The sequence below is a fragment of the Pseudomonas sp. NPDC086278 genome (genome assembly GCF_050280905.1).
Taxonomy (GTDB): Bacteria; Pseudomonadota; Gammaproteobacteria; order Pseudomonadales; family Pseudomonadaceae; genus Aquipseudomonas.
Window position 1 is genome coordinate 1 of record NZ_JBNNWE010000005.1, and the last position, 54887, is coordinate 54887.

Here is a 54887-nt window from a genome sequence, read left to right on the forward strand (position 1 = left end):
CGTGACGGGCGCTGGCGACATGAGCATCTTCCCGCGACTGCTGAAGATGCAGCGCTGCTGGCCCATTCTCAAGACTAGCGATGGTTTCATGGCAGGGGCTTAACACCTTATTCGCCGGCGCACATGCGCCATCCACTACAGGGCGCCGGAGCGCCAAACATAAGCAAATTATATGCCCGAAACTGAAGTGTTTGCCTAGAGCGCTGTAACAATAAAAAAGTATTGATTTTTATCGAGACAAGCACCCGGTCGACTAGCCAGACACCTCAGCGCTTACAGGCGGAACTCATGGCCCAGGTAGACTTCTTTTACCAGGTCGTTCGCCAGGATGGTGGCGGAGTCACCTTCGGCGATCAGTTGGCCATCGTTGACGATGTAGGCGGTTTCGCAGATGTCCAGGGTCTCACGGACGTTGTGGTCAGTGATCAGCACGCCAATGCCCTTGGCCTTGAGGTGATAGATGATCTGTTTGATGTCGCCGACCGAAATCGGGTCTACACCGGCGAAAGGTTCGTCGAGCAGGATGAATTTCGGGTTGGTGGCCAGTGCCCTGGCGATTTCCACGCGGCGACGTTCACCGCCGGACAGGCTCATGCCGAGGTTGTCGCGGATGTGGCTGATGTGGAATTCCTGCAGCAGGCTTTCCAGCTCTTTGCGACGACCGGCCTTGTCGAGTTCCTTGCGGGTCTCGAGGATAGCCATGATGTTGTCGGCTACCGACAGTTTGCGGAAGATCGACGCTTCTTGCGGCAGATAGCCGATGCCGGCCTTCGCGCGACCGTGCATTGGCTGGTGGCTGACGTCCAGATCGTCGATCAGCACGCGTCCCTGATCAGCCTGTACCAGGCCGACGATCATGTAGAAGCAAGTGGTCTTGCCGGCGCCGTTCGGGCCCAGCAGGCCGACGATTTGACCGCTGTCGATCGACAGGCTGACGTCGCGCACGACTTGGCGGCTCTTGTAGGCTTTGGCCAGATGCTGAGCTTTCAGAGTCGCCATTACGGGGCCTTTTTCGCGTCGGTTTTCGGCTTCGGCTGGATCACCATGTCAATGCGTGGGCGCGCTTCGGTGACTTTGTTGCCCGTGGCACGGCCGGCACTCGCAAGCTTCTTGACCGTGTCGTAGACGATTTTCTCGCCTTGGGTGACGTTGTTGTCCTTGTCGACAACCTTGGCCTTGTCGATCAGCACAACGCGGTTTTGCGCTGCGTGGTACTGGATCGTCACACCCCAGCCCTGAACAGGCTTGGTATCGCCTTGGGTCTGCAGTTGTTCGAAGTAGGCAAGGTTGCCCACCGAAGTCACTACGTCGATGTCGCCGGCCGGGGTGCGAGTGATGGTCACGGTATTGCCGGTGACCTTCATCGAGCCCTGAGTGATGATCACGTCACCTTTATAGGTGGCGATGCCATTCTTGTCGTCCAGTTGGGCGTCGTCGGCCTGAATGCGGATAGGCTGCTCTTGATCGTTCGGCAGAGCCCAGGCGCTCATGCTTCCCAGTGCTGCGCCCAGACTGAGCAAAATAGGGAGAGTTTTAACGAGCCTCATACTGTCCTCTTACGTTCGATAGCAGGTGTATCCTGCTTTCTTTCAAGTACGCTTTCATTCCGTTGCCTGTCGATACACCGCCAGCGCCGTCGATTCTAACGGGTTGGTCGGTCTGCGCATATTGGTCCTTGGGGAACACAGTCATACGGGTGCTGGTAATCAGGGTCTTGCGGTTTTTCTCATCGAAGCGCGTGATGCGTACCGAGTCGATCAGTTCGACCTGAGTGCCGTCAGGGTTGACTTCGCCGCGTTCACTCTGGACGTGCCAGGGGAATTCGGTGCCGCGAAACATGTTCAGGTCAGGATTGGTCAACAGCGTCACTTCAGTCGCTTTCAAGTGTTCAACCTTGTCGGACGTCATTTCGTATTGCAGCCTGCCATCGGGCAGGTACTGCACGCTGTGGGCGTTGGTTGCGTAATAGTCGATAGCGCTTTGATCGACAGGTGCAACGGTCTTGTCGAGAAAGCGTTCCGGGCTGATGTTCCAGTAGCCGACCGCCGCGAACAGCGCTGCGATGAGACCGAACAGCAGGATATTGCGAAACTTTTTGCTCAGCATAATGGGCTCACAGGTACGCGGCGTTGGCCGCATCGAGGCGGCCCTGGGCGCGCAGGATCAATTCGCAGAATTCGCGAGCGGCACCTTCGCCACCACGGGCAACGGTGATGCCATGGGCGTTTTCACGCACAAAGCTGGCGGCATTGGCCACGGCCATGCCCAGGCCGACACGGCGAATCACCGGCAGGTCCGGCAGGTCGTCACCCAGGTAGGCCACTTGCTCATAGCTTAGGTTGAGTTGGGCAAGAAGCTCGTCGAGCACCACCAGTTTGTCTTCGCGACCCTGATACAGGTGGGGAATGCCGAGATTCTTCGCACGCCGCTCAACCACCGGCGTCTTGCGGCCGCTAATGATAGCGGTCTGCACGCCGGCTGCCATCAACATCTTGATGCCTTGGCCGTCGAGGGTGTTGAAGGTCTTGAATTCGCTGCCGTCTTCGAGGAAATACAGGCGCCCGTCGGTGAGAACGCCGTCGACGTCGAAGACCGCCAGCTTGATGTTTTTGCCGCGTTGAAGCAGATCGTTGCTCATCACATTACTCCCGCGCGCAGCAGGTCGGACAAGTTGAAGGCGCCGATCGGACGATCCTCCTTGTCCACCACCACCAGCGCATTGATCCGGTGATCTTCCATGATTTTCAGCGCTTCGGCTGCCAGCATGTCGGCGCGAGCGGTCTTGCCGTGGACAGTCATGACCTCATCGATAGTGGTGTGATGGATATCAATGGTGCGATCCAGAGTACGGCGCAAATCACCGTCCGTGAAAATCCCGGCGAGCGTGCCATCGGCTTCAACGATCGCCGTCATGCCCAGCCCCTTGCGGGTCATTTCCATCAGTGCATCTTTCAGCAGGGTGCCGCGTGGTACTTGCGGCAGATCTTTCCCGGCGTGCATCACGGTTTCAACTTTCAGCAGCAGGCGTCGGCCCAGCGCGCCACCCGGGTGGGAAAAAGCGAAATCTTCTGCGGTAAAACCGCGGGCTTCCAGCAGCGCGACCGCCAGGGCGTCGCCCATCACCAGCGCGGCAGTGGTCGACGACGTTGGCGCCAGGTTCAGCGGGCAGGCTTCATGTTCGACGTGAACGTTGAGGTTGACCTCGGCGGCCTTGGCCAGCGGCGAATCAGGATTGCCGGTCACGCTGATCAACTGGATGCCCAGGCGTTTGATCAGGGGCAGCAGGGTGACGATTTCATTGGTGGAACCGGAGTTCGACAGGGCCAGGATGATGTCGTCGCGGGTGATCATGCCCATGTCGCCATGGCTGGCTTCGGCCGGGTGCACGAAAAAAGCCGTGGTGCCAGTGCTGGCCAGGGTCGCGGCGATCTTGTTGCCGATGTGCCCCGATTTGCCCATGCCGACCACGACCACGCGGCCTTTGCTGGCCAGAATCATCTCGCAAGCGCGTACGAAATCTGCGTCGATATGGGGCAGCAAGCCTTCTACGGCTTCCAGTTCGAGGCGGATGGTGCGTTGAGCTGATTGAATCAGGTCGCTGGATTGGCTCATGTCAGAAATCGTATAGCCTGATGAAAAGGCGGCGATTATAGCGGTAATGATCGAAACCCTCACGCAAGTTCGTCGTGCTTTGTCATTCCCTGTTACGGAAACCTTCTAAATAGAAGCTTTTAGCCGGCCTTGCCGTTGAACATGCCCGGCGTGGGCCTTGGGCGCTTGGCCTATGCAGTGATATAGTTCGCCGCCAGTTCGGCCCGCCCGGAGGTATGTGCTTTCGTCAGAAAGTCAGGCGTCCGAGTGAGAGGCTGCATCGCAAGGAGTTTAGATGAGTGCCGATAACGCCTACGCGGTCGAGCTGAAGGGAGTCTCCTTCAAGCGCGGTGCGCGCAGCATTTTCAATAACGTCGATATCCGTATCCCGCGCGGCAAGGTCACCGGCATCATGGGGCCTTCCGGGTGTGGCAAGACCACGCTGTTGCGTTTGATGGGCGCCCAATTGCGTCCTTCCAAAGGCGAAGTCTGGGTCAACGGCCAGAACCTGCCCAAGTTGTCGCGCAGTGATCTGTTCGATGCGCGCAAGCACATGGGTGTGCTCTTCCAGAGTGGCGCACTGTTCACCGACCTCGATGTGTTCGAGAACGTCGCGTTCCCGCTGCGCGTTCATACCGAGTTGCCGGAAGAAATGATCCGCGACATCGTCCTGCTTAAATTGCAGGCCGTCGGCTTGCGTGGCGCCATCGACCTGATGCCTGACGAACTGTCCGGCGGCATGAAGCGTCGTGTCGCACTGGCACGGGCGATTGCCCTCGATCCGCAAATCCTCATGTACGACGAGCCCTTCGTGGGCCAGGACCCAATCGCCATGGGCGTGCTGGTGCGCCTGATCCGCCTGCTCAATGACGCGCTGGGCATCACCAGTATCGTGGTCTCCCACGATCTGGCCGAGACCGCGAGCATCGCCGACTACATCTATGTGGTCGGCGAAGGCCAGGTGCTGGGGCAGGGAACTCCCGAGGAACTGATGAACTCACAGGAACCGCGGATCCGCCAATTCATGACTGGCGACCCCGATGGTCCGGTCGCATACCACTTTCCAGCGACGGACTACCGCGCAGATCTTCTGGGGAAGCGTTGATGCGCAAGATTTCATTAATAGAGCGAGTGCGCCGTTTTGGCCACGCCGCCATCGACGCGCTGGCAGTCTTCGGTCGCTCGACGATTTTCCTGTTTCACGCTTTGCTCGGCCGTGGCGGCATCGGCGGCGGGTTTGGCCTGCTGGTCAAGCAGCTGCATTCGGTGGGCGTGATGTCCCTGGTGATCATCGTCGTCTCGGGGATTTTCATCGGCATGGTCCTGGCCTTGCAGGGTTTCAGCATTCTTTCCAGCTATGGTTCAGAACAGGCTGTCGGGCAGATGGTCGCGCTGACGTTGCTGCGCGAACTGGGCCCGGTGGTGACTGCATTGCTGTTTGCCGGGCGTGCGGGCTCTGCCCTGACCGCTGAAATCGGCAACATGAAGTCCACCGAGCAGTTGTCCAGCCTGGAAATGATCGGGGTCGACCCGCTCAAATACATCATTGCCCCGCGCCTGTGGGCCGGCTTCATTTCCTTACCCGTGCTGGCGATGATTTTCAGCGTGGTGGGTATCTGGGGCGGTTCGTGGGTGGCTGTCGACTGGCTGGGTGTGTATGAGGGTTCGTACTGGGCAAACATGCAAAACAGCGTAACGTTCACCGGTGATGTGCTCAATGGCGTCATCAAAAGCATGGTTTTTGCCTTTGTCGTGACCTGGATCGCCGTATTCCAAGGGTATGACTGCGAGCCCACTTCCGAGGGGATCAGTCGTGCCACTACCAAGACCGTGGTGTACGCCTCTTTGGCGGTACTCGGCCTGGACTTTATTTTGACCGCCTTGATGTTTGGAGATTTCTGATGCAAAACCGCACCCTTGAAATCGGTGTCGGCCTTTTCTTGCTGGCTGGCATCCTGGCTTTGTTGCTGCTTGCCCTGCGAGTCAGTGGCCTGGCGCCGAGCGCGAGTACCGAAACGTATAAACTTTACGCCTACTTCGACAATATCGCCGGTTTGACGGTCAGAGCTAAAGTGACCATGGCCGGTGTGACTATCGGCAAGGTCACGGCAATCGATCTGGACCGCGACAGCTTCACCGGTCGGGTGACCATGCAACTGGAAAAGCGCGTAGATAACCTGCCGACTGACTCCACTGCATCTATCCTGACCGCTGGCCTGTTGGGTGAAAAGTACATCGGTATCAGCGTGGGCGGGGAACAAACCCTGCTCAAGGATGGCGGGACCATCCACGATACGCAGTCGTCGCTGGTGCTTGAGGACCTGATCGGTAAATTCCTGCTCAATACCGTTAGCAAAGACGCCAAATGAGGAGCTTTTGAATGATCTCTACCTTGCGACGTGGCCTGTTGGTACTACTCGCGGCCCTGCCGTTGATGGCTAACGCCGTGGCGGCGCCTTCAGCGCACGATCTGGTTCAGGACACTACGACCCGGATGTTGGCCGATCTGTCGGCCAACAAAGAGAAGTACAAGCAGGATCCGCAAGACTTTTACGCGGCGTTGAACACCATCGTCGGGCCTGTCGTGGATGCCGAGGGCATCTCCAAAAGCATCATGACGGTCAAATACTCGCGCAATGCCACGCCTGCGCAAATGCAGACCTTTCAGGAAAACTTCAAGAAAGGCCTGTTCCAGTTCTATGGCAATGCGTTGCTCGAGTACAACAACCAGGGCATCGTCGTTGATCCCGCCAAGGATGAGTCGGGCGACCGCACCAGCGTTGGCATGACGGTCAAAGGCACCAACGGCGCGATCTATCCGGTGTCTTACACCCTGGAGAAGATCAACGGCGAGTGGAAGCTGCGTAACGTGATCATCAACGGTATCAACATCGGCAAGCTGTTCCGCGACCAGTTCGCTGACGCGATGCAGCGCAATGGCAATGACCTCGACAAGACGATCAACAATTGGGCCGGGGAAGTCGCCAAAGCCAAGGCTACTACCGAGCAGACCACCCAATGAGTGTGTCGGCCATTCGCATGAGCGAGTCCGGCGAGTTGCATCTGAGCGGCATGCTGGACTATCGCACCGGCCCGGGTTTACGCAAGCAAGGGCAGGCGTTGATCAAGTCCAGCGCCGCGACCGCATTGGTCGTCGACTGCTCGGCAGTGTTGAAATCCAGCAGTGTCGGCTTGTCGCTGCTGTTGTGTTTCATGCGCGATGCACACGCGGCCGGCAAGGCGCTGAGCATCCGCGGGATGCCAGAAGACATGCGCGAAATCGCTCAGGTCAGCGAACTGACCGAGCTGTTGGCGCATCCCTAACCGCATCTATAAAGAAGCCCCCCGTCAGAGTCCTGCTTCGCGGGGTTCGCAGGCGCGGGGCTTTTTTGTATGATGTCCGACCCGCGCGCACAGGGCGCCGATTGAGGTTGAGCATGCAGGCCGTAGAAGTGAAGAGCTTCCTTGAAGGAAAGCTGCCCGGAACGCTGGTAGAAGTTGAGGGCGAAGGCTGCAACTTTCAGCTGAATGTGATTAGCGATGAACTGGCGGCGTTGAGCCCGGTGAAGCGTCAGCAGCAGATCTATGCCCATTTGAACCCATGGATCACCGATGGCAGCATCCATGCGGTCACTATGAAATTTTTCAGCAGCGCGGCCTGGGCCGAGCGCACCTGAGCCCAAGGGCGTCGAGATTCTTATGGATAAATTGATTATTACCGGTGGCGTTCGTCTTGATGGCGAAATCCGCATCTCCGGGGCAAAGAACTCTGCCCTGCCGATCCTGGCCGCCACCTTGCTGTGCGATGGTCCGGTCACTGTGGCCAACCTGCCGCACCTGCACGACATCACCACCATGATCGAGCTGTTCGGTCGCATGGGCATCGAGCCGGTGATCGACGAGAAGCTCAGCGTCGAAATCGACCCGCGCACCATCAAGACCCTGATCGCCCCGTACGAACTGGTCAAGACCATGCGTGCGTCGATCCTGGTGCTGGGCCCGATGGTTGCCCGTTTCGGTGAAGCCGAAGTCGCATTGCCTGGCGGTTGCGCCATCGGTTCGCGTCCGGTCGATCTGCACATCCGTGGCCTCGAAGCCATGGGCGCGATCATCGACGTCGAAGGCGGCTACATCAAGGCCAAGGCGCCGGAAGGCGGTTTGCGCGGTGCGAGCTTCTTCTTCGACACCGTCAGCGTGACCGGCACCGAAAACATCATGATGGCGGCCGCTCTGGCCAAGGGCCGCAGCGTGTTGCAGAACGCCGCTCGCGAACCTGAAGTCATCGACCTGGCGAACTTCCTGATCGCCATGGGGGCCAAGATCACTGGCGCCGGCACCGACACCATCATCATTGACGGCGTTGAGCGTCTGCACCCGACCACTTACAAAGTGATGCCGGACCGTATCGAAACCGGCACCTACCTGGTGGCGGCAGCCGTGACTGGTGGCCGAGTGAAGGTCAAGGACACTGATCCGACCATCCTCGAAGCCGTCCTTGAGAAGCTCAAGGAATCGGGCGCGGAAATCACCTGCGGCGAAGACTGGATCGAGCTGAACATGCACGGCAAGCGGCCAAAAGCCGTCAACGTGCGGACCGCTCCGTACCCGGCGTTCCCGACCGACATGCAAGCGCAGTTCATCTCGCTCAACGCCATTGCCGAAGGCACCGGTGCCGTGATCGAGACGATCTTCGAAAACCGCTTCATGCACGTTTACGAACTGCACCGCATGGGCGCCAAGATCCAGGTCGAAGGCAACACTGCCATCGTTACCGGAACCGAGAAGCTCAAGGGCGCGCCAGTCATGGCCACCGACCTGCGTGCTTCGGCCAGCCTGGTGATCTCGGCGCTGATCGCTGAAGGCGACACCCTGATCGATCGCATCTACCACATCGACCGTGGTTACGAGTGCATCGAAGAGAAACTGCAGATGCTCGGCGCCAAGATCCGCCGCGTACCGGGCTAGTTTCTGCTGCATGGGCGCAGGGACGCGCCCTTTGAATTTGTTTAAGTCGAGCCTGTTTCAGGCTCGATGCATGTCCGGCGCCGATTGCGACCGGGCATCAGTAGCCTGATAAGGACTGACGTTTCCCATGTTGACCATCGCACTGTCCAAGGGCCGCATCCTTGACGACACCCTGCCGCTTCTGGCTGAAGCGGGCATCGTGCCGACCGAGAATCCGGACAAGAGCCGCAAGCTGATCATTCCCACGACCCAGCCTGACGTCCGTCTGCTGATCGTGCGCGCCACCGATGTGCCGACTTACGTCGAGCATGGCGCCGCGGACCTGGGCGTCGCCGGTAAAGATGTGCTGATGGAATATGGCGGCCAGGGCCTGTACGAACCTTTGGACCTGCGCATTGCCCTGTGCAAGCTGATGACCGCCGGCCGTGTCGGCGATGTCGAGCCCAAGGGCCGCTTGCGGGTCGCGACCAAGTTCGTCAACGTTGCCAAACGTTACTACGCCGAGCAAGGTCGTCAGGTCGACATCATCAAGCTGTACGGCTCGATGGAGCTGGCGCCGCTGATCGGCCTTGCCGACAAGATCATCGACGTGGTCGACACCGGCAACACCTTGCGCGCCAATGGCCTGGAACCCCAGGAGTTCATTGCCGACATCAGCTCCCGGCTGATCGTCAACAAAGCTTCGATGAAAATGCAACACGCCCGTATCCAGGCGTTGATCGACACCCTGCGCAAGGCAGTGGAGTCTCGACACCGCGGCTGATTCACCTGCGCGACGTTAAGTCGCGCCCGTCTATCCGCCTCATAGCCAGAATTCTCAGGTGCCCAAGCGGATCGAATGGTAGCTTCGGGCGCCTGAGTTTTTGCCATTCCTATGAGGCTCTCGCTATGACCGCACCGACTGCAATTCGCCGACTCAACGCTGCTGACCCGGATTTCGCGCATCATCTGGATCATTTGCTGAGCTGGGAAAGTGTGTCTGACGACTCGGTCAATCAGCGGGTGCTGGACATCATCAAAGCCGTGCGCGAGCGTGGCGATGCGGCGCTGGTGGAGTTCACCCAGAAATTCGACGGTCTGCAAGTGGCCTCCATGGCCGACTTGATCCTGCCGCGCGAGCGCCTGGAACTGGCGCTGACCCGGATCACCGTGGCGCAGCGCGAAGCGTTGGAAAAAGCCGCCGCCCGCGTGCGCAGCTATCACGAAAAGCAGAAGCAGGATTCCTGGAGCTACACCGAAGCCGACGGCACGGTGCTGGGCCAGAAGGTCACACCGCTGGACCGCGCCGGCCTGTACGTGCCGGGTGGCAAGGCGTCCTACCCGTCCTCGGTGCTGATGAACGCGATCCCGGCCAAAGTCGCAGGTGTGACCGAAGTGGTCATGGTGGTGCCGACCCCGCGCGGTGAAATCAATGAACTGGTGTTGGCCGCCGCGTGCATCGCCGGCGTGGACCGGGTGTTCACCATCGGCGGCGCGCAAGCGGTGGCTGCGCTGGCGTATGGCACCGAAAGCGTGCCGAAGGTCGACAAGGTCGTCGGGCCGGGCAACATCTATGTCGCCACGGCCAAGCGTCACGTCTTCGGTCAGGTCGGTATCGACATGATCGCCGGCCCCTCGGAAATCCTCGTGGTGTGTGACGGCCAGACCGATCCGGACTGGATCGCCATGGACCTGTTCTCCCAGGCCGAACACGACGAAGACGCGCAGGCGATTCTGGTGAGCCCGGACGCCGAGTTCCTCGACAAAGTGGCGGCGAGCATCAGCAAATTGCTGCCGACCATGGAGCGCGCCGAGATCATCGAAACTTCGATCAACGGCCGTGGTGCGCTGATCAAGGTGCGTGACATGGAGCAAGCCATCGAAGTCGCCAACCGCATCGCACCGGAACACCTGGAGTTGTCGGTCGCCGATCCGCAGGCCTGGTTGCCGCTGATCCGCCACGCCGGTGCAATCTTCATGGGCCGTCACACTTCCGAAGCCCTGGGCGATTACTGCGCCGGCCCGAACCACGTGCTGCCGACCTCCGGCACGGCGCGCTTCTCTTCGCCGCTGGGGGTGTACGACTTCCAGAAACGCTCGTCGATCATTTTCTGTTCCGAGCAGGGCGCGTCCGAACTGGGCAAAACCGCCTCCGTGCTGGCCCGTGGCGAGTCTCTGACTGCCCACGCCCGCAGCGCTGAATACCGCATCGTCGACGATAAGAAGGTGGACTGAACATGAGTAAATTCTGGAGCCCCTTCGTCAAGAGTCTGGTGCCATACGTGCCGGGCGAGCAGCCGAAGCTGACGAAACTGGTGAAGCTAAACACCAACGAAAACCCGTATGGTCCATCGCCCAAAGCCTTGGCGGCGATGCAGACCGAACTCAATGACAACCTGCGTCTGTACCCGGACCCGAACAGCGACCTGCTCAAGCAAGCCGTGGCCCGGTATTACGGCGTGCAGGGCAATCAAGTGTTCCTCGGCAACGGTTCCGATGAAGTGCTAGCGCACATTTTTCACGGTTTGTTGCAGCACGATAAACCGCTGCTGTTCCCGGACATCAGCTACAGCTTCTACCCGGTTTACTGCGGGTTGTATGGCATCGCGTTCGACGCCGTGCCGCTGGATGCAGACTTCCGGATCAACCCGGCGGACTACGCCAAGCCGAACGGCGGGATCATTTTCCCCAACCCGAATGCGCCGACCGGTTGCCTGCTGACGCTGCAAGCCGTCGAGCAAATCCTTCAGGCCAGCCCGGATTCGGTGGTCGTGGTGGACGAGGCCTACATCGACTTCGGCGGCGAAACCGCGATCAGTCTGGTGGATCGTTATCCAAACCTGCTGGTGACCCAGACCTTGTCCAAATCCCGTTCACTGGCTGGCCTGCGGGTTGGCCTGGCGGTGGGGCACCCGGACCTGATCGAAGCGCTGGAGCGGATCAAGAACAGCTTCAACTCCTACCCGCTGGATCGCCTGGCGATTGTCGGCGCGGCGGCGGCGTTTGAGGATCGCGAGTATTTCGACACGACCTGCCGGCTGGTGATCGAGAGTCGCGAGAAGGTGATCGGGCAGTTGCAGGCAAAAGGCTTCGAGGTGCTGCCGTCGGCGGCGAACTTCATCTTTGCGCGTCATCCGCAGCACGATGCGGCGGGGCTGGCGGCGAAGTTGCGCGAGCAAGGTGTGATCGTTCGGCACTTCAAGCAGGAACGCATCGCGCAATTCTTGCGGATCACCATCGGCACGCCCGAGCAGAATCAGGCGCTGATCGACGGCCTCGGCGACCTCTGAGCCGCCTTCGCGAGCAAGCCCGTTCCCACATTTGATCTCCGGTGTTCACCGCCGATCCAGTGTGGGAGCGGGCTCGCTCGCGAATGGGCAAACACCGACCTTAAGTCTGTGCCCCGCAACACTTACTCTGCTTCTTTCTCCTTGACCGGCGCCGGTGGCGGGCGCAGGCCGATTTCGGCGGTGAGCTTCAGCTCCTTGCCATTGCGCATCACCTGGATCGTCACCTTGTCCGTTGGTTTGATCCGCGCGACCTGGTTCATCGAGCGACGACCATCACCGGCCGGCTCGCCGTCGATGGCCAGAATCACGTCGCCCAGTTGCAGGCCGGCCTTCTGCGCCGGCCCGTCACGGAAAATCCCTGCGACCACAATCCCCGGACGCCCCGACAAGCCGAACGACTCCGCCAGTTCCTGGGTCAGCGGCTGAACTTCGATGCCGAGCCAGCCACGAATCACCTGGCCGTGTTCAATGATCGACTTCATCACTTCCATGGCCAGTTTGATCGGGATCGCAAAACCGATGCCTTGCGAACCGCCGGACTTGGAGAAAATCGCCGTATTGATGCCGGTCAGGTTGCCGTTGGCGTCCACCAGCGCACCGCCGGAATTGCCGGGGTTGATCGCGGCGTCGGTCTGGATGAAGTCTTCGTAGTTGTTCAGGCCCAACTGATTGCGCCCGGTGGCGCTGATGATGCCCATGGTCACGGTCTGGCCGACGCCGAACGGGTTGCCGATGGCCAGCGCGACGTCGCCGATGCGAATGTTGTCGGAGCGGCCCACGGTGATCGACGGCAGGTTTTTCAGGTCGATCTTCAGTACCGCGAGGTCGGTTTCCGGGTCGCTGCCGATGACGCGGGCGAGGGTTTCACGACCGTCCTTGAGCGCCACCACAATCTGGTCGGCGCCACTGGTGACGTGGTTGTTGGTCAGCAAATACCCTTCCGGGCTCATGATCACGCCCGAACCGAGGCTCGACTCCATACGCTTCTGCTTGGGCGAGTTGTCGCCGAAGAACCGGCGGAACTGCGGGTCTTCGAACAGCGGATGGTTCGGCTTGTTGATGACTTTGGTGGTGTACAGGTTGACCACGGACGGCGCGGCGATGGTCACCGCGTCTGCGTATGACACTGGCCCCTGCTGCACGCTGGTGGTTTGCGGGGCTTGCTGCAGGTTGACGTCGAGGCTCGGGAGCCCGACCCATTGCGGGTAACGCTGGATGATCAACAGAGCGATAAGCACGCCGGCCAACAGCGGCCAGCCGGAAAAACGCAGCGCCTTGAGCATTAAGCACGTCCTGAGAGGTTGCAGGTGGTATGAGACCGCCCATAATGTCGCGCATTATACGAGGCGAGCGCGCCTCTGAACGGGATATTTAGGAGTCTTTTATGGCCGTCGCCCTGAGCACCCTCGTCGAAGAAGCCGACCGTTACCTCGGCAGCGCCAGGATTGCCGATTATTGCCCCAACGGTTTGCAGGTCGAGGGGCGGCCGCAAGTGATGCGCATCGTCAGTGGCGTCACCGCCAGCCAGGCGTTGCTGGACGCGGCGGTCGAAGCCCAGGCGGACCTGGTGCTGGTGCATCACGGCTACTTCTGGAAGGGCGAAAACCCATGCATCACCGGCATGAAACAGCGCCGCTTGAAAACCTTGCTCAAGCACGACATCAGCCTGCTGTCTTATCACCTGCCGCTGGATTTGCACCCGGACGTTGGCAACAACGTACAACTGGCGCGGCAACTCGACATCACGGTCGAAGGGCCGCTGGACCCGGAGAACCTCAAAATAGTCGGCTTGGTCGGCTCCTTGAGTGAACCGATGACGCCGCGTGATTTCGCCCGTCGGGTGCAGGAAGTCATGGGCCGCGAGCCGTTGCTGATCGAAGGCAGCGAGATGATCCGCCGGGTCGGCTGGTGCACCGGTGGCGGTCAGGGTTACATCGACCAAGCGGTGTTGGCAGGGGTCGACCTGTACCTCAGCGGCGAAGCGTCCGAGCAAACCTTCCACAGCGCCCGGGAAAACGACATCAGCTTCATCGCCGCCGGCCACCACGCCACCGAGCGCTACGGCGTGCAGGCCTTGGGCGATTACCTGGCGCGGCGGTTTGCCCTCGAACACATCTTCATCGATTGCCCGAATCCGATCTGATCAGCCCGCCACCATCCAAATGTGGGAGCGGGCTTGCTCGCGAAAGCGCTGTATCCGTCGACATCAATGTTGAATGTCAGTCCGTATTCGCGAGTAAGCCCGCTCCCACAGGGGCGTTGGTGGCCAAACGAGGCGGTATATTCATATACCCTTTCGATCTAGCCGGCGTCCTGATTAGAAGAGGTCGCTGTGCTAGGATTCCCCGCTCGAACACGGCCCGCTGGCCGTCCATAAGATCGTTTTCGTGAGTAGCCATGGTCGACAAACTGACGCATCTGAAACAGCTGGAGGCCGAAAGCATCCACATCATCCGCGAGGTCGCCGCCGAGTTCGATAACCCGGTGATGCTGTACTCCGTCGGTAAAGATTCCGCCGTGATGCTGCACCTTGCGCGCAAGGCATTCTTCCCGGGCAAGCTGCCGTTCCCGGTGATGCACGTCGACACCCGGTGGAAGTTCAAGGAAATGTACGCGTTCCGCGACCGCATGGTCGAAGAACTGGGCCTGGACCTGCTGGTGCACGTCAACCCCGATGGCGTCGCGCAGGGCATCAACCCGCTGACCCACGGCAGTGCCAAACACACCGACATCATGAAAACCGAAGGCCTCAAGCAGGCCCTCGACAAGTACTGTTTCGACGCCGCTTTCGGTGGTGCTCGCCGTGACGAAGAAAAATCCCGTGCCAAAGAGCGCGTGTATTCCTTCCGCGACACCAAGCACCGCTGGGATCCGAAAAATCAGCGTCCAGAGTTGTGGAACGTCTACAACGGCAACGTCAACAAGGGCGAATCCATTCGTGTGTTCCCGTTGTCGAACTGGACCGAACTGGACATCTGGCAATACATCTACCTCGAAGGCATCCCGATTGTGCCGCTGTATTTCGCCGCCGAGCGCGACGTCATCGAGATGAATGGCACCTGGATCATGATCGACGACGAACGCCTGCTCAATCACCTGAGCGACGAAGACAAGGCGCGCATCGTCAAGAAAAAGGTCCGTTTCCGCACACTCGGCGACTACCCGCTGACCGGCGCGGTCGAGTCCGAGGCGACCAGCCTGACCGACATCATTCAGGAAATGCTCCTGACGCGAACTTCCGAACGCCAGGGCCGGGTCATCGACCACGATGGCGCAGGCTCGATGGAAGAAAAGAAACGTCAGGGTTATTTCTAAGGGGTTGTCATGTCGCACGTATCTGATTTGATCAGCGAGGACATCCTCGCCTACCTGGGCCAGCACGAACGCAAGGAAATGCTGCGCTTTCTGACCTGTGGCAACGTCGACGACGGCAAGAGCACCCTGATCGGGCGCCTGCTGCACGACTCCAAGATGATCTACGAAGATCACCTGGAAGCCATTACCCGCGACTCGAAAAAAGTCGGCACCACCGGCGAAGACATCGACCTGGCGTTGCTGGTCGACGGCCTTCAGGCCGAGCGTGAGCAGGGCATCACCATCGATGTCGCCTACCGCTATTTCTCCACCGCCAAGCGCAAATTCATCATTGCCGACACCCCCGGCCATGAGCAGTACACCCGCAACATGGCCACTGGTGCGTCCACCTGTGACCTGGCGATCATCCTGGTCGACGCCCGCTACGGCGTGCAGACCCAGACCCGCCGCCACAGCTTCATCGCGTCGTTGCTGGGCATCAAGCACATCGTGGTCGCCATCAACAAGATGGACCTCAACGGTTTCGACGAAAGCGTGTTCGAGTCGATCAAGGCCGATTACCTGAAGTTCGCCGAAGGCATCGCGTTCAAGCCGACCACCATGGCCTTCGTGCCAATGTCGGCGTTGAAGGGCGACAACGTGGTGAACAAGTCCGAGCGCTCGCCGTGGTACACCGGCCAGTCGCTGATGGAAATTCTCGAAACCGTCGAGATCGCCAACGACCGCAACTACACCGACCTGCGTTTCCCGGTGCAGTACGTCAACCGTCCGAATCTGAACTTCCGTGGTTTCGCCGGCACCCTGGCCAGCGGCATCGTGCACAAGGGCGACGAAGTCGTGGTGCTGCCGTCGGGCAAGAGCAGCCGCGTGAAATCCATCGTCACCTTCGAAGGTGAACTGGAGCATGCAGGTCCAGGCCAAGCGGTGACGCTGACCATGGAAGACGAGATCGACATCTCGCGCGGCGACCTGCTGGTACACGCCGATAACCTGCCGCAAGTGACTGACGCCTTCGACGCCATGCTGGTGTGGATGGCCGAGGAACCGATGCTGCCGGGCAAGAAATACGACATCAAACGCGCCACGTCTTACGTGCCGGGTTCGATCACCAGCATCGTCAATCGCGTTGACGTGAACACCCTGGAAGAAGGTCCGGCCAGCTCGCTGAACCTGAACGAGATCGGCCGGGTCAAGGTCAGCCTCGACGCCGCCATCGCGCTGGACGGTTACGCGAGCAACCGCACCACCGGGTCGTTCATCGTCATTGATCGCTTGACCAACGGCACCGTCGCGGCGGGCATGATCATCGCGCAGCCGTCGGCCCATGGCAGCAGCTCGCACCACGGCAAACTGGCGCACGTCGCCACCGAAGAACGCGCCCAGCGCTTCGGTCAGCAACCGGCCACCGTGTTGTTCAGCGGCTTGTCGGGCGCGGGCAAAAGCACCCTGGCTTATGCGGTTGAACGCAAGTTGTTCGACATGGGCCGTGCGGTGTTTGTACTCGATGGCCAGAACCTGCGTCACGACCTGAACAAAGGTCTGCCACAGGATCGCGCCGGGCGTACCGAGAACTGGCGTCGTGCCGCGCACGTTGCGCGTCAGTTCAACGAAGCCGGTTTGCTGACCCTGGCAGCTTTCGTTGCACCGAGTGCAGAAGGTCGTGAACAGGCCAAGGGCCTGATCGGCAAGGAGCGACTGCTGACGATTTACGTCCAGGCCTCGCCGGCCGTGTGTGCCGAGCGTGATCCGCAAGGGCTGTACGCCGCCGCTGGCGACAACATCCCGGGCGATTCCTTCCCGTATGACGTGCCACTGGATGCAGACCTTGTGGTCGACACTCAGTCGCTGTCGCTGGAAGAAAGCGTCAAGCAAGTGCTGGATCTGCTGCGTCAGCGTGGCGCGATCTAAGCGCTAGCCACCATAAAAAACCCGCCGATGAGCGATCATCGGCGGGTTTTTTTGTGACTCGCAATATTCAAATGTGGGAGCGGGCTTGCTCGCGAAAGCGCTGTATCGGTCGACAGCAATGTTGAATGTCAGTCCGCATTCGCGAGCAAGCCCGCTCCCACAGGTTCAGTGTTCGCCATAGATCCCCTGTGACGATGAAGCCGGAACCGACACCCGATTACTTGGCTGGATACTCGCGATGCATCTGCTCCAGCAACGCATCCTTGTCTTCCCACAACTGATTGATCCAGCCCTGAAACTCCAGTCGGTATTCCCCGTCCTGGTCGTAATTCCTGCCGATGAACTGCGGCGGAATCTTCAGCTCTTCAAAATGCACCACCACGTCTTTGACGTTGCCGCAGAGCAAATCCCAATACCCCGGACGCCCGCCCGGATAGTGGATCGTTACGTTGACGATGGATTCCAGCTGTTCTCCCATCGCATCCAGCACAAATGCAATGCCGCCAGCCTTTGGCTTCAGCAGGTACTTGAACGGTGATTTCTGCTGCGCGTGCTTGCCCTCGGTAAAACGCGTGCCTTCGACGAAGTTGAAGATCCCCACCGGGTTGTTGCGAAACTTTGCGCAGGTCTTGCGGGTGGTTTCCAGGTCTTTGCCTTTTTTCTCCGGGTGCTTTTCCAGGTAAGCCTTGGAGTAACGCTTCATGAACGGAAAGCCCAGTGTCCACCAGGCCAGACCAATCACCGGCACCCAGATCAGCTCTTGCTTGAGAAAGAATTTCAGCGGCTGGATGCGGCGGTTGAGCACGTACTGCAACACCATGATGTCGACCCAGCTCTGGTGGTTGCTGGTGATCAGGTACGAGTGCTGATAGTCCAGGCTTTCAAGGCCGCTGAGTTGCCAGCGGGTGCGGCGGACCAGGTTCATCCAGGCCTTGTTGTTGCTGATCCAGGCTTCATGGGTGTGGCTCATCAGCCAACGCGTGAAGCGTTGGGTAATGGCGAAGGGCAGCACCTTGAAAATCGCCACGCAGAACAGAAACGAGCAGAGCAAAATCGTGTTCAGCGCCAGCAACAGCGATGCAATCACGCCGCGCACGGCGGCAGGCAGGAAATCCAGCATTTAAAGATCCACAGGTCGGTTGGCAGCTTGAATCGCGGTCAACGCGATGGTGTAGACGATGTCGTCGACTTGCGCGCCGCGCGGCAGGTCGTTCACCGGTTTGCGCAGGCCTTGCAGCATCGGCCCGAGGCTGACGCAGTCAGCGCTGCGCTGCACGGCTTTGTGCGTGGTGTTGCCGGTGTTCAGGTCCGGGAACACAAACACCGTGGCGCGACCGGCCACCTGACTGTTCGGAGCCAATTGCTTAGCGACGGTTTCGTTGGCGGCGGCGTCGTATTGCAGCGGGCCGTCGATCAGTAGCGAGTGCTGTTGTTCGTGGGCGAGCAACGTTGCTTCACGGACTTTCTCGACTTCTCCGCCACTGGCCGAGTCACCGCTGGAATAGCTGATCATCGCCACGCGCGGGGTGATGCCGAACGCGGCCGCCGAATCGGCGCTTTGCAGGGCGATCTCGGCCAGTTCGCTGGCGGTCGGGTGCGGGTTCATTACGCAGTCGCCGTAGACCAGTACTTCCTCCGGGAACAGCATGAAAAACACCGACGACACCAAGGTACAGCCCGGCGCGGTCTTGATCAGTTGCAGGGCCGGGCGGATGGTGTTTGCCGTGGAATGAATGACCCCGGACACCAGGCCGTCGACTTCATCCAGCGCCAGCATCATGGTGCCGATCACCACGGTGTCTTCCAGTTGCTGCTCGGCCATCGGCGCGTTGAGGCTTTTGCTTTTGCGCAGCGAGACCATCGGTTCGACGTAGCGCTGGCGGATCAAGTCCGGATCAAGAATCTCCAGCCCCGGTGGCAGCTCGATGCCTTGCGCGCGGGCGACCGCTTCGACGTCTTCCGGTTTCGCCAGCAACACGCAACGGGCGATGCCTCGCGCCTGACAGATCGCCGCGGCTTGCACGGTCAGCGGTTCGCTGCCTTCGGGCAACACGATTCGTTTGTTGGCGGCCTGGGCGCGCTGGATCAGTTGATAGCGGAACACCGCCGGCGACAGGCGCATTTCCCGTGGCGTGCCGCAGCGCTGGTGCAGCCATTTGGCATCGAGATGGCTGGCGACGAAGTCGGTGATGATCTCCGCACGCTCGCGGTCGTCGATCGGGATTTCCTTGTTCAGACCGTTCAACTGGTTGGCGGTGTCGTAGGAGCCGGTGCTCACCGACAACACCGGCAAACCCGCCTGCAACGCGCCACGGCACAGGTCCATGATGCGCGGGTCGGGCAGGGTGTCGCTGGTCAGCAGCAAGCCGGCCAGCGGCACGCCGTTCATGGCGGCGAGGCTGACGGCGAGGATGATGTCGTCGCGGTCACCTGGGGTCACCACCAGCACGCCGGGCTTGAGCAGCTCCACGGTGTTACGCATGGTGCGGGCGCAGATGATGATTTTGGTCATGCGCCGGGTTTCGTAATCGCCGGCATTGAGGATTTGCGCGCCCATCAGGTCGGCGACGTCGCGGGTGCGCGGCGCGTTCAACTCTGGTTGAAACGGGATGCAGCCCAGCAAGCGGAAATCACCGCTGCGCAGCAACGGTGAGTGCTCCTTCAGGCGCGACGCGAAGGCCTCCATGCTTTCGTCGGTTTTGACCTTGTTGAGAATCACGCCGAGGACTTTCGGGTCTTTCGGCCCGCCGAACAATTGCGCCTGCAATTCCACACGACCGGAAAGTTCGGTCAGCACTTCGTTTTCCGGTGCCGAGACCAGGATCACCTCGGCGTCGAGGCTTTTCGCCAAGTGCAGATTGACCCGTGCGGCGTAACTGGCGCTGCGGGTCGGGACCATGCCTTCGACAATCAGCACGTCTTTGCCGACGGCCGCTTGCTGATAAAGGGTGATGATTTCTTCGAGCAGCTCATCCAGCTGACCGTCGCCGAGCATGCGCTCGACGTGCGCCAGGCCCAGCGGCTTTGGTGGTTTCAAACCGTGCGTGCGGGCCACCAGTTCGGTGGAGCGTTCCGGGCCGGTGTCGCCTGGATGGGGCTGGGCAATCGGTTTGAAAAAGCCGACTTTGAGGCCGGCTCGTTCAAGGGTGCGCACCAGCCCGAGGCTTATTGAGGTCAGACCCACACCAAAGTCGGTGGGTGCGATAAAAAAAGTTTGCATGCGGATTCTCTAAGGGGTGCAGGCAATGGCGAGGGCCTATGATTGGCCGTCTGCCGAAATTCAGTCGCCAAGGTTATCGCTAACCGAGCCTTGTGCGCACCAACCGCAATCAAAGCGCTGGCCTATTTTTTCAATACGTTGCGCGGGGTCCATGACCCAGGCCCGCGATTGCCACGGTGGCTGGTGACGCAGGTGCTGGGTGTGGCCGCAGGAAAGCTCGACCACCCAGTGCCCGTCCTCATCCTGATGGAAACCTGTGACCGTCGAGTCTTTCGCTGCCATCCGTCTGTCCGGGTTGTGTTCGCTTTCGGGCGATTGCTTCGCTAAACTTGGCCTTTCTATATTCTTCTGCAAAAGGTCTCGCCCCATGCTGATCGCCGCCAATAAGGCTGTCTCCATCGACTATACCCTGACCAACGACGCTGGTGAGGTCATCGACAGCTCCGCCGGCGGCGCGCCGCTGGTCTACCTGCAAGGCGCAGGTAACATCATCCCGGGCCTGGAAAAGGCTCTGGAAGGCAAGAAAGTCGGTGACGAACTGACCGTTGCCGTAGAACCTGAAGACGCTTACGGCGAATACGCTGCCGAACTGGTCAGCACCCTGAGCCGCAGCATGTTCGAAGGCGTCGACGAATTGGAAGTGGGCATGCAGTTCCACGCTTCCGCGCCAGACGGCCAAATGCAGATCGTGACCATTCGCGACCTCGACGGCGACGACGTTACCGTCGACGGCAACCACCCGTTGGCCGGTCAGCGCCTGAATTTCCAGGTCAAGATCATCGACATTCGTGACGCCAGCCAGGAAGAAATCGCTCATGGTCACGTCCATGGCGAAGGTGGCCATCACCACTGATTTTCTGCGCTAAGCTTTCGAGAACTGGAGAGGCGCCCGAGGGCGCCTTTTTAGTCCGCGACTGTCCCTGGTGACATCGCCAAGCGGCTGTTTCGAGAAGAACACGGGAATTTGGAGTTCGTCATGAGTGCTTTCCACGACCTTAAATTGACAGCCCTGGATGGTCAGGAGCTACCTCTGGCGCCCTTCAAGGGGCACGTCGTGCTGGTGGTCAACGTCGCCTCCAAATGTGGTTTGACCCCACAATATGCGGCGCTCGAAAACCTCTATCAGCAATTCAAGGGCCAAGGCTTCAGCGTGCTGGGCTTGCCGTGCAACCAGTTTGCCGGACAGGAGCCGGGCACCGAACAAGAGATCCAGGAGTTCTGCAGCCTCAACTATGGCGTGACCTTTCCGCTGTCGAGCAAGCTGGAAGTCAACGGTCATGATCGCCATCAGTTGTATCGCCTGCTGGCGGGCGAGGGCGCGGAGTTTCCGGGGGACATTACCTGGAACTTCGAGAAATTCCTGCTGGGCAAGGACGGTCGTGTGCTGGCGCGGTTTTCGCCGCGTACGGCGCCGGATGATCCGACGATCGTTCATGCGATTGAAAAAGCCCTGAGCTGATTGCACAACATCAACAGATCGCAGCCTTCGGCCACTCCTACGGGTGATCACCTTCCCACGTAGGAGCCGCTGAAGGCTGCGATCTTTTGCTTTCTGTCTTTTGATCCTTAATCACCTAAATCAATAGTGCTGTTCAAGGCTGGCAACTCTCCATATTATCGCCGTCATAAAATCATTCCCCGTGGAGCGCCCCATGCCTGTAAAAGCCCTGTTCAAACCGTTCCGTCTCGGCACCCTCGAACTGCCGACCCGCGTCGTCATGGCGCCGATGACGCGCTCGTTTTCACCGGGTGGCGTGCCCAATTCCAAGGTGATCGAATACTACCGTCGCCGAGCGAGTGCGGGCGTTGGCCTGATCATCACCGAAGGCACCACCGTTGGCCACAAAGCCTCTAACGGCTACCCGAACGTGCCGCACTTCTACGGTGAAGCTGCGCTGGCCGGCTGGAAGAAAGTGGTCGATGCGGTCCACGCCGAAGGCGGCAAGATCGTGCCGCAGTTGTGGCATGTCGGCAGCGTGCGTCGCATCGGCACCGAGCCGGATGCCAGCGTCCCAGGTTACGGCCCGTCGGAAAAACTCAAGGACGGTCACGTCGTGGTTCACGGCATGACCAAACAAGACATCCAAGAGGTGATCGCGGCCTTCGCCCAGGCGGCCAAAGACGCGCAAAGCATCGGCATGGATGGCGTGGAGATCCACGGCGCTCACGGTTATCTGGTCGACCAGTTTTTCTGGGAAGGCACCAACCAGCGTACCGACGAATACGGCGGCAGCCTGGCCAACCGTTCGCGTTTCGCCATCGAGTTGATCCAGGCTGTGCGTGCAGCAGTCGGCGAAGGCTTCCCGATCATCTTCCGTTTTTCGCAGTGGAAGCAGCAGGATTACACCGCACGGCTGGTGCAAACCCCCGAAGCGTTGGGGGCATTCCTCCAGCCGTTGTCCGACGCCGGCGTGGACATTTTCCACTGCTCGACGCGCCGTTTCTGGGAGCCGGAGTTCGATGGTTCGGACCTGAACCTGGCGGGCTGGACGCGTAAATTGACCGGCAAGCCGACCATCACCGTGGGCAGCGTTGGCCTTGACGGCGAGTTCCTGCAATTCATGGTCAACACCGACAAAGTCGCCCAACCAGCCAGCCTGGAAAATCTGCTGGAGCGTTTGAACAAAGAAGAATTCGACCTGGTGGCAGTAGGTCGTGCGCTGCTGGTGGACCCGGACTGGGCGCAGAAAGTGCGCGACGGTCGTGACGGCGACATCCTGCCGTTCAGCCGTGAGGCGCTGATGACGCTGGTTTAAGCGCTCTCAGGACTGGCCCCTTCGCGAGCAAGCCCGCTCCCACATTCGACCGCATTTCTCCAGCAGAACGCGGTCCCCTGTGGGAGCGGGCTTGCCCGCGAAGACTGACTATGGATCAGCAAAAAATCAGGGCAAGATCGCCGTATTTGTAGCCACCTGCTCCCCCACGCAAGCCCCCCGCAACTGCCCTTCAAACTGCTCGATAATCGCTCCCCAGCCCTGGCGACTCGCATGCTGGCGCGCATTGAGCCGCACGCAACGCAACGTCTCCTCCTGCTCCAGCAACCAGCGCGCCGCCTCGCAGAACGCCGCTTCATCCCCAGGCATCGCGAGCACGCCGTTGTAGCCGTGGCGAATGTGCTGAGCCGCTGCCGCCAGATCGTACGCCACCACCGCCAACCCCGAAGCCAGCGCCTCAAGCACCACATTACCGAACGTCTCGGTCATGCTCGGAAACAGAAAGACATCCCCTGACGCATAGTGGCTGGCCAGCGCTTCACCACGCTGCGAGCCGCAGAAAATCGCCCCGGGCAGTTCCTTCTCCAGCGCCATGCGCAGCGGCCCGTCGCCAACCACGATCAACTTCAGGGTGCGCTGTGGGTAAGTCGTCTTCAGCGTCTCGAAGCTGCGTTTGAGCAAGCCCAGGTTCTTCTCGTGTGCCAGGCGTCCGACATGGATAACGGCGATGTCATCGTCACCCAATCCCCATTGCTCACGCAGCGCGTTCCGCCGTTTGCTGGGGTGGAACAGTTGGCTGTCGACGCCACGGGACAACAACGCCAGACGCTCGAAATGCCGGCGTTCCAGTTCCCGGTGCTGGCTGACGCTGGGCACCAGGGTCAGGGTCGAGCGGTTGTGAAACCAGCGCAGGTAATGGGTCAGCAAACGCGTCAGCAGGCCAAGCCCATACTGGCTGGAATACTGCTGAAAATTGGTGTGAAACCCGCTGACCACCGAAATCCCCAAGCGCCGTGCCGCGCGCAACGCCGACAGACCCAGCGGCCCTTCAGTGGCGATGTACAGCACATCGGGCCGATGGCGCTTCCAGCGTCGCAGCAACTTGTGCATCGACGACTGGCCCCATTGCAGGCCCGGATAACCCGGTAACGGCCAGCCGCGACACAGCAGCAATTCATCGTCATTGCCCAGTTGCTGATCGCAACCCTGGCGCGGCCGTACCAGTTCCACCTGATGCCCGCGCGCGCGCAAACCGTCGCACAAACGGCCAAGGGTATTGGCCACGCCGTTGATCTCGGGAGGGAAGGTTTCGGTAATCAGGGTGATGTGCAGAGCTGTCGTCATGACCTCAGTGTCGGCTGAGGCCATGTCGCCATTGTGGCGTTTCGATGATGGATTTGTGACGTAGCCAGGTTTACTTTTTGCTCAACATTTCTTCCGACAGGTCGTTAGCCTTATTAGCCCACACTTATCAGAGAAACTGCCGTGTCCGAGGATGTTTACGCCCCACCGATGGCTCAACTGGAGACTGTTGTTGAGCAGCCGTCCGAGTTTTATGTGGTCTCGCCAGCAAAGCTTCTGACGCTGGCGATACTGACGTTTGGTGTGTACTTCTACTATTGGTCATTCAAGAACTGGAGTCTCTACAAGCAATCCACTCAGGCAGACATCTGGCCATGGGCTCGTGGCCTGCTGTGCATCTTTTTCATTCATCAACTGTACCGGCGAGCGAATGACAAAATTCGCGGTAGTGGCCACACGATTGAGTGGGACTATGAGCAGTGGGCAACCGTGTTCGTTGTGCTGACTGTCGGTGCCAATCTATTGGATGCCGTGGTAAGGCACGTCGATAGCTTCGGGTTTCTGGCCGGTTGGTTGCTGTTGGCGATTCCGCTGCGCGCCTATGTGGTGAGCAAAGGCCAGCCGATGATCAACTTCGCCGCCAATGACCCCCAGGCGCTGAGCAATTCGCGTTTCACCGCCTGGAATTACCTGGTAATGGTGCCTGGAGTGTTGCTCTGGGGGATGGCGCTATACGGCGTTTGGATCATTCATCGTTAACCCGGATCAGGGCAGGAGAGCGCCTTTCAGCGCTTCTCCACTACCAGGGCTTCTGCGCCGCGTTCACGCACCCAGAACAACGTCGCCCCAGCCACGGCCGCCGGCATCATCAGGATGTTGACCACCGGAATCAGCAGCACCAGATACACGCTGCCGCCGAAACTCATGCTCTGCCAACGCTTCTGCCGCAGCCAGGCGAGCATTTCGTTCCAGCCGAGTTTGTGGTTGTCCGCCGGGTAGTCGATGTACTGGATCGCCATCATCCACACGCCAAACAGCAGCCACAGCGGTGCAGCGATGATGTTCACCACTGGGATGAACGAAAGAATAAACAGCCCTATGGCGCGCGGCAGGAAGTAGCCGAGTTTGCGCATTTCACGGGCGAGGGTGCGCGGGATCATGGCGGTCAGTTCGCCCCAGCTGAAGGCCGGGAAATCGTCGGTGCCGCGCACCACCACTTCAACTTTTTCTGCGAGGAAACCGTTGAACGGCGCCGCGATGATGTTGGCGAGCATGGTGAAGCTGAAGAACACCATCAACACCACCAGCACCACAAAAATCGGCCAGAGGATGTAGCTGAGAAAACTCAGCCAGTCGGGCAGGGTCGGCATCAGCGTATCGACCCACAGGCTGAATTGATGGCCGGCCAGATAGATCAATCCGACGAACAGCACCAGATTGATCACCAGTGGAAGCAATACAAAAAGGCGCAGGCTGGGGCTGAGGACCAGTTTCAGGCCTTCGCGCAGGTATTGCGGGCCGGACAGAACAGGGGCGGGCATAGCGTGCTCCGAGCAAAGGGTAAACGCGCCGACCTTACCGGCTTTGCCACAGGGGCGAAAGCGCGGTCGCAGCATCGACATCAACTGTAACAAAGGCGTCTCTATATTCGGCGTAACGGGATAGAGACCACCTATGAGCTGGATTGTTAAACCGTATTTCCTTAATCTTCGCCCCCTCGATACGCTGCACCCATTCTTTTTACAGGACTGTCGAGTTCAAGCCTTCCCCAAGTGCTTTCAACAGTCCTTTTTTATTCCCGCCGGCAATCCGGCGTTCCGCGCCAGTTGTTCAGGGCCGGTCAACAGGAGCAGGTCATGTCTGAAGTCCGTCATTCGCGAGTGATTATTCTCGGTTCCGGCCCTGCCGGTTACAGCGCCGCGGTCTATGCCGCCCGTGCCAACCTCAAGCCACTGCTGATCACCGGCATGCAGGCCGGCGGTCAACTGACCACCACCACCGAAGTCGACAACTGGCCGGGCGATGTCCACGGCCTGACCGGCCCGGCGCTGATGGAACGCATGAAAGAGCACGCCGAGCGTTTTGAAACCGAGATCGTGTTCGACCACATCAATGCCGTCGACTTCGCTGCCAAGCCATACACCCTGACCGGCGACAGCGCGACGTACACTTGCGACGCGTTGATCATCGCGACGGGCGCCAGCGCTCGTTACCTGGGCTTGCCGTCGGAAGAAGCGTTCATGGGCAAGGGCGTTTCGGCCTGCGCCACCTGCGACGGTTTCTTCTACCGCAACAAGCCGGTGGCTGTGGTCGGTGGCGGCAACACCGCTGTCGAAGAAGCGCTGTACCTGGCCAACATCGCCAGCACCGTGACCCTGATTCACCGCCGCGAGACCTTCCGCGCCGAAAAGATCCTGATCGACAAGCTCAATGCCCGGGTTGCCGAAGGCAAAATCATCCTCAAGTTGAATTCCAACCTGGACGAAGTCCTGGGCGACAACATGGGCGTGACCGGTGCTCGCCTGAAGAACAACGACGGCAGCTTCGACGAACTGACCGTCGACGGTGTGTTCATCGCCATCGGCCACACCCCGAACACCTCGTTGTTCGAAGGTCAGCTGACGTTGAAAGACGGCTATCTGGTGGTGCACGGCGGCCGTGAAGGCAACGCGACTGCAACCAACGTCGAAGGGATCTTCGCGGCGGGCGACGTGGCTGATCACGTTTACCGTCAAGCGATCACCTCGGCGGGCGCCGGCTGCATGGCCGCACTGGATGCCGAGCGTTACCTGGACGACCTGCAGAACGTTTCGTTCTGATATCGCAGGCATGAAAAAACCGGCTTCGGCCGGTTTTTTTGTGAACGCGATTCAGTCGGCTATCAATAAATCTGTGGGAGCGGGCTTGCTCGCGAAGGCAGTCTGTCAGGCAACATCAATGCTGAATGTTAAGCCGCTTTCGCGAGCAAGCCTGCTCCCACAGGAGGTGTGTGATCAGGTCAGTTTCATCAGGCACGCCTCAAGAATATCCAGACCTTCCTCCAGCACCGTCGCCTCGATAGTCAACGGCGCCAGCAGCCGAATGATGTGCCGTGACTTGCCGCTGGGCATCAGCAAAAGGCCAGCGTCTCGCGCAAGGCTCAGCAGCTGAGTCAGTTGGGCAGTGGCGGGCGTGCCGTCGGCATGGGCCAGTTCAATACCGCGCATCGCGCCGACGCCGGTCAAACGTCCCAGGTACGGCGACAGCTGGCGGGCGCGCCAGGACTCGTAGCGGCCGACAATCGCCTCTTCCTGCTGAGTGCCCCAGGCGTGCAGGTTGGCATCGGTCATTTCGTCCAAAGTCGCCAGTGCTGCAGCGCATGCGATGGGATTGCCGGAGTAAGTGCCGCCGAGGCCGCCCTTTGGCAAACAGTCGAGCAACGGCTTGCGCCCGACCACCGCACCCAACGGCACACCGCCGCCGATGCTTTTGCCGAGCAGAATCAGGTCCGGCTCGATGCCCAATCGCGAGAACGCAAAACGCTGGCCGGTACGGCCGAAGCCGGACTGGATTTCATCGGCGATCAGCAGGATGTTTTTTTCATCGCAGAACGTGCGCAGCGCCTGGGCAAATTCGACATCCATCGCCAGGAAACCCGCTTCACCTTGCACCGGCTCGACGATAAAGCACGCCACGTCCTCGACGTCGATCTCGACGCTGAACAACCGAGCCATGGCCTTCAGCGCCTCGGCGCAGGTCACCCCGTTGTCCTTGCTCGGGTAGGGCAAGTGAAACACCGGGCCGGGCAGCACGCCGACTTTCTGTTTGTACGGCGCGACTTTGCCATTGAGGTTGAGCGTGGCGAGTGTACGACCGTGGAAGGCGCCGTCGAAGGCGATGACGGCCGTCCGACCGGTCGCGCCACGGACGATCTTCAGCGCGTTTTCCGCGGCCTCCGCGCCACTGTTGGTGAGCATGCCGCTGACGGGGTAGTCCACCGGAATGAACGCGGCCAGGCGATCGATGAAGTCGAGGTAGGGGCTGTGCGGTGCTGCGTTGAATGCGTAGTGAGTCAGCCGGATCGCCTGGTTGCAAATGGCATCGACGATGCGCGGGTGGCAATGGCCGAGGTTCAGCACGCCGATGCCACCGACAAAGTCGATGTAGCGTTTGCCGTCGGCGTCCCAGACCTCGGCGTTTTTGCCGTGGCTGAGGGTGACGGGGTGCACGATGTTGATCGACTGGCTGATGTGTTCGCTGCTCATGAAATGCCTGGCTCGAGAGAAGGAGTGCTTCCTTTTATCTAAGCCGCGAGCAGGGGGGGCAGGCAAACGAAATAAAGTGGCCGGGTCAATCTTAAAAGTCGGGATGTGCGTTGAAAGCGAAAGATCGCAGGCTTCGTCAGCGCGTACAGAAGCCTGCGATCTTTCGATCTTGAATTAGCGGCGGGTCAGGGGCTGCTGAGTGAATTTGACGCCGGCCAGGCCGTGCGCGATGAGCGCACGGATATTGCCGTGGTCGCTGCCTTCAGGCGTGGCCACTACCGAGCGGTAATGCTCGCCGAACGCCAACAGCGCTTCTTCATCGCTCAGGCCTTCCAGCAGCGCCAGACCAAGCGTCTTGCACGAGCCTTCGTTCCGCCCGGCGGCGTTTTCGACGCCACCGTTGTTGAACGCCTGCGGCTGGTAGTCATAACCGGCGGCGATGAAGGCCAGGGTGTCGGCAAAAACATGGTCGCCGCTGTTGAGGCTGGCGCGCAGGGTGTTCACATCACTCATTGGGTTTTCCTTTGGCAAACGCCGCTTGTTGTTCGGCGCTGGCTTCTTGCTGGTATTGGGCTTTCCACTCGGCGTACGGCATGCCGTAAACCACTTCGCGAGCATCGTCGAGGCTGACCTCGATCTGACGTTCGTCGGCAGCGGCCTTGTACCACTTGGACAGGCAGTTGCGGCAGAAACCCGAGAGGTTCATCAGGTCGATGTTCTGCACATCCTTGCGGCTGTCCAGGTGCGCGACCAGCCGGCGAAAGGCCGCGGCTTCAAGTTCCAGACGTTGTTGATCGTTCATGGCGGGCTCTGTGCAATCGAATCGTGGCGCGGATGATAAAAGTCTGGCGAACAATGCGCCAGACGCGCTTAGCGGCTCGCGGCCAAGGTGATCGACACCGACTCGGCGAAACGCAGGGCGTGGGGTTTGTCGACTTCGACTTCGGCGTACAGCACCGAGGTATTGGCCATCACCAGATCGAGAATCTCCTGGGTCAGCCGTTCCAGCAGCGCGAAACGATTGCCCTCGACATGCTTGATGATTGCTTTGGTGATGGTGCGGTAATTCAGCGCGTGATCGATGTCGTTGTCGCGCACCGCTTCTTGCGCCGCGTACAGGATCGTCAGGTTGATCAGCACGTCCTGCTTGTTGAGGATTTCGTCTTCGTTGATGCCGATGAAGGTGCGCAGGCACAGGTCTTTGACCCGGATGCGCGCCATTCCTGGTTGAAGTTGTGGCATTGCTACTTGCTCCGTCCAATCAATTGCAGGAACTCCTGGCGGGTGTTGGTCGAGTCGCGGAAGGCGCCGAGCATCACCGAGGTGTTCATGGTCGAATTCTGTTTTTCAACGCCGCGCATCATCATGCACATGTGCCGGGCTTCGATGACGACCGCAACGCCAGCAGCGCCGGTCACTTGTTGCACCGCGTCGGCGATTTGCCGGGTGAGGTTTTCCTGGATTTGCAGGCGCCGGGCGAACATGTCCACCAGCCGCGCGATCTTCGACAGGCCCAGCACCTTGCCGGTTGGAATATAAGCCACATGTGCCTTGCCGATGAAGGGCAACAAGTGATGTTCGCAAAGTGAGTACAACTCGATGTTGTCGACGATCACCATTTCGTCGCTGTCGGACGCGAACAGCGCGCCGTTGACGATGTCTTCGACACTCTGTTCGTAACCATGGCAAAGGTACTGCATGGCTTTGGCCGCGCGCATCGGTGTATCGAGCAGGCCTTCGCGGTCGGGATCTTCACCAAGGTTGATCAGGATCTCGCGATAATTCTGGGACAGGGCCTTCTGGGGCAGGGATAACGACATGGTGAATCCTCGCGGGGCAGCTTATTTGAGGTGCCGTCCGCCGTTGACCGTCAGGGTCGTGCCGGTGACATAAGGGTTGTCGAGCAAATAACGCAGGCTCTGGTAAATCACTTCGCCGCCAGGCTCGATGCCCAGCGCGGACTTGGCCAGCGCCTTGGTGCGGTACGCCGCGTCGTCGTCGGGGTTGAACATTAGCAGGGCCGGGGCGATCCCGTTGACCTTGATTGTCGGCGCGTATTTCGCGGCGAACGACAGGGTGAGGCTGTCGAGTCCGGCTTTGCTGGCGCAATAGCCGATGTGCCGGCTGCTGCCCTTGCGCGTCACGTCGTCGCTGATGTGCACGATGTCGGCCGGGGTGGAACGCTGGAGCAAGTCGGCACAATGCAGGTTGATCAGGTAGGGCGCCAGCATGTGTACGTTGAACATCCGGGTGAAGGCAGCGGCTTCGGCGTCTGGCGTTTCGGCCAGCCATTCGGAGGCATTGTGAACAATTGCCCGAAGGCTGTCGGTGCGGGTTTTCAACTCGCTGATGAAAGCGAGAATGCCGGTTTCGCTGGAAAAGTCCGCGAACACCGCCATCGCGCCCAAGTCACGCAACGTCTGTACGCCAGGACGTTCGCTGCGGTAACTGAAGATCACCGGGTGACCGTCTTCGAGCAAACGCTGCGCGCAGTGCAGGCCGACGCGCTGGCCGGCACCGGTGATGAGAATTGGGGCTGCGGAAGAAGTCATGAACGGCTCGCGTCGCGGTAAGAGCAAAACTATACCAGCGACGGCGAGCGTTCACCTACGTCCGGCAAACGCGAGACTTATCCGCCAAAAAAGAACAGGGGGCATCTCGGTCTCGCTGCGGCATCACTCTTCGTGCACAAGGTCGAGCCTGCAAAAATTATGAGTTTTGCGACGCGGGTTCACTGGGCAGTGTTGGCACCGTCGGGCCATTGAGCCAGCCGGCCAGCAAGTGCGTCGACAACGGAATAAAGAAGTAGACCATCAGTGGCGTCAGGCACAGCGTGCTGATCAGCACACGGGTCAGCAGGCCCATGTCGGCGAGCAACGGCCCCAGTACAAAGTTGAACAGCAGCGACACCGGAAAGAACGCCAGCCAGATCGCCACTGCCTGTTTCCAGCGCGGCGGGCGTTGGCCAACGGCACCGAACCAGCCCTCTATCCCGCTGACGCGATGCTCTGTCTTATGGGCAAACAGGTCGCTGCCACGCGCGAGCCAGGCGGTACGCGAAGCAGAATGCTCCCAGGCGTGCATGGTTTGCTCGTTGGCAAAGCGAAAAATAATCTGGAATTCGTCATCGTCGGGCGGTGGAGCGAGCACGCCAGAGCCGAGATAACCGGGGAAATCGGTGGCCAGTTGTTCGCCTTCGCGCAACCAGGCCATCAGGTCCTGATAGCGCCCATCGGCAACACGGCGTGCAACCATCAGCGTGACGGGTGAGGTAGACATTGTGTATCTCCGATAACAGGTACGTCATTCCGGGTAGGAACTTCGCCAGGCGCAGCGCCGGGGTGCTGGGCTGCGTCGTGTGACAAGCAAGGATTATTCCTGATTCAGCTCAATAGGCCAGCGGCAGTCATGATTTATCAATGTCTTGAATAGTACGGGGGCATGAGCGCTAGAATAGGATCCAATTGACCCTGGACGCCGACCACCCAATGCCTGTCCTGACTGATGTTACGCCTGCCTCGCAGTCGGCTCTTTCCATTGACCGGGAAGACCTCTTTCCAATCCGTGAAGTGGCACGCCTGACGGGGATCAACCCCGTGACGCTACGGGCGTGGGAGCGGCGTTATGGTCTGATCCAGCCGGCGCGCACCGAAAGTGGGCATCGGTTGTATTCGATGTCCGATATCGAGCGGGTCCGCACCATCCGTGGCTGGATTACGCGCGGGGTCGCCGTCAGCAAGGTCGGCAAGATACTGGCCAAGACCGAACCGCTCCAGGCGCTTTCCAGCATCATTCCCGATCATCTGGTCCAGGCGGATTACGCCCAGTGGCAGCAACAGGTGCATGCAGCGGTCAGCACTTTTGACGATATTCTGCTGGATCAGGTCTACGGGCAGATTTTCTCCAGCTACTCACAATCGGTGGTTTTTCAGGACATTCTGATGCCGCTCTGGAAGCTGTTGCTCCAGCGCCAGGATCAATTCGGCCAGACCAGTGAGTGGCTGTTTTTCGACGGCTTCTTGCGAACCCGTGTGTTGCAGCGTTTGTTGTTGATGCGCAATGCCCAGCCACGGCGGGTGATCGTCAGCGCACTGGCCGGGCAATGCCGGGAGCTTGAGTTGCTGGTCGCTGCATTGTTCTTGAGCGGAAATGAAATGGGCGTGCGGTTGCTGACGATTGGTCAGCCATTTGATGAGCTGCCGCTGGTGTGTGAAAAAATCAAACCGCAGGTGTTGGTGTTGTTTTCCAATCACGCCCCTTCACCTGAGTTGCCCCACCGTCTCAAGCGTCTGGCCATGAGCCTGGACTGTCAGTTGCTGCTGGCGGGTGATGCTGCGGACCTGGCGCAAGAAAGCCTCGCCGGATCATCCGTCGGTTGTCTGGGTAATGAAGGGATGGTCATGCGCCAGCGCTTGAAGCAGTTCCTGGCGGGCAACCTGGATACCTGAAACTCAGATGTGCAGCGCGGGATGGGTCAAGCGGTGCTGCTGAAGGATGTACTGACGCAGACGTTCGGTTTCGTCCTTGTCGCTCTGGCTCAGCTCGTAAGCGTAGAAACCCTGCTCGGTCTCCCGCTCGAACGTGCCGCGCAACGCAATCCGTTCATACCCTGAAGGGCTGAACCACAATGCAAAGTGCTTGGGTGGTTTGGTCTTGTTGCGAACTTCCAGCAAAACCCCTTTGAACGAGACATCGTGCACGAACATCGGGCCGGGTTGGCCTTTGGCATTTTCAAGTGCCACCGGCTCCTCGAGCGTCAGGCGCCATGGGCGGACCATGGGGCCGTCTTCATAAATGCTCGGTACGCCCAGACGCAAATGCAGCGCATGAAATTCGTCTTCCACGAGGTGCAGCGGAAAGGTCATTTGCTGGTTTTCGAAATTGGCCTGGATGGTGACTTGCTCGTGAGCGGCGAGGCGCGTGAGCAGGTCACGTATTTGCGAACCACCGTTGACCAGCAGACTCGACGTCGCATCCCGCACATTGAGTTGCGGGTTGTGCTGCATGGTCTGGATGAAATCCAGCTCATCCTGGGTCAGGAGCGCGTCGCGTTGCATGATCTACTCGAAAGAAATAGTTACAAAGTCATCGGTGATTGTAGTTAATGACAATTAATTCGCCGTTTTGTTTTTGCCGTTCGTCGCTTTCAGTGTTGCAAGCTCGACCTGAACCTCAGCCAATTGAGCCTCCAACTGCGCCACACGCTGCTGCGCCTTGACCTGCACCGAGACATCTTTTTGTACGCCGACAAAATACGTCAGCCCGTCGCTCGGATTTTTTACCGTCGAAAGAGACAGCTCATTCCAGAACGATGTGCCGTCCTTGCGGTAGTTTTTCAGGATTTGCCGGCAGGAGCCGTTGTTGGCAAGTGCTTCGCGAACCGCCGCAAGCGCCGGCTGATCCCGGTCGCCGGCCTGCAAGAAACGACAATCCTGATAAAGGATTTCTTCGCTGCTATAGCCGGTCAGGCGTTCAAACGCCGGGTTTACGTAAATCAGGATGGTGTCCTGATCGCCTTCCTTTTCCGCGATCACGATGCCGTCGTTGGAGGCGTTGATCACCATTTGCAGCAGTTGAGCGTTGATCATCGAAGAATCCTTTCCTGGTTGATGGTGTGCCGCATTCTAAAAGAACAATGCCGGCTCTGCTGTTAATATCCGGTCTTTTATTCAGCTTCAGGATCAGATTGATGAAAGTCGCCATCATTTCCGGCTCGGTGTACGGCACGGCTGAAGAAGTCGCCCGCCACGCCGCGAATATTTTGAAAGACGCCGGTTTCGAAACCTGGCACAACCCGCGCGCTACGCTTGCGGATGTTCAGGCCTGCGCTCCGGACGCTTTTCTGGCAGTGACTTCGACCACCGGCATGGGCGAGTTGCCGGACAACCTGCAACCATTGTTTTCGATGATTCGCGATCAGTTGCCTGCCGCATGGCGGGGCCTGCCCGGTGCCGTGATCGGCCTGGGTGATGCCAGTTACGGCGACACGTTCTGTGGCGGTGGCGAGCAGATGCGCGAGTTGTTCGGTGAGCTGGGCCTGCGCGAGGTGCTGCCGATGCTGCGCCTGGACGCCAGCGAAAGCGTGACCCCGGAAGTCGACGCCGAGCCCTGGCTGGCGGAGCTGGTCAGCGCGCTTCGGGGCTGAGCGGCCACCTGCGCATCAACGCCCTGAGCCGGTTCGGGGGAGGCCGGTCATGGTTTTGACGGGCCTGCCGAATCTGGCCGCCGCACGGTTGTTGGCGTCGGTCCTTTGACATGGATCCAAGCTGTTTTGCGCACTGACTCGCTCGGCCATCAAGCTGGCTGCCAATGCAACTGCATGAAGTTCATGGCTGACTAGACTCCTGTTACGACAGCACAACAATAAGAACAGGAGGTCTTGCCGTGAATGTTGCTCCCGTCCAATCGCCGCACAGTGTCAAAGATCAGGTCAGCGCCGCCGAGTGGCAGACCCGCGTCGATCTCGCCGCCTGTTATCGTCTGGTCGCCAGCCATGGCTGGGACGACCTGATCTTCACGCACATCTCCGCCAAAATACCGGGCACCGAAGATTTCCTGATCAATCCGTTCGGGCTGATGTTTCACGAGATCACCGCCTCAAGCCTGGTCAAGGTCGATCAGGCCGGCAACAAGCTGATGGACAGCCCCTACGAAATCAACCCCGCCGGTTACACCATTCACAGCGCCGTGCACGAAGTACGTCACGACGTGGTCTGCGTGTTGCACACCCACACGGCGGCTGGTGTCGCGGTGTCGGCGCAAAAACAAGGCATCTTGCCGATCAGTCAGCAGTCGTTGTTTGTGCTGTCCAGCCTGGCGTATCACGCCTACGAAGGCGTCGCGCTGAACCATGAAGAGAAGGCGCGCCTGCAAGCCGACCTCGGCGAAAACAATTTTCTGATGCTGCACAACCACGGTCTGTTGACCTGCGGCGGCACCATCGCCGACACCTTCCTGATGATGTTCACCTTCCAGCGCGCCTGCGACATTCAGGTGCTGGCGCAAAACGGTGGTGCCGAACTGATCGCCATCGAACCGCAGATTTTGGCCGGCGCCAAGGCGATGATCGCCGGCGTCACCAAAAGTGCACAAGGGATGGGTGGCGCGCTGGGCTGGCCGGCATTGCTGCGCAAACTCGATAAACAAGACCCGGGTTATAAACTCTAATGCGACTCGCCGAGATCCCGCTGTGCGTTTGGCGCAAACGCGGTCAGACGTTCGTATTCCGTGGCCAGACCATCCGTTACTGGACCGCGGGGCAGGGTGAGCCGCTGTTGCTCATCCACGGCTTTCCGACCGCCAGTTGGGACTGGCATTACTTGTGGCAACCCTTGGCGCAGCGATACCGAGTGATTGCCTGCGACATGCTCGGCTTCGGCGACTCCGCCAAACCGGCCAACCACGAATACAGCTTGTTGGGGCAAGCCGATTTGCAGCAGGCATTGCTTTCGCACTTGAATGTCACGCAGCCGGTGCACGTATTGGCCCACGATTACGGCGACAGCGTGGCCCAGGAACTGCTGGCCCGGCATTACGAAACGGGCCTTCACCTCGCCAGTTGCGTATTTCTCAACGGCGGCCTGTTTCCTGAAACCCATCGGCCGCTGCTGGCGCAGAAACTGCTGCTCAGCCCGTTGGGCTGGATGATTGGCCGCGCCTTCACCCGCGATGCGCTGGTCAAGAGTTTCCGGCATATCTTCGGTCGAATGACCCGGCCGACGGAAAGCGAGATGGACGATTTCTGGGGGTTGATCGACAGCAATCACGGCCCACGGATCATGCACAAACTCATCACTTACATTCCGCAACGGCGGGTCCAGCGTGAGCGTTGGGTCAGCGCCATGCAGCAAGGTGACGTGCCGCTGCGGGTCATTGACGGCGAGGTTGATCCGATTTCCGGCGCACACATGGTCGCGCGCTACCGCGAGTTGATACCCAACCCGGACACGGTGCTGCTGCCCGAGATTGGCCATTACCCGCAAACCGAAGCGCCGGCGCAAGTGCTCAAGCACTATCTGGAATTTCGCGATCGGCTGATATTGCCCCCACGCAAAATGGCGTGCTCCTGACTATCCCCCAGCCTTATCGGGCACCATTCAGGTGCCCGGCTGTTTATTGTGACCCGCAACGCCGTGCCTGACACTCGGGCTCATTGTCCCCTCGGCCTGCTGGAGTTCCCCATGAATGAGTCTGTGCGCTTCGAAGATAAAGTCGTGATCGTCACTGGTGCTGGCGGCGGCCTGGGTCGGGCGCATGCGCTGCTGTTCGCCAAACAGGGCGCCAAAGTGCTGGTCAACGATCTGGGGGGCTCGGCCCAGGGTGAGGGCGCCAATGCGTCGGCAGCAGACCGCGTCGTCGCGGAAATTCGCGAGGCGGGCGGCATCGCCGAAGCCAACCACGACTCTGTCACCGACGGCGATAAAATCGTCCAGCACGCCCTCGACGCCTTCGGCCGTATCGACGTCGTGGTCAACAACGCCGGCATCCTGCGCGACAAGACCTTCCACAAAATGGACGACGCCGATTGGGACCTGGTTTACCGCGTCCACGTCGAAGGTGCCTACAAAGTCACCCGCGCCGCCTGGCCACACCTGCGCGAGCAAAATTACGGCCGCGTGATTTTCACCGCGTCGACCTCGGGCATCTACGGCAACTTCGGCCAGTCCAACTACGGCATGGCCAAACTCGGGCTCTACGGCCTGACCCGCACGCTGGCCATCGAAGGCCGCAAGAACAACATCCTGGTCAATGCCATTGCGCCCACTGGCGGCACGCGCATGACCGAAGGCCTGATCCCGCCGCAAGTGTTCGAACAGCTCAAACCTGAGCTCATCAGCCCGCTGGTGGTGTACCTGGCCAGCGAGAATTGCCAGGAGACGTCCGGGTTGTTTGAAGTCGGTGGCGGCTGGATGGGCAAGGTCCGTTGGGAGCGCAGCCTCGGCGCCGGATTTGACCCGCGCGTGGGGTTCTCGCCGGAAGACGTGGCGGCGCAGTGGGGAAAGATTTGTGATTTCGAAGGCGCTGCGCATCCGAAGGACAATATTGAAGCGCTGAAGGAAATGATGGCGAATTTGCAGAAGTATTCGTTGTAAACAATCAGGCGAAAGGAGCAAGCATTAGTCTGCTTGCTCCTTTGCCGGATGATTAATCTTCGGCTTTAAATCCCGGTTTCCCGTTCGCTGCTCGCCATTGTTTTATGGTCGCCAGAACGCCAGATGGACTGTCTTCAATACCCTCCGAAGGAAAGTACAAGATATCGGAGCCGTTCGGATGTTCGGAAGTATTCACGATGTTCTCAACAATGCCATCGAGTTCTTTTTCCGATGAATATTCACCATCGAACAAGCGTTGTATAAGGGTTTTATATTCGGATTCGGTGTATTCCTCGAGCTTGTTTTTAAGGCTCATCTTATTTGTCCCCCTTATGTGAGTGAATGTCCATGTGTTGCCTTGGAGTGAGTAATTTGATGTTGTCAATGTCGTAGACTGCTCCGTCTTCGCTAATGGGTGTCAGATGATGGAGTTCGTACTTCGTCCTTTGTCCGACGTGATCCACTGACGGTGCTTTAGCTGCAAGTCCTTTTTTAGTTTCGATTTTGCTTAGCCGAGATAAGTGTGAGCTCAGCTCATGATCAGCAGCTACAGCCTTCCAGAACTCCCTACGAAAAGCTTTGAAACTCGAGAACTCCCTCCCCCGAAGTTTATCGGCAATCTGCTTGGGTACCGGTGCGCCTTCTTGCGTCGAGGCCGCCGCCACCCAGTTTCCGGAAACCAATTGCCCGTAGCCACTCGCAACACCGGGTTCGCTCCGTCGATCCCTGAACATTGTAAAAATCGGAGGGATACCCGACTCGGCAGGGAAGACCGTGATAAACCCACCGAAACTGTACAAATCCAGCTCTGGAAATTCATCGAGCCTTCCTTCCAGGGCCGATGGCGTCGTGCCGTCGTAAACGGCAATGTTCGGCTCGCTTGCGGGGAGGGTGGTTGATGCGCCGTTCGGCAGGACGATAGGCGTCCAGGTCATGCCGATGGACGGGGCATCCGGGTTGTACGACCTATAGACATTAACGGCAGGGTCGTAGGTGGCGAGTCGTACAGGGACGTTTACAGGCAGCGTTGTCTCGTTAGTGGCCGCAACAAAGAACTCAGTTATGTTCCCCGTCGTTCTGGAGCCGATCGCCACCGGCAGCCTGATTTCTCCACTGATCTGGGCAACGGCATACAAGTCATCAAGATTGCCCTGTACTAAATCCGAGAGCGGGATGCTCAAGGCGTGGAGATCGTTGGGCTGGTAATCCGATAGCGAGAGGCTCCAGGCGTGGAGATTGTCGGGCACCAGATTCGAAAGCGGGACGCCTAGCGAGCGTCTTTCACCGTCAGCCAGTGGCGAAGGGAACATCAGCGCGGCAAATCCGACCAATACGGCGCTTGCCGCTGCGGAGCCTGCCATTATTGCTGCGGCAACGGCGGTGTGCAGTGCGGACCTGACGGCTTGAGTGGTCGCTACGCCTGTTGCGAGGCGACCCGCTGCCAAGGTGAACACCGGACCCGCTGCGGCAGACCGGCCTGATACGGGAAACGGCCGACTGACTTTGGCGGCTTCCCATGCCTTGAACATCGCAACCATCGCTCTGAATCGTTCGAGCTCTTGCGCATCCTTTTTGGCATCGGCCTCCTTTCTTTGTTTTTCCTCTTGCTCTTCGCGTGCCTTCTCTTCCTGGCGCTTGACCTCGGCTTGGGCTTCGAGAAGCGCCCGTTCCGCAGCGATCTGTTGGGCGGCCGCTTGCGCCGCAATCCTCGCCTGCTCGACGGCCGCCTGCCGTGCGGCTTCCAATGCCGCCAGTCGCGCCTGCTCACGGGCTTGAGCCGCCGCGTCCTCGTTGGCCTGCACGGCCCTGAGAAAATTTTGCACATTGACGTTCTGCTGCCCGAGTAATTCGATGCCTTGGGACAACAACCTTGCATCGTGAGCGGCCCTCATGGACTGAAACAATGCCTGCATGGCAATCCCGTTGGGCACCGGCCGCTTTTCGATGGCGGTCGCTTTTTTCATGAACTCGTTGATAGGTCGATTAAATGGATCGCCTCCGTAAAACGCATGGGCAATAGCTGTTTTACTGTGCAGTTCAGCCATTTTTCTTAGCGTAAGTGTGTGTCTTACTTCTAACTCGCGGAGGATCGATTGCACCGGTGCAAGTGGCGCTATTGAACCTTCAAGGCGTGTAATTGCGAGTTCATGTTCAAGGGTTTGCGGCAGTTGGCTGGACTTGATTTGATATTCCTGTTCAAGCGCCGTGGTAGTGCTTTTTATTGTGTTGTGATTTTGGTAGTAAACCGGTGTGCCGTGGCTAAACGTGCCAGGGACCAGGTTAGTTGATGTTTCACGTACAGGTGTCATGTGGTCGGGCGCATAAGCGCGTGTATGGATAGGGTCAAGGATCTCAAGAAAGCCGGGTGTCGGTGGTTTTTGCATATTCATATCCTTTTGAATGTGCAGAGTGTTTAAGAAAGACGTTGGCGTTAATCCAGCCGGGTTTTATTGAATTCAACGAGTGGCTGTGTGCCAACTGAAGTTACAGCGAAAAGGGAATGGCTGGGTCCGAGAGGTGTGTAGGCCGTTACATATAAAACTGAGGGAGATTTCCAAGGATGAGGATCGGAGCAGGAATATCTGTCGCGTTGAAAAGAAGCTTCTTAGGCGCCGGTAGGAAACATCCTGCATGAGTGCTGTGCCAGAAAAGTCCTGTGAGCCCGCGCCAAAGCGCTCGCCCATAAAAAAGGCCGCTGCAAACGCAGCGGCCAAGTAAGACGTTGGATCAGGAGCTACAAATCAACGTCAGTGAACACGGGGCGATTAATCGATAACGCATCGACTGATCTGAATGCTGTGGGCAGGAATGGATTGATCACATCCCTTATTGACTGCTTCCCGGTGGTTCACCGCGAAAGCCCGGCAAGAATAAGCCGTTGAGCCGAAAGGAGAAATAGCGATTAGCGAAATGAACTGTTGCAGCATGAGTAACAGTCCCGTTCAGCACGACATCTGTAGCCCAATCCTTGGTGGGCACCGCCAATGGCGGCACCGGGCAGTCTTCGACCGGTGATGACGGCCGGCAGAACTTCAGCAAGGGCGAAATCCGGCGTGGTCGGCCGATCTGCCGGGCACGCTCCGAGCGGGCAAACAGGTGGTCAGTTGCGGTGCCCACGTTAATTGCGCTCGGTAATTCCAGTCAGGAGATTGCAGCGCAACTGTTTATCTCGTCACACACCGTAAAAACTTCGGCGCGTCGTATCCATCGGAAGTTAGGTGTGGAACTCAGGGCTCAAACCGTTGCAATGGCCAAACAGCCGGGGGTCATTAGACCCATAGTGTTTACGGTAAAGCCTGCGCTGCGACTTGCTGGATTAAGGTTTGTTAATGGTAACTGAACTTTTTAACGGGTGAATTTGTTAAGTCAGTACACAGGGTGAAAGATGTAGGGGGTTTTGATTGTTATTAATTGGCGCTAGTTTTTTGTGGGTCGAATAGTTGGCGTGTTGCCAACCTCGTATCAATAAGGATAGTGCTGATGAGTGTACTTAATAATGCGTTAACCCCGCGTGATGCACGCTTGGCTTTTTGGCGTGAAAGTTATCGCCCGGAATATGTGGAACGGTTTCTTTTACTTGAAGCGCAATTGATTAACAGTGAAGTTGAATTCAACAAAGTGCTCGGTAACCGTGCTTCGCTCAAGGCCTATGCCAACCAGCGTGTCCGCGCCTTTCTCGACAGCGCGACCGGACACGTCCGTGACCCGGATCTGGTCATCGTCAACACGTCTCACAGCCTGAGCGTGGGTGGCCGGGACATCGTCCAGCAGGACCGCATGACACTCACCGAATTCGCCATCCGCGGGCTGCAGGACAACAATTCCCAGAAAATCAGTTTTGAAGGTGAACCCCCCTTCGGCCTGTCCGCTGGCAGGCTTGCCAGTTGGCTGAATTCGGTAGATATCCGTTCCGAATACACGCTGATGGTTGTGCAGGGAACACCCACCGCCGTGAACGAGGCGATGCAGGAACATTTGGCCAGGCAAATTGAATTCACCCTGTTTTGTGCCAGCGTCGAAACCAATTTCCACCGGCAATACCAGGCATGGGTCACGCGTTATCTCCAGGGCGATCCAAGCCTGGTGGCACGGGGTGTGGTGTTCCCCGGTTCGGGCGCGGCGATGAAGAACTGTTTTGTCATCAGCGAGAGAGCCCGCCCATCGGGGGCCAACATCGTGTATGCGCCGCACGCACCGAGCGGTGATGTCTGGTATCGGTTTGATTCATTGGCTCAGATGGGCGCCAAAGTGCGCGAGTGGGCGACCAGGTCTACGGCGTTTATCGACACGCATGTGGGCAGCCGGTATCAACAAACCGCTCATCAATTCTTCCGTGAAGTGGCGGTCAATCGACGACGCTGGACAGACGACGCGGTGCAGTTGGCTGACTTGCCGGCACCACGACCGGGCCAGCCATTGTTTGGAATCGTCGCCGAACATATTCGTTGGGAGGCCTTTGAAGTGTCTGAGTTGGCCCCGCAAAACTATCGCGCCGCGGACAGGATGCGTCGGCAGCAATTTGCTCGGCTCAATACCGAACTCAAGGCGCTGTATACGGTTGAAGCCCGCGATCATGCGCTGGTTTCTTTTAATCGATTCGCCTACGACTTGATAAAAAACACCGCCGAGCAAGCCTTGCGGCGCCGGGGTGAAAACGTGGTCATCGATCCCGACTTGATCATGATTGAGTTCAGCCCGACCGAGAGCGAGTCGCTGAGCGCCATCATCGCCACCGAGCGCGCGTTCTATGCCCATGAAAGCGAAAGACCGCTGCCTGATCGCTACCCCAGGTTCAGGCTCGACGCCTCGCATCCACCGGTCGGGAGTCTGAATATGCTGGAATTGGCGAGTTGGTCCCGGTCGCTGCGACCCGGTGAAAAATACATCGAGATGCTGAAGTTGATGTATTTGAACCCGGCGGAGAAAACCTACACCTTGCGCCGTGGCGTGCATCACGAGCGGCAGTTGGTGGAAATGCGCCGAGCCATTTTGTCCGAGCACTTCCAGGGGCGGCTGAACGCCAACCAGTTTTCTCAGTTGCTGAGCATCGTTCAGGCACTCACCACGCCAAACACCGAGACGCCACCGGCAATGGGCGATTACCCGGTCATGCGCGACAGCGTGTACCAGTTCTATCTGGGCCACCGCCGTCCTGTCGAGGGGGTCTATGTGTTCCGCTGCATGTCCGGGGGCAGGAATGAAGACTGGCTGTACACCCCGCAAGCGCCGGATGGCCTATGGCTTCGACCGTTAAGACAGTTTGATGCGGCCGTGCGCAGCAAGGGCTTGCGCGACTATTTCAGCCGTCGAGTTCACTACACCGATCAGCGTGCCGTCAGCCAGTACTTCGATGAACTGGAGGCGTCGAATCGCGCGGTCAACCCACCCGACCTGGAAGTGGGCAGTCGGGTGCGGGATTTGTCCCGGTCCTACGATCAAATGATCCGGCGTGTCATCAGCGATGTGGATGCACAGACGACCAGCCTGGCTGAAGCCATTACAGGCATCACGTATAGCGCCTTCATCCTCGCGGCCCAAGTGATCAGCATGGTTGTTCCGCCCGTGGGCCTGATCGTCAGTGCGATACTCATCACCAAAAATATCCTGGAGGGCGCGCAGGCTTATCACGAGGGAGACAACCGCAAAGCCTTCGGCCATTTCAAGGATGCGCTGATCGACCTGGCGACGCTGGGCTACGGCAAATACAAGGAGCTGGGCAAGCAGGCGATCACCACCACGCAAAAAAACCTGATCGAATTTGCCAAGGATGCGAAGTCGCTGGCGGAGATGGTGGCGGCGGCCACGGGGCAGAAGGTCCCGCACCAGATCCTTGTGGAAATCGTTCAGGACGTACTGAGCGAGCGTCGACCGCAGGACAGCCAAACGTTCGTGCTTTGATGCGCTTGATTGATCACTGAGCGGGCGTTGCCTCACTGTCCGGCTCAAAACCCATCCGCCAACTCACGGCCCGCGTCGCCGCCAGCAACCGCTGCGCCGCCGGGCCGTTTTCGTCGGCGTGAAACAACGAGGTCGGCCCCACGATGGTCATCACCGCTGCCACGTGCCCGACGGCATTGAACACCGGCGCCGATAACGCATCGACCCCCGGCATCAGCAAGCCATGGACATGATGCAGGCCACGTTCGCGGATCTGTTCGCACAACGCCGCATAGACTTGATCGTCCGCCAAGGCATGGTCTGTCGTGGCCCGCAGTTCCTGATCGCGCAACTCCACGGTTTCGCGCTTGGGCAGGCAAGCGCCGAACACCAGGCCGGTGGATGAGCTGAGCAATGGCAGCACCGAGCCCAGTTGCGTCACCACCGTCACCGCGCGCACGGCCGGTTCGATATGCACCACGGTCGCACCCTGATTGCCCCACACCGCCAAAAAGCAGGTTTCGTTCAGTTCATCGCGCAACTCGGCCAGTGGCAGGGCAGCGACTTTCAGCACGTCCATACTGTTGAGTGCGGCGAGGCCCACGCGCAGCGCTTCCCGACCGAGGCCGTAATGGTTGGTGGCGGTGTTCTGTTCGGCAAAACCGCTGGCGATCAAGGCCTGCAAATAACGATGAACCTTGCTGGCCGGCATCTGCACGTGTTCGGCCAGGCGTGACAGCGAAGTGGAAGGCGACAACTCGGCCAACGCCTTGAGAATGTCGGTGCCGACCTCGGCCGAGCGCACTTTCTGTTTACCGTTGCTGTCGCTGGGCTTTTCCATGAAGACGTTTGTGATCCTGAGACGAATGGGCGTCTTTATAGCTTGACGGTTAATACCAATCAAATTACGTTGTGCGTAATTGAATTACGATAAAAACAACCCGGGCGTGCCGAGACCTCTGCAACAGAGCGACAGGCCATTGCCTACTCCCTGTTCAGGAGGCTCCATGAACCTCGATTCAACGGCGCCAGCGCTGGTTTATCAGTCCGGCTTTGGCAACGAATTCAGCAGCGAAGCGTTGCCCGGCGCCTTGCCCGTCGGCCAGAACTCCCCGCAAAAAGCCCCGTACGGCCTCTACACCGAATTGTTTTCCGGCACCGCGTTCACCATGGCGCGCAGCGAAGCAAGGCGCACGTGGATGTACCGGATTCAACCGTCGGCCAATCACCCGGCGTTCGTCAAACTGGATCGGCAACTGGCGGGCGGCCCGTTGGGTGACGTCACCCCGAATCGCCTGCGCTGGAACCCGCTGGACATCCCGAGCGAACCGACCGACTTCATCGACGGGCTGGTGAGTATGGTCGCCAACTCGAGCGCGGACAAACCCTCCGGCATCAGCATCTACCACTACCGCGCCAACCGTTCGATGGAGCGAGTGTTCTTTAACGCCGACGGCGAATGGCTGCTGGTGCCGGAGCAGGGTCGTTTGCGCATCGTCACCGAGTTGGGCGTGCTGGAGCTGGAGCCGCTGGAAATCGCCGTGCTGCCGCGTGGCCTGAAATTTCGCGTTGAACTGCTCGATCCGCAAGCCCGCGGCTACCTTGCCGAAAACCACGGTGCGCCGCTGCGGCTGCCGGATCTCGGCCCGATTGGCAGCAACGGTCTGGCCAACGCGCGGGATTTTCTGAGCCCGGTCGCGCATTACGAAGACCTAAAGCAACCGACCACTCTGGTGCAGAAATTCCTCGGCCAGTTGTGGGGTTGCGAACTCGATCACTCGCCGCTGAACGTGGTCGCCTGGCACGGCAATAACGTGCCGTACAAATATGACCTGCGTCGGTTCAATACCATCGGCACGGTCAGTTTCGACCACCCGGACCCATCGATTTTCACCGTTCTGACCTCGCCGACCAGCGTTCACGGTTTGGCCAATCTGGATTTCGTGATCTTCCCGCCGCGCTGGATGGTGGCCGAGAACACCTTCCGTCCACCGTGGTTCCACCGCAACCTGATGAACGAATTCATGGGCCTGATCAAGGGCGAGTACGATGCCAAGGCCGAAGGCTTTTTGCCCGGTGGTGCCTCGTTGCACAGCTGCATGAATGCCCACGGCCCCGACGGTGAAACCTGCACCAAAGCGATCAACGCGGCACTGGCACCAGCGAAAATCGACAACACCATGGCCTTCATGTTCGAGACCAGCCAGGTGCTGCGCCCGAGCCGTTTCGCCCTCGACTGCCCGCAACTGCAAGGCAACTACGACGCCTGTTGGGCCACGCTGCCCGCCACTTTCGACCCGACCCGGAGATAACCCATGACTCAGACTTCCATTACTCGTAGCTGGGTTACCTCCGCCAACGGCCATGCTGATTTCCCGCTGCAAAACCTGCCGCTGGGGGTGTTCAGCGTCAACGGTTCGGCACCGCGCAGTGGTGTGGCGATTGGCGAGCACATCTTTGATCTGGAAGCGGCGCTGGAGGCCGGTCTGTTCGACGGCGCCGCGCGTGCGGCGGTTGAAGCGACCCGTGGCGGCCAGCTCAATGCGTTTTTTGAACGGGGTCGCGAGGCTCGCGTTGCCCTGCGCGAACGCCTGATCGAACTGCTCCAGGAAGGCAGCACCCTGCACGGCAAGATCGAAGCCCAAGGCGCAAAATTGTTGCCGTTGGCGGCGAATTGCGTGATGCACCTGCCGGCAAAAATCAATGATTACACCGACTTCTATGTCGGCATCGAGCACGCGCAGAACGTCGGCAAACTGTTCCGCCCGGACAACCCGTTGCTGCCGAACTACAAGTACGTGCCCATCGGTTATCACGGTCGCGCTTCGACCATTCGCCCGTCCGGCACCGATGTTCGCCGCCCGAAAGGCCAGACCCTGCCGGCCGGTCAGACCGAGCCGACGTTCGGCCCGTGCGCACGTCTGGATTACGAGTTGGAACTGGGCATCTGGATCGGTCAGGGCAACGACATGGGCGAGTCGATCGCCATCGCTGACGCCGCCGATCACATCGCCGGTTTCTGCCTGCTCAACGACTGGTCGGCGCGGGATATCCAGGCGTGGGAATACCAGCCGCTGGGGCCGTTCCTGTCGAAAAGTTTTATCACCAGCATCTCGCCGTGGGTCGTGACCGCCGAAGCGCTGGAACCGTTCCGCCGCGCGCAACCGCCGCGTCCCGCCGGTGATCCGCAACCGCTGCCGTACCTGTTCGACAGCCGTGATCAAGCGGCGGGTGCCTTCGACATCGAACTGGAAGTGCTGCTGCTGACCGAAGGCCTGCGCGAGAAAAACCTGCCCGCCCATCGCCTGACCCTCAGCAACACCCGACACATGTACTGGACCGTGGCACAAATGGTCGCGCACCACAGCGTCAACGGTTGCCAGTTGCAGGCCGGTGACCTGTTCGGTTCGGGCACCTTGTCGGGGCCGGAAAATGGTCAGTTCGGCAGCCTGCTGGAAATCACCGAGGGCGGTAAAAAGCCGATCGAACTGGCATCGGGCGAAGTGCGTAAATTCCTGGAAGACGGCGACGAAATCATCCTGCGCGCCCGTTGCAGCCGTGACGGTTTTGCCTCCATCGGTTTCGGCGAATGCCGCGGCAAAGTACTGGCGGCGCGGTAAGAGGAGCGGGTCATGGAACTCTATACCTACTACCGTTCCACCTCGTCGTATCGGGTGCGCATCGCGTTGGCGCTCAAAGGGCTGGACTACACGGCGCTGCCGATCAACCTGATCGCGCCGCAGGGTGGCGAGCATCGCCAGCCATCGTATCTGGGCGTGAACCCGCAAGGTCGTGTGCCGGCCTTGCGCACCGATGAAGGCAAGTTGCTGATTCAGTCACCGGCGATCATCGAGTATCTGGACGAACGTTATCCACAGGTGCCGCTGCTGTCCAAAGACCTCGCTGCCCGCGCCCATGAGCGCGGCGTGGCGGCGGTGATTGGCTGCGACGTGCATCCGCTGCACAACGTCAGCGTGCTCAATAAACTGCGGCAGTTGGGGCATGACGAGCCGCAGGTGGTGGAGTGGATCGGGCACTGGATCAGCCAGGGGCTGGCGACGGTGGAGCGGTTGATCGGGGATGACGGTTATTGCTTTGGTGACGAGCCGGGTCTGGCGGATATTTACCTGATCCCGCAACTGTATGCGGCCGAGCGTTTCAATATTTCGCTTGAGGCCTATCCACGGATTCGCCGAGTGGCGGCATTGGCGGCGCAACACCCTGCATTCATCGCAGCGCACCCGGCCAACCAGCCCGACACGCCTTAAGGCTTCAAACCGATCCCCACTGTGGGAGCGGGCTTGCTCGCGAAGAGGGCGTGTCAGCCGATATCAATGCAGCTGACACACGTATTCGCGAGCAAGCCCGCTCCCACCGTGAACAGCGGTTGCTTTAAAAAACCATAAAAACAAAACAGGAACCTTGCGATGCACAATCAGATTGCCAGCTTCCGGGCGGCACTCGACGCCCGTCCCGTGTCCCGTTATCAGTGGCTGATCCTTTTGCTGCTGGCGCTCCTGCTGGTCACCGATGGCTACGACGCGCAAGTGCTCGGCTACGTGGTACCCGCGCTGGCCCAGGACTGGGGCCTGGAAAAAGCCGCGTTCGGCCCCGTGTTCAGTGCCAACTTGCTGGGTTTGACCTTGGGTTCGCTCGCCGTGACCCCGCTGGCAGACCGCTTCGGCGTACGACGGATTCTCCTTTGTTGCGTGCTGATCTACGCCACGCTCACGGTGTTGATGGTTTTCGCCAATTCGCTGGATACGCTGATGGCCGCCCGGTTCATTTGCGGGATCGGCATGGGCGGGGCGATGCCCAGCGCCATGGCGCTGATGTCTGAATACTCGCCGCCACGCTTGCGCACCTTGATGGTGACGCTGGCGGCGTGCGGCTTTTCGTTTGGCGGTGCGGCGGGCGGGTTTGTCGCCGCAGGATTCATCGATAGCTTCGGCTGGCAAGCGGTGTTCCTCGCCGGCGGGGTCACACCGCTGTTGTTGTTCCCGTTTTTGGTCTGGTTGCTTCCCGAGTCGCTGCCACGTCTGCTGCGCGATGCGCCGCCCTACAATCGCCTGCGCAAAGTGACCGCGCGGATGCTCCCGGACTGGCAGCCACCTGCCGCTTCCATGGCACAAAACGAGCAGCAACAGGGCAGCAAGCTGACGGTGATCGAGTTGTTCCGCAACGGCTACGCGCGGCCAACGTTACTGATCTGGGCGACCTTCTTTGTCAGCCTGATCCTGTTGTATTTCATGATCAGCTGGCTGCCGACGCTGCTGCTGGAAAGTGGCTTGCCACTCAACGAAGCCAACCTGGTGACGTCGATGTTCTTGTTTGCGGGAACGGTCGGCGCAATCTTCATGGCCTGGTTTGCCGACCGACTCAAAAGCAAGGTGCGCCTGCTGTCGTGCGTACTCGCCACTGCGGCGGTGTGCACCATTTTGCTGGGTTTGAATCACGACAATCCGCGCTATCTGGTGGCCAGTGTGTTTGCCGCCGGGTTCTGCATCATTGGCGGGCAACTGACGCTCAATGCGTTTGTCAGTAATTTCTACCCGGCGCAGGTGCGCGCTACAGGCACTGGTTGGGCCTTGGGCGTGGGGCGCTTCGGTTCAATTCTCGGGCCGTTGTTTGGCAGCATGTTGCTGGCGATGCACATTCCGGTGCAGCAGATTTTCTTCTTCTGCGCGATTCCGGCGGTGATTGCGGCGTTGTTCATCATCCAGGTGCGCTCGCCCATAGAGACGACCACGATCCTTCGTGGCAGCGAGCTGGCTGGCGATGAACGATAACGCGATATGTCTGACCAACCGGGGCGCGGGCATTGCGAGCACGCTCGCGCTCACAGTTGGCTTGTACTCAGTGGACGACTGAGTTGGGCGGCAGGTGCCCCAGACGCTCGGTCAGGCGAAGCCGCTGGATCGGGTCATCGCTGAGCATCAGCGCATGTTCCAGGTCAAAACGCTCGGCATTCGGGCAATCCAGCCGCTGATAGAGGCTGGCCCGGGCCAAGTAGTCGGCGGCGCTGGCGTTGCCCAGTTCCAGCACACGCTCGGCGTCGATCAGGGCGCCGATGCAGTTATCGTGAGAAATGTGCAACTGACGCAGGTTGCGCGACAGTCGCTGCAGCATTTGCACGGGGTCGGCCGTCAGCAAATGTTCGGCGCTGAGTTTCAGGTTCGGGCCGTACTGGCGCTGCAGCAGTTCGCGGCAATCGTTGGGGTACAGGCGCCGGCCACCGCACGGGTCAAGCAGGTGGTCGGCCCCCGGCACTCGCAGCAGGAAGTGGCCAGGGAAATTGACCCCGACCAGCGGAATCTCCAGGCCTCTGGCCAACTCCAGGGCAATCAGCCCCAGCGACAGCGGCTGGCCGCGCCGCAGTTCCAGTACCTTATTGAGTAGGGCCACTTGTGGGCGCAGCGGGGTGAAATCGTCCTGCGCGAAGCCCATGTCATTGAGTCGGCGCAACAACGGCTGGGCCAGTTCACTGACCGGCAACATCGGCAAGCCGGCGCTGACCCGTTGCTGCAGATCCTTGAAGTTGGACAGCACGTGCTGCGGGTTGACGTCAGGGTCATGCTCGGCCGCCATCCACAGCGCGGCCTCGAACAGCGCGGGCGGTGAACGGTGCAGGCAATCGAAGAATCGTTGGCGGGGTGTCATCAAAATCTCCGGCGAATGCCTCGTTTTAGCCCCGTCGCCAGCATTCGTCCAGTGCCGCACACAGGCGGTTGCAGGTTATGTCCGAAAGCCATCAATGCGCTGGCGCTTATTCCGGTGCGCTTCAGCAATTTTTGGGCGCACGCCTATACTGGCGACTACAAGAAGTGATTCGGGAGCCTTACGATGTTCGCTCTCATGCAAAGCAATCGCCTTGAATCGCTGCACCTGAGCGTCGATCCGGTCACCGGGTTGAAGGCGGTCATTGCCATTCATAGCAGCCGCTTGGGGCCAGCCCTCGGCGGCTGTCGCTACCTTGCCTACCCCTCCGACGAATCCGCGGTCGAAGACGCCGTGCGGCTTGCTCAAGGCATGAGTTACAAGGCCGCGCTGGCCGGCCTGGCCCAGGGCGGCGGGGTATCGGTGATTATTCGTCCGGTCCATGTGGAAAACCGCGCCGCGCTGTTCGAAGCCTTCGGGCGCTGCATCAATCAGCTCGACGGTCGCTACATCACTGCCATCGACAGCGGTACCTCGGTGGCGGACATGGATTGCATCGCGCAACAAACGCAGCACGTCACCAGCACCACCTCGGCAGGCGACCCTGCGCCTCATGCGGCGATGGGCGTGTTCACCGGCATTCGCAGCACCGCCATGGCGCGCCTGGGCAGCGACAACCTGGAAGGCTTGCGCATCGCCATTCAAGGCTTGGGCAATGTCGGTTACGCACTTGCCGAACAGTTGCATGCCGCGGGTGCCGAACTGCTGGTCAGCGACATCGATCACGGCAAGGTGCAACTGGCGATGGAGCAACTGGGCGCGCACCCGATTGCCAATGACGCGCTGCTCAGCACTCCGTGCGACATTCTCGCGCCGTGCGGCCTGGGCGGCGTGCTCAACAGCCACACCGTGACGCAGTTGCGCTGCGCGGCGGTAGCTGGCTCCGCGAACAATCAACTGACGCATCTGGACGTCGCCGATCAACTGGAGCGGCGCGGCATTCTGTATGCGCCGGATTACGTGATCAATTCCGGCGGGCTGATCTATGTGTCGCTAAAACATCGCGGCGAAGAACTGGCGACCATCACCGCGCACCTGTCGAAAATCAGTTCCCGCCTGACCGAAGTCTTCGCCCACGCCCAGGCCGAGAAGCGTTCGCCGGCCAGAGTGGCGGACGAGTTGGCGGAGAAAGTGTTGTATCGCTGAATTTCGCCCATGAAAAAGGCCCTGAGTCATTCGACTCAGGGCCTATTCAATTCGGGCATTGCTTATTTCGGCGTCTTGGCCGCTTTGGCTGGCTTGGTCGGCTCAGCGTCGGCTGCTTCAACGGGTTCAGCTTTTTCTTCTTCCACTTCGGCCGGTGCATTCAGCAGTTCGGACAACGCATCCGGCTGGCTCTTGAATGCCTTGGCAAACACATCGCGATTCTTCGCCATGTAGATGCCGGCTTCTTCCACTTGCTGTTCGCTCAGGGACGGAACGGCTTTTTGCAACACTTCAGCCAGCAATTCGGCCAGTTCGAGCATTTTGTCATGACGGTCAGCTTCGGCTTTATCCATGAACAAGCGCTCCAGATCTCGGCTGCTGCGGTATACCACTTCGACGGCCATTCACCACCTCACATGCCTTCACATTAAGTTGTCTTTGCGACTACTGTATTTATATACAGCGAAAAGGATAAGCGAATCCCTGCCTTTTGGGTAGTGGCTTTTTAATGTAGACCGAAATTGGCGTTTGTCAGTAACCGTGGCGCGCCCTTCGCGAGCAAGCCCGCTCCCACACTGGATCTGTGTGGCTCACAAATCCCCTGTGGAAGCGGGCTTGCTCGCGAAGGCGTCGGCCCAGACACCGCCGAAGTGCCTCATGTCACCCGGCCATCATCTCAATCTCAGCCTCTGGCCTTTTTTCTGCATGCAGAACAACCGTCACGTCAAACCCGCATCATCCGGTCGAGCCGACCTAAGGAAGCATCATCGTGAAAATCAACTGGGCCGAGAAACTGCGGCAAAACGTGCACCAACTGGCCGAATCCCTGGGCAACCTGTTCGTCGAGACGTTCCACTACCTGGCGCTGTTCGCCATCGGTGCAGTCACCGCATGGGCGGCGGTGATGGAGTTTTTGGGGATGATCGAAGAAGGACACATCAAGATCGATGACGTCTTGCTGCTGTTCATCTACCTGGAACTGGGCGCAATGGTCGGGATTTACTTCAAGACCAATCACATGCCGGTGCGTTTCCTGATCTATGTGGCGATCACTGCCCTGACGCGGTTACTGATCTCCAACGTCTCGCACCACAATCCGCCGGATCTCGGGATCATTTACCTGTGCGGCGGGATTCTGCTGCTGGCGTTCTCGATTCTGGTGGTGCGTTACGCCTCCTCGCAATTTCCTTCGGTGAAGATCGAACACCCGCAACGCAAAGTCGGTGCGGGTTCCGGTGAACATCCCGAAGTGGAGAAGGGCGAGCTTTAAAGCCTGAAGGCGACGTGCGGCTGATCTTTGGCTGAGGGCGGCGGCAGCGTACGGTTGTCGCCGTCGGTCATGGCTTCAAGGATCGCCACGGCGCTGTGGCCCTGTTCGATGGCGATCCCGAACTGAATGCTTTGCACCAGTCGCTTGAGGCGCTTGGGGTCGTTGCGCTGTTCTGCGCTTATCATCCGCTTGGCCACGACACGGCCACTGTTGGAGAGGGTCAGCATGATGCTGCCGTCCAGACCCTGAATGCTCAGGTTGATCTGATAATCCGGTGCAAAAGCATCGGTAATGAGCTGAAAAGGGTTGTCCATGATGCGTCACCGCCTGATTGAACGTGCAGTTGTTGACCGGCCATGATCGGGTTGGTTCGCATTACCAGACCATTGGCAGATCGCTCGCTGAGGTTTTAAAAGTCCTTTTGCCTCAGCGGGGACGTAGCAAGGGGCATGCCGTAAAAATTGTCGAACAATAAACAGGGCACGAAAGCGACGGGGACGTTGGCTCGCCTGCTTTTGCTTGCCCGATTCAGGGCACGGACGGGTAGGTGACCGCTGACGGTGCAAGCAAACCGGTCAGCACTCCACCCAACTCACCGCCAAACCGCCCCGTGACGTCTCTTTGTATTTGTCGTGCATGTCGGCGCCGGTGTCGCGCATGGTGCGGATCACCCGATCCAGAGAAATAAAGTGTTTGCCGTCGCCGCGCAGGGCCATTTGCGTGGCATTGATCGCCTTCACCGCCGCGATGGCGTTGCGTTCGATGCACGGCACTTGCACCAGGCCGCCGACCGGGTCGCAGGTCAGGCCGAGGTTGTGTTCCAGGCCGATTTCAGCGGCGTTTTCCAACTGTTCGGGCGTGGCGCCGAGCACGTCGGCCAGGCCGGCGGCCGCCATGGCGCACGCCGAACCGACTTCGCCCTGACAGCCGACTTCGGCGCCGGAGATCGAGGCGTTTTTCTTGCAGAGAATGCCGACGGCCGCCGCGCCCAGAAAGAACGCCACGACGTCATCGTCGGACGCGTCCGGGTTGAATTTCATGTAGTAGTGCAGCACCGCCGGAATGATCCCGGCCGCGCCGTTGGTCGGTGCCGTCACCATGCGCCCGCCAGCGGCGTTTTCTTCATTCACGGCGAGGGCGAACAGGTTGACCCACTCCATCGCCGACAGCGTCGAAGTAATGACATTCGGCTTGCCGATTTCCAGCAGGCTGCGGTGCAATTTTGCCGCGCGGCGCGGCACATTCAGACCGCCGGGCAGGATGCCTTCGTGACGCAGGCCTTGCTCGACGCACTCGCGCATCACCGACCAGATGTGCAGCAAGCCCTGACGGATTTCCGCCTCGCCGCGCCAGGCCAGTTCGTTGGCCATCATCAACTCGGAAACCCGCAAGCCATGCTGGTTGCACAGCTTGAGCAATTCGGCGGCACTGGAAAAATCGTACGGCAGCACCACGTCACTGTTCGGCGCGATACCGGATTCGGCCTCGGCCGCCTCGATAATGAAGCCGCCGCCGATGGAGTAGTAGGTTTGCTCGAACAGCTCCCCGGTTTCGCCGAAAGCGGTCAGAGACATGGCGTTGGGGTGATAGGGCAAGCTCTCGTCGAGCAACAGCAGATCGGTTTGCCAGTTGAAGGCGATGGTCGTTTTACCGGCGAGGGACAATTCGCCGGTCTCGCGCAGCTGGTGGATTCGGCTATCGATGCGGGTGGGATCGATACTGTCCGGCCACTCGCCCATCAGGCCCATGACACAGGCGCGATCGGTGGCGTGACCGACGCCGGTGGCGGACAACGAACCATAGAGACGGATTTCGACCCGACGAACGGAGGTCAGCAAATTCTGTTCGATCAGCGCCTGGGCGAACGTTGCGGCGGCGCGCATCGGGCCGACCGTGTGGGAACTGGACGGACCGATGCCGACTTTGAAGAGATCGAAAACACTGATAGCCATGCTAAACCCTGTACAAGCAATGGAAGAGAATCGCTGCCATTTTTGTAGGACAAGCGCAATGTCGGCGATACTGCTCGCCTCGGTTAACCGTGACCAACGAAACTTCCTAAGTCAGCCTTTAGCAGGACTAAACAATGAGTCGCCAATTGCACGCCCAGACCTATGTCTGGCTGCACGTGTTTTCCTGTGCCGCGCGGCACTTGTCGTTCACCCGTTGCGCAGAAGAACTGCACATCACGCCGGGCGCGGTCAGTCAGCAAATCCGGCAACTGGAAGAGCGGTTGGGGTTTCGCCTGTTTCACCGA

The 54887-nt window shown here is 59.5% G+C and carries 58 protein-coding genes and 1 pseudogene (1 of these 59 running past the window's edge); 32 read left to right on the forward strand and 27 right to left on the reverse strand.

Translation table 11 applies throughout. The features are described from left to right. Nucleotides 1-273: 273 nt before the first annotated feature. Genes lptB through ACQKP4_RS02810 form a run of 5 tightly spaced genes read right to left on the reverse strand, consistent with a single transcriptional unit; the run spans nucleotide 274 to nucleotide 3612 of the window. Nucleotides 274-999, reverse strand: a complete 726-nt coding sequence (gene lptB, locus ACQKP4_RS02790) for an LPS export ABC transporter ATP-binding protein (RefSeq protein ID WP_162439253.1) — start codon at nucleotides 997-999, stop codon at nucleotides 274-276. Further along, on the reverse strand, nucleotides 999-1547 hold the full coding sequence (gene lptA / locus ACQKP4_RS02795; RefSeq protein WP_427630199.1) for a lipopolysaccharide transport periplasmic protein LptA: 549 nt from the start codon (nucleotides 1545-1547) through the stop codon (nucleotides 999-1001). The genes lptB and lptA overlap by 1 nt, the downstream gene beginning before the upstream one ends. After that, nucleotides 1534-2106 (reverse strand): LPS export ABC transporter periplasmic protein LptC, encoded by a 573-nt coding sequence (gene lptC, locus ACQKP4_RS02800; protein WP_427630201.1) that lies wholly within the window; start codon nucleotides 2104-2106, stop codon nucleotides 1534-1536. Before lptC ends, lptA begins: the two co-directional genes overlap by 14 nt. Before the next feature lie 7 nt (nucleotides 2107-2113). Further along, complete coding sequence (locus ACQKP4_RS02805) at nucleotides 2114-2638, reverse strand: KdsC family phosphatase (RefSeq protein ID WP_427630203.1); 525 nt, start codon at nucleotides 2636-2638, stop codon at nucleotides 2114-2116. Further along, the gene (locus tag ACQKP4_RS02810) at nucleotides 2638-3612 is read right to left on the reverse strand and encodes a KpsF/GutQ family sugar-phosphate isomerase (RefSeq protein WP_427630205.1); all 975 of its coding nucleotides are present in this window, start codon (nucleotides 3610-3612) and stop codon (nucleotides 2638-2640) included. Before ACQKP4_RS02810 ends, ACQKP4_RS02805 begins: the two co-directional genes overlap by 1 nt. A 274-nt stretch (nucleotides 3613-3886) precedes the next feature. Here ACQKP4_RS02810 and ACQKP4_RS02815 point away from each other — a divergent pair, with 274 nt between their 5' ends. The 10 genes from ACQKP4_RS02815 (at nucleotide 3887) to hisC (ending at nucleotide 11825) form a co-directional block, all read left to right on the forward strand. Further along, on the forward strand, nucleotides 3887-4696 hold the full coding sequence (locus tag ACQKP4_RS02815; RefSeq protein ID WP_427630207.1) for an ATP-binding cassette domain-containing protein: 810 nt from the start codon (nucleotides 3887-3889) through the stop codon (nucleotides 4694-4696). Continuing rightward, on the forward strand, nucleotides 4696-5493 hold the full coding sequence (gene mlaE, locus ACQKP4_RS02820; RefSeq protein WP_427630209.1) for a lipid asymmetry maintenance ABC transporter permease subunit MlaE: 798 nt from the start codon (nucleotides 4696-4698) through the stop codon (nucleotides 5491-5493). The genes ACQKP4_RS02815 and mlaE overlap by 1 nt, the downstream gene beginning before the upstream one ends. Further along, nucleotides 5493-5960: an outer membrane lipid asymmetry maintenance protein MlaD gene (gene mlaD, locus ACQKP4_RS02825; protein WP_427630211.1), complete on the forward strand. Its 468-nt coding sequence runs from the start codon at nucleotides 5493-5495 to the stop codon at nucleotides 5958-5960. Before mlaE ends, mlaD begins: the two co-directional genes overlap by 1 nt. An 11-nt stretch (nucleotides 5961-5971) precedes the next feature. After that, complete coding sequence (locus ACQKP4_RS02830; RefSeq protein WP_427630213.1) at nucleotides 5972-6613, forward strand: MlaC/ttg2D family ABC transporter substrate-binding protein; 642 nt, start codon at nucleotides 5972-5974, stop codon at nucleotides 6611-6613. Next, on the forward strand, nucleotides 6610-6915 hold the full coding sequence (locus tag ACQKP4_RS02835) for an STAS domain-containing protein (RefSeq protein WP_427630215.1): 306 nt from the start codon (nucleotides 6610-6612) through the stop codon (nucleotides 6913-6915). Before ACQKP4_RS02830 ends, ACQKP4_RS02835 begins: the two co-directional genes overlap by 4 nt. Before the next feature lie 113 nt (nucleotides 6916-7028). After that, the gene (locus ACQKP4_RS02840; RefSeq protein ID WP_007912386.1) at nucleotides 7029-7268 is read left to right on the forward strand and encodes a BolA family protein; all 240 of its coding nucleotides are present in this window, start codon (nucleotides 7029-7031) and stop codon (nucleotides 7266-7268) included. 22 nt (nucleotides 7269-7290) lie between these two features. Beyond that, nucleotides 7291-8556 (forward strand): UDP-N-acetylglucosamine 1-carboxyvinyltransferase, encoded by a 1266-nt coding sequence (gene murA / locus ACQKP4_RS02845; protein WP_427630217.1) that lies wholly within the window; start codon nucleotides 7291-7293, stop codon nucleotides 8554-8556. Between the two features lie 127 nt (nucleotides 8557-8683). Further along, complete coding sequence (gene hisG, locus ACQKP4_RS02850) at nucleotides 8684-9319, forward strand: ATP phosphoribosyltransferase (RefSeq protein ID WP_427630219.1); 636 nt, start codon at nucleotides 8684-8686, stop codon at nucleotides 9317-9319. A gap of 125 nt (nucleotides 9320-9444) precedes the next feature. Next, on the forward strand, nucleotides 9445-10770 hold the full coding sequence (hisD, locus tag ACQKP4_RS02855; protein WP_427630221.1) for a histidinol dehydrogenase: 1326 nt from the start codon (nucleotides 9445-9447) through the stop codon (nucleotides 10768-10770). Between the two features lie 2 nt (nucleotides 10771-10772). Continuing rightward, complete coding sequence (gene hisC / locus ACQKP4_RS02860) at nucleotides 10773-11825, forward strand: histidinol-phosphate transaminase (RefSeq protein WP_427630223.1); 1053 nt, start codon at nucleotides 10773-10775, stop codon at nucleotides 11823-11825. Nucleotides 11826-11947: 122 nt separating this feature from the next. Here hisC and algW read toward each other — a convergent pair whose 3' ends face one another. Next, on the reverse strand, nucleotides 11948-13108 hold the full coding sequence (algW, locus tag ACQKP4_RS02865; protein WP_427630225.1) for a Do family serine endopeptidase AlgW: 1161 nt from the start codon (nucleotides 13106-13108) through the stop codon (nucleotides 11948-11950). A 101-nt stretch (nucleotides 13109-13209) separates the two neighbouring features. Here algW and ACQKP4_RS02870 point away from each other — a divergent pair, with 101 nt between their 5' ends. The 3 genes from ACQKP4_RS02870 (at nucleotide 13210) to cysN (ending at nucleotide 17048) form a co-directional block, all read left to right on the forward strand. After that, the gene (locus ACQKP4_RS02870; RefSeq protein WP_427630227.1) at nucleotides 13210-13968 is read left to right on the forward strand and encodes a Nif3-like dinuclear metal center hexameric protein; all 759 of its coding nucleotides are present in this window, start codon (nucleotides 13210-13212) and stop codon (nucleotides 13966-13968) included. Between the two features lie 254 nt (nucleotides 13969-14222). Continuing rightward, on the forward strand, nucleotides 14223-15140 hold the full coding sequence (gene cysD, locus ACQKP4_RS02875) for a sulfate adenylyltransferase subunit CysD (RefSeq protein ID WP_427630229.1): 918 nt from the start codon (nucleotides 14223-14225) through the stop codon (nucleotides 15138-15140). Between the two features lie 9 nt (nucleotides 15141-15149). Further along, nucleotides 15150-17048 carry a sulfate adenylyltransferase subunit CysN gene (gene cysN, locus ACQKP4_RS02880; RefSeq protein WP_427630231.1) on the forward strand — a complete coding sequence of 633 codons (1899 nt, stop codon included), beginning with the start codon at nucleotides 15150-15152 and terminating at the stop codon, nucleotides 17046-17048. 217 nt (nucleotides 17049-17265) lie between these two features. Here cysN and ACQKP4_RS02885 read toward each other — a convergent pair whose 3' ends face one another. The 3 genes from ACQKP4_RS02885 to ACQKP4_RS02895 are packed head-to-tail and all read right to left on the reverse strand — an operon-like array spanning nucleotide 17266 to nucleotide 20667. Beyond that, nucleotides 17266-18168, reverse strand: coding sequence for an acyltransferase (locus tag ACQKP4_RS02885; protein WP_427630233.1), 903 nt, complete (start codon nucleotides 18166-18168; stop codon nucleotides 17266-17268). Next, nucleotides 18169-20268, reverse strand: a complete 2100-nt coding sequence (gene pta, locus ACQKP4_RS02890) for a phosphate acetyltransferase (RefSeq protein ID WP_427630235.1) — start codon at nucleotides 20266-20268, stop codon at nucleotides 18169-18171. It lies immediately after the preceding gene. 60 nt (nucleotides 20269-20328) lie between these two features. Then, complete coding sequence (locus ACQKP4_RS02895) at nucleotides 20329-20667, reverse strand: DUF3565 domain-containing protein (RefSeq protein WP_427630237.1); 339 nt, start codon at nucleotides 20665-20667, stop codon at nucleotides 20329-20331. Between ACQKP4_RS02895 and ACQKP4_RS02900 the strand changes: the two genes are divergently transcribed. The 3 genes from ACQKP4_RS02900 (at nucleotide 20636) to ACQKP4_RS02910 (ending at nucleotide 23024) form a co-directional block, all read left to right on the forward strand. Next, nucleotides 20636-21121 carry an FKBP-type peptidyl-prolyl cis-trans isomerase gene (locus ACQKP4_RS02900; protein WP_201195774.1) on the forward strand — a complete coding sequence of 162 codons (486 nt, stop codon included), beginning with the start codon at nucleotides 20636-20638 and terminating at the stop codon, nucleotides 21119-21121. The two genes, ACQKP4_RS02895 and ACQKP4_RS02900, sit on opposite strands and share 32 nt — an antisense overlap. Before the next feature lie 123 nt (nucleotides 21122-21244). Next, nucleotides 21245-21727 (forward strand): glutathione peroxidase, encoded by a 483-nt coding sequence (locus ACQKP4_RS02905; protein ID WP_201195772.1) that lies wholly within the window; start codon nucleotides 21245-21247, stop codon nucleotides 21725-21727. A 193-nt stretch (nucleotides 21728-21920) separates the two neighbouring features. Further along, nucleotides 21921-23024 carry an NADH:flavin oxidoreductase gene (locus tag ACQKP4_RS02910; RefSeq protein ID WP_427630239.1) on the forward strand — a complete coding sequence of 368 codons (1104 nt, stop codon included), beginning with the start codon at nucleotides 21921-21923 and terminating at the stop codon, nucleotides 23022-23024. Between the two features lie 126 nt (nucleotides 23025-23150). On the opposite strand, the gene ACQKP4_RS02915 is transcribed toward ACQKP4_RS02910, so the two are convergent. Beyond that, nucleotides 23151-24350, reverse strand: a complete 1200-nt coding sequence (locus tag ACQKP4_RS02915) for a glycosyltransferase family 4 protein (RefSeq protein WP_427630241.1) — start codon at nucleotides 24348-24350, stop codon at nucleotides 23151-23153. 117 nt (nucleotides 24351-24467) lie between these two features. Between ACQKP4_RS02915 and ACQKP4_RS02920 the strand changes: the two genes are divergently transcribed. Then, complete coding sequence (locus tag ACQKP4_RS02920; RefSeq protein ID WP_427630243.1) at nucleotides 24468-25043, forward strand: hypothetical protein; 576 nt, start codon at nucleotides 24468-24470, stop codon at nucleotides 25041-25043. A 26-nt stretch (nucleotides 25044-25069) separates the two neighbouring features. Here the strand turns inward: ACQKP4_RS02920 and cysZ are convergent, their stop codons facing one another. Further along, nucleotides 25070-25825 (reverse strand): sulfate transporter CysZ, encoded by a 756-nt coding sequence (cysZ, locus tag ACQKP4_RS02925; RefSeq protein WP_427630245.1) that lies wholly within the window; start codon nucleotides 25823-25825, stop codon nucleotides 25070-25072. A 315-nt stretch (nucleotides 25826-26140) separates the two neighbouring features. On the opposite strand from cysZ, the gene trxB reads away from it, so the two are divergent. Then, nucleotides 26141-27103 carry a thioredoxin-disulfide reductase gene (trxB, locus tag ACQKP4_RS02930; RefSeq protein ID WP_427630247.1) on the forward strand — a complete coding sequence of 321 codons (963 nt, stop codon included), beginning with the start codon at nucleotides 26141-26143 and terminating at the stop codon, nucleotides 27101-27103. Between the two features lie 174 nt (nucleotides 27104-27277). On the opposite strand, the gene ACQKP4_RS02935 is transcribed toward trxB, so the two are convergent. The 7 genes from ACQKP4_RS02935 to ACQKP4_RS02965 form a co-directional block, all read right to left on the reverse strand. Then, nucleotides 27278-28528, reverse strand: a complete 1251-nt coding sequence (locus ACQKP4_RS02935) for a 2-aminoadipate transaminase (protein ID WP_427630249.1) — start codon at nucleotides 28526-28528, stop codon at nucleotides 27278-27280. Nucleotides 28529-28702: 174 nt separating this feature from the next. After that, a complete protein-coding gene (locus ACQKP4_RS02940) occupies nucleotides 28703-29041 on the reverse strand; it encodes a HopJ type III effector protein (protein ID WP_427630251.1) in 339 nt (112 codons plus the stop codon). Further along, nucleotides 29034-29330 (reverse strand): DUF1244 domain-containing protein, encoded by a 297-nt coding sequence (locus ACQKP4_RS02945; RefSeq protein ID WP_017336573.1) that lies wholly within the window; start codon nucleotides 29328-29330, stop codon nucleotides 29034-29036. The genes ACQKP4_RS02940 and ACQKP4_RS02945 overlap by 8 nt, the downstream gene beginning before the upstream one ends. A gap of 68 nt (nucleotides 29331-29398) precedes the next feature. Then, nucleotides 29399-29770 (reverse strand): dihydroneopterin triphosphate 2'-epimerase, encoded by a 372-nt coding sequence (gene folX / locus ACQKP4_RS02950; protein ID WP_427630253.1) that lies wholly within the window; start codon nucleotides 29768-29770, stop codon nucleotides 29399-29401. A 2-nt stretch (nucleotides 29771-29772) separates the two neighbouring features. Then, on the reverse strand, nucleotides 29773-30348 hold the full coding sequence (folE, locus tag ACQKP4_RS02955) for a GTP cyclohydrolase I FolE (RefSeq protein WP_427630255.1): 576 nt from the start codon (nucleotides 30346-30348) through the stop codon (nucleotides 29773-29775). 21 nt (nucleotides 30349-30369) lie between these two features. Continuing rightward, complete coding sequence (gene folM, locus ACQKP4_RS02960) at nucleotides 30370-31080, reverse strand: dihydromonapterin reductase (RefSeq protein ID WP_427630257.1); 711 nt, start codon at nucleotides 31078-31080, stop codon at nucleotides 30370-30372. Nucleotides 31081-31237: 157 nt separating this feature from the next. Further along, nucleotides 31238-31807, reverse strand: coding sequence for an antibiotic biosynthesis monooxygenase (locus tag ACQKP4_RS02965; protein WP_427630259.1), 570 nt, complete (start codon nucleotides 31805-31807; stop codon nucleotides 31238-31240). 209 nt (nucleotides 31808-32016) lie between these two features. Between ACQKP4_RS02965 and ACQKP4_RS02970 the strand changes: the two genes are divergently transcribed. Then, nucleotides 32017-32976, forward strand: coding sequence for a MerR family transcriptional regulator (locus ACQKP4_RS02970; protein WP_427630261.1), 960 nt, complete (start codon nucleotides 32017-32019; stop codon nucleotides 32974-32976). Between the two features lie 3 nt (nucleotides 32977-32979). Here ACQKP4_RS02970 and ACQKP4_RS02975 read toward each other — a convergent pair whose 3' ends face one another. Continuing rightward, nucleotides 32980-33585, reverse strand: a complete 606-nt coding sequence (locus tag ACQKP4_RS02975; protein ID WP_427630263.1) for a hypothetical protein — start codon at nucleotides 33583-33585, stop codon at nucleotides 32980-32982. A gap of 54 nt (nucleotides 33586-33639) precedes the next feature. Next, nucleotides 33640-34116, reverse strand: a complete 477-nt coding sequence (locus ACQKP4_RS02980) for a PAS domain-containing protein (protein WP_427630265.1) — start codon at nucleotides 34114-34116, stop codon at nucleotides 33640-33642. Between the two features lie 101 nt (nucleotides 34117-34217). Between ACQKP4_RS02980 and ACQKP4_RS02985 the strand changes: the two genes are divergently transcribed. The 4 genes from ACQKP4_RS02985 (at nucleotide 34218) to ACQKP4_RS03000 (ending at nucleotide 37620) form a co-directional block, all read left to right on the forward strand. Further along, a complete protein-coding gene (locus ACQKP4_RS02985) occupies nucleotides 34218-34673 on the forward strand; it encodes a flavodoxin (protein ID WP_427630267.1) in 456 nt (151 codons plus the stop codon). Between the two features lie 239 nt (nucleotides 34674-34912). Then, nucleotides 34913-35695 carry a class II aldolase/adducin family protein gene (locus ACQKP4_RS02990; RefSeq protein ID WP_427630269.1) on the forward strand — a complete coding sequence of 261 codons (783 nt, stop codon included), beginning with the start codon at nucleotides 34913-34915 and terminating at the stop codon, nucleotides 35693-35695. Beyond that, nucleotides 35695-36597: an alpha/beta fold hydrolase gene (locus tag ACQKP4_RS02995; RefSeq protein ID WP_427630270.1), complete on the forward strand. Its 903-nt coding sequence runs from the start codon at nucleotides 35695-35697 to the stop codon at nucleotides 36595-36597. Before ACQKP4_RS02990 ends, ACQKP4_RS02995 begins: the two co-directional genes overlap by 1 nt. Before the next feature lie 111 nt (nucleotides 36598-36708). Then, nucleotides 36709-37620: an SDR family oxidoreductase gene (locus tag ACQKP4_RS03000; RefSeq protein WP_427630272.1), complete on the forward strand. Its 912-nt coding sequence runs from the start codon at nucleotides 36709-36711 to the stop codon at nucleotides 37618-37620. Nucleotides 37621-37672: 52 nt separating this feature from the next. On the opposite strand, the gene ACQKP4_RS03005 is transcribed toward ACQKP4_RS03000, so the two are convergent. Then, complete coding sequence (locus tag ACQKP4_RS03005; RefSeq protein WP_427630273.1) at nucleotides 37673-37936, reverse strand: bacteriocin immunity protein; 264 nt, start codon at nucleotides 37934-37936, stop codon at nucleotides 37673-37675. Between the two features lies 1 nt (nucleotide 37937). Then, the gene (locus ACQKP4_RS03010) at nucleotides 37938-40004 is read right to left on the reverse strand and encodes an S-type pyocin domain-containing protein (protein WP_427630275.1); all 2067 of its coding nucleotides are present in this window, start codon (nucleotides 40002-40004) and stop codon (nucleotides 37938-37940) included. A gap of 725 nt (nucleotides 40005-40729) precedes the next feature. Here ACQKP4_RS03010 and ACQKP4_RS03015 point away from each other — a divergent pair. Continuing rightward, on the forward strand, nucleotides 40730-40960 hold the full coding sequence (locus ACQKP4_RS03015) for a helix-turn-helix transcriptional regulator (RefSeq protein ID WP_427630277.1): 231 nt from the start codon (nucleotides 40730-40732) through the stop codon (nucleotides 40958-40960). Nucleotides 40961-41031: 71 nt separating this feature from the next. Further along, nucleotides 41032-43518, forward strand: a complete 2487-nt coding sequence (locus tag ACQKP4_RS03020; protein WP_427630278.1) for a dermonecrotic toxin domain-containing protein — start codon at nucleotides 41032-41034, stop codon at nucleotides 43516-43518. A gap of 13 nt (nucleotides 43519-43531) precedes the next feature. Here ACQKP4_RS03020 and ACQKP4_RS03025 read toward each other — a convergent pair whose 3' ends face one another. Further along, nucleotides 43532-44338 carry an IclR family transcriptional regulator gene (locus ACQKP4_RS03025; RefSeq protein ID WP_427630280.1) on the reverse strand — a complete coding sequence of 269 codons (807 nt, stop codon included), beginning with the start codon at nucleotides 44336-44338 and terminating at the stop codon, nucleotides 43532-43534. Nucleotides 44339-44504: 166 nt separating this feature from the next. Between ACQKP4_RS03025 and hmgA the strand changes: the two genes are divergently transcribed. From hmgA to ACQKP4_RS03045, 4 genes are all read left to right on the forward strand, one after another. Further along, on the forward strand, nucleotides 44505-45809 hold the full coding sequence (gene hmgA / locus ACQKP4_RS03030; RefSeq protein ID WP_427630282.1) for a homogentisate 1,2-dioxygenase: 1305 nt from the start codon (nucleotides 44505-44507) through the stop codon (nucleotides 45807-45809). A 3-nt stretch (nucleotides 45810-45812) separates the two neighbouring features. Continuing rightward, complete coding sequence (gene fahA / locus ACQKP4_RS03035) at nucleotides 45813-47117, forward strand: fumarylacetoacetase (protein WP_427630284.1); 1305 nt, start codon at nucleotides 45813-45815, stop codon at nucleotides 47115-47117. 12 nt (nucleotides 47118-47129) lie between these two features. Next, complete coding sequence (maiA, locus tag ACQKP4_RS03040) at nucleotides 47130-47765, forward strand: maleylacetoacetate isomerase (RefSeq protein ID WP_427630286.1); 636 nt, start codon at nucleotides 47130-47132, stop codon at nucleotides 47763-47765. Between the two features lie 159 nt (nucleotides 47766-47924). Beyond that, complete coding sequence (locus tag ACQKP4_RS03045) at nucleotides 47925-49286, forward strand: MFS transporter (protein WP_427630288.1); 1362 nt, start codon at nucleotides 47925-47927, stop codon at nucleotides 49284-49286. Between the two features lie 67 nt (nucleotides 49287-49353). Here the strand turns inward: ACQKP4_RS03045 and ACQKP4_RS03050 are convergent, their stop codons facing one another. Beyond that, nucleotides 49354-50157, reverse strand: coding sequence for a SirB1 family protein (locus ACQKP4_RS03050; RefSeq protein ID WP_427630290.1), 804 nt, complete (start codon nucleotides 50155-50157; stop codon nucleotides 49354-49356). Between the two features lie 183 nt (nucleotides 50158-50340). On the opposite strand from ACQKP4_RS03050, the gene ACQKP4_RS03055 reads away from it, so the two are divergent. Continuing rightward, nucleotides 50341-51360: a Glu/Leu/Phe/Val dehydrogenase dimerization domain-containing protein gene (locus ACQKP4_RS03055; RefSeq protein ID WP_427630292.1), complete on the forward strand. Its 1020-nt coding sequence runs from the start codon at nucleotides 50341-50343 to the stop codon at nucleotides 51358-51360. Nucleotides 51361-51500: 140 nt separating this feature from the next. Here ACQKP4_RS03055 and ACQKP4_RS03060 read toward each other — a convergent pair. Continuing rightward, nucleotides 51501-51764 (reverse strand): annotated as a pseudogene (locus tag ACQKP4_RS03060) (YebG family protein); the annotation flags it as partial. Between the two features lie 365 nt (nucleotides 51765-52129). Here ACQKP4_RS03060 and ACQKP4_RS03065 point away from each other — a divergent pair. After that, entirely contained in the window at nucleotides 52130-52630 is a 501-nt protein-coding gene (locus ACQKP4_RS03065; RefSeq protein WP_427630293.1) for a phosphate-starvation-inducible protein PsiE, read from the forward strand. Here the strand turns inward: ACQKP4_RS03065 and ACQKP4_RS03070 are convergent. After that, complete coding sequence (locus tag ACQKP4_RS03070; RefSeq protein WP_427630295.1) at nucleotides 52627-52944, reverse strand: DUF3509 domain-containing protein; 318 nt, start codon at nucleotides 52942-52944, stop codon at nucleotides 52627-52629. The two genes, ACQKP4_RS03065 and ACQKP4_RS03070, sit on opposite strands and share 4 nt — an antisense overlap. A gap of 261 nt (nucleotides 52945-53205) precedes the next feature. Next, on the reverse strand, nucleotides 53206-54582 hold the full coding sequence (locus ACQKP4_RS03075) for an L-serine ammonia-lyase (RefSeq protein ID WP_427630297.1): 1377 nt from the start codon (nucleotides 54580-54582) through the stop codon (nucleotides 53206-53208). A gap of 134 nt (nucleotides 54583-54716) precedes the next feature. On the opposite strand from ACQKP4_RS03075, the gene ACQKP4_RS03080 reads away from it, so the two are divergent. After that, nucleotides 54717-54887 carry the start of a LysR substrate-binding domain-containing protein gene (locus ACQKP4_RS03080; protein ID WP_427630299.1) on the forward strand. The gene runs 777 nt beyond the window's last position, so the window shows 171 of its 948 coding nt (coding positions 1-171); its start codon is at nucleotides 54717-54719; the stop codon falls past the right edge of the window.

Coding starts and splice junctions, on each gene's coding strand:
- lptB (WP_162439253.1), bottom strand. CDS start 999: ATGGCGACTCTGAAAGCTCAGCATCTGGCCAAAGCCTACAAGAGCCGC.
- lptA (WP_427630199.1), bottom strand. CDS start 1,547: ATGAGGCTCGTTAAAACTCTCCCTATTTTGCTCAGTCTGGGCGCAGCA.
- lptC (WP_427630201.1), bottom strand. CDS start 2,106: ATGCTGAGCAAAAAGTTTCGCAATATCCTGCTGTTCGGTCTCATCGCA.
- ACQKP4_RS02805 (WP_427630203.1), bottom strand. CDS start 2,638: ATGAGCAACGATCTGCTTCAACGCGGCAAAAACATCAAGCTGGCGGTC.
- ACQKP4_RS02810 (WP_427630205.1), bottom strand. CDS start 3,612: ATGAGCCAATCCAGCGACCTGATTCAATCAGCTCAACGCACCATCCGC.
- ACQKP4_RS02815 (WP_427630207.1), top strand. CDS start 3,887: ATGAGTGCCGATAACGCCTACGCGGTCGAGCTGAAGGGAGTCTCCTTC.
- mlaE (WP_427630209.1), top strand. CDS start 4,696: ATGCGCAAGATTTCATTAATAGAGCGAGTGCGCCGTTTTGGCCACGCC.
- mlaD (WP_427630211.1), top strand. CDS start 5,493: ATGCAAAACCGCACCCTTGAAATCGGTGTCGGCCTTTTCTTGCTGGCT.
- ACQKP4_RS02830 (WP_427630213.1), top strand. CDS start 5,972: ATGATCTCTACCTTGCGACGTGGCCTGTTGGTACTACTCGCGGCCCTG.
- ACQKP4_RS02835 (WP_427630215.1), top strand. CDS start 6,610: ATGAGTGTGTCGGCCATTCGCATGAGCGAGTCCGGCGAGTTGCATCTG.
- ACQKP4_RS02840 (WP_007912386.1), top strand. CDS start 7,029: ATGCAGGCCGTAGAAGTGAAGAGCTTCCTTGAAGGAAAGCTGCCCGGA.
- murA (WP_427630217.1), top strand. CDS start 7,291: ATGGATAAATTGATTATTACCGGTGGCGTTCGTCTTGATGGCGAAATC.
- hisG (WP_427630219.1), top strand. CDS start 8,684: ATGTTGACCATCGCACTGTCCAAGGGCCGCATCCTTGACGACACCCTG.
- hisD (WP_427630221.1), top strand. CDS start 9,445: ATGACCGCACCGACTGCAATTCGCCGACTCAACGCTGCTGACCCGGAT.
- hisC (WP_427630223.1), top strand. CDS start 10,773: ATGAGTAAATTCTGGAGCCCCTTCGTCAAGAGTCTGGTGCCATACGTG.
- algW (WP_427630225.1), bottom strand. CDS start 13,108: ATGCTCAAGGCGCTGCGTTTTTCCGGCTGGCCGCTGTTGGCCGGCGTG.
- ACQKP4_RS02870 (WP_427630227.1), top strand. CDS start 13,210: ATGGCCGTCGCCCTGAGCACCCTCGTCGAAGAAGCCGACCGTTACCTC.
- cysD (WP_427630229.1), top strand. CDS start 14,223: ATGGTCGACAAACTGACGCATCTGAAACAGCTGGAGGCCGAAAGCATC.
- cysN (WP_427630231.1), top strand. CDS start 15,150: ATGTCGCACGTATCTGATTTGATCAGCGAGGACATCCTCGCCTACCTG.
- ACQKP4_RS02885 (WP_427630233.1), bottom strand. CDS start 18,168: ATGCTGGATTTCCTGCCTGCCGCCGTGCGCGGCGTGATTGCATCGCTG.
- pta (WP_427630235.1), bottom strand. CDS start 20,268: ATGCAAACTTTTTTTATCGCACCCACCGACTTTGGTGTGGGTCTGACC.
- ACQKP4_RS02900 (WP_201195774.1), top strand. CDS start 20,636: ATGCTGATCGCCGCCAATAAGGCTGTCTCCATCGACTATACCCTGACC.
- ACQKP4_RS02895 (WP_427630237.1), bottom strand. CDS start 20,667: ATGGAGACAGCCTTATTGGCGGCGATCAGCATGGGGCGAGACCTTTTG.
- ACQKP4_RS02905 (WP_201195772.1), top strand. CDS start 21,245: ATGAGTGCTTTCCACGACCTTAAATTGACAGCCCTGGATGGTCAGGAG.
- ACQKP4_RS02910 (WP_427630239.1), top strand. CDS start 21,921: ATGCCTGTAAAAGCCCTGTTCAAACCGTTCCGTCTCGGCACCCTCGAA.
- ACQKP4_RS02915 (WP_427630241.1), bottom strand. CDS start 24,350: ATGGCCTCAGCCGACACTGAGGTCATGACGACAGCTCTGCACATCACC.
- cysZ (WP_427630245.1), bottom strand. CDS start 25,825: ATGCCCGCCCCTGTTCTGTCCGGCCCGCAATACCTGCGCGAAGGCCTG.
- trxB (WP_427630247.1), top strand. CDS start 26,141: ATGTCTGAAGTCCGTCATTCGCGAGTGATTATTCTCGGTTCCGGCCCT.
- ACQKP4_RS02935 (WP_427630249.1), bottom strand. CDS start 28,528: ATGAGCAGCGAACACATCAGCCAGTCGATCAACATCGTGCACCCCGTC.
- ACQKP4_RS02940 (WP_427630251.1), bottom strand. CDS start 29,041: ATGAGTGATGTGAACACCCTGCGCGCCAGCCTCAACAGCGGCGACCAT.
- ACQKP4_RS02945 (WP_017336573.1), bottom strand. CDS start 29,330: ATGAACGATCAACAACGTCTGGAACTTGAAGCCGCGGCCTTTCGCCGG.
- folX (WP_427630253.1), bottom strand. CDS start 29,770: ATGCCACAACTTCAACCAGGAATGGCGCGCATCCGGGTCAAAGACCTG.
- folE (WP_427630255.1), bottom strand. CDS start 30,348: ATGTCGTTATCCCTGCCCCAGAAGGCCCTGTCCCAGAATTATCGCGAG.
- folM (WP_427630257.1), bottom strand. CDS start 31,080: ATGACTTCTTCCGCAGCCCCAATTCTCATCACCGGTGCCGGCCAGCGC.
- ACQKP4_RS02965 (WP_427630259.1), bottom strand. CDS start 31,807: ATGTCTACCTCACCCGTCACGCTGATGGTTGCACGCCGTGTTGCCGAT.
- ACQKP4_RS02970 (WP_427630261.1), top strand. CDS start 32,017: ATGCCTGTCCTGACTGATGTTACGCCTGCCTCGCAGTCGGCTCTTTCC.
- ACQKP4_RS02975 (WP_427630263.1), bottom strand. CDS start 33,585: ATGCAACGCGACGCGCTCCTGACCCAGGATGAGCTGGATTTCATCCAG.
- ACQKP4_RS02980 (WP_427630265.1), bottom strand. CDS start 34,116: ATGATCAACGCTCAACTGCTGCAAATGGTGATCAACGCCTCCAACGAC.
- ACQKP4_RS02985 (WP_427630267.1), top strand. CDS start 34,218: ATGAAAGTCGCCATCATTTCCGGCTCGGTGTACGGCACGGCTGAAGAA.
- ACQKP4_RS02995 (WP_427630270.1), top strand. CDS start 35,695: ATGCGACTCGCCGAGATCCCGCTGTGCGTTTGGCGCAAACGCGGTCAG.
- ACQKP4_RS03000 (WP_427630272.1), top strand. CDS start 36,709: ATGAATGAGTCTGTGCGCTTCGAAGATAAAGTCGTGATCGTCACTGGT.
- ACQKP4_RS03005 (WP_427630273.1), bottom strand. CDS start 37,936: ATGAGCCTTAAAAACAAGCTCGAGGAATACACCGAATCCGAATATAAA.
- ACQKP4_RS03010 (WP_427630275.1), bottom strand. CDS start 40,004: ATGCAAAAACCACCGACACCCGGCTTTCTTGAGATCCTTGACCCTATC.
- ACQKP4_RS03025 (WP_427630280.1), bottom strand. CDS start 44,338: ATGGAAAAGCCCAGCGACAGCAACGGTAAACAGAAAGTGCGCTCGGCC.
- hmgA (WP_427630282.1), top strand. CDS start 44,505: ATGAACCTCGATTCAACGGCGCCAGCGCTGGTTTATCAGTCCGGCTTT.
- fahA (WP_427630284.1), top strand. CDS start 45,813: ATGACTCAGACTTCCATTACTCGTAGCTGGGTTACCTCCGCCAACGGC.
- maiA (WP_427630286.1), top strand. CDS start 47,130: ATGGAACTCTATACCTACTACCGTTCCACCTCGTCGTATCGGGTGCGC.
- ACQKP4_RS03045 (WP_427630288.1), top strand. CDS start 47,925: ATGCACAATCAGATTGCCAGCTTCCGGGCGGCACTCGACGCCCGTCCC.
- ACQKP4_RS03050 (WP_427630290.1), bottom strand. CDS start 50,157: ATGACACCCCGCCAACGATTCTTCGATTGCCTGCACCGTTCACCGCCC.
- ACQKP4_RS03055 (WP_427630292.1), top strand. CDS start 50,341: ATGTTCGCTCTCATGCAAAGCAATCGCCTTGAATCGCTGCACCTGAGC.
- ACQKP4_RS03070 (WP_427630295.1), bottom strand. CDS start 52,944: ATGGACAACCCTTTTCAGCTCATTACCGATGCTTTTGCACCGGATTAT.
- ACQKP4_RS03075 (WP_427630297.1), bottom strand. CDS start 54,582: ATGGCTATCAGTGTTTTCGATCTCTTCAAAGTCGGCATCGGTCCGTCC.